This is a genomic window from Spirosoma migulaei, assembly GCF_054776855.1.
In genome coordinates this window covers 57672-115342 of record NZ_BAAHBG010000028.1, presented here as the reverse complement: position 1 = coordinate 115342, position 57671 = coordinate 57672, and the positions used below count along the sequence as shown (strand labels likewise).

Below are 57671 nucleotides of genomic sequence, written 5' to 3'. Positions count from 1 at the left end.
TATGTGGTCTATCACTCACTTTCCGGCGGCCATGCGGTCATTAAATCCCACTACTCGGGCAAAGGCAATTGAGATTGCAAATCAACTGCTGGAACAAGGGCAGTTAGATAAGCAACATGTCATCCTGATGAGTGTTGAGGAGGCCCGTCGGTGGGCTCGTTGTGAGAGTTCCAACCGGGAGTGGGCAGTCAGAAACATACAGCAATACGCCTAACCCAACTATTCGATATCTAACTTAAACCTGCCATTAGCTATGATCTGGAAGAAAAACATTTACGATTCGTTAACAAGCTGTGCAACTTTGTGTAATGAGTTTGCTACAGAATGTTCCAATGCAGAAGACATAGAGAGCCGGTATCGGAGTATTTTTCTAAACCTGGATTGTGCCGATATGTGCCGTAACCTGGCCATGCTATATGTTCGTGGTTCTGAAAATGCACGGCTACTGGCAAAAGCTTGTATTGAAGTATGTGAAAAATGTGCTCAGGAGGTAAGTCAGTTTAATACAGAGCGTAGCCAACAGGTGTTTGCTATGTGTCAGCAAACGATTTGTAGCTGTGTGAATATTATTGATATGGGCTATCAGACAGATATTGAAGCGCAAAACCCAGCCGTTACGCCAGCTTCTCTGTTCTATGGTATTGATCTGCGCGAAACACTTTATAATTAATAGCTAATAGTCACTAGTCGTCAGTCGATAGTCAACAGTCAAAGTAAGTAGGTTCAAAAACTATACTATTGACTAATGACTTTCGACTGGCGACTTTTCTTTTCAACGTTATGGAAACTACAGAACACATTAACAAACCCCTGGAAAAGGTGCGCGATATGATCGAAGACATTCGTATCGCCATGATGACAACCGTTGATGAACAGGGTAATTTAGTAAGCAGACCCATGGCTGCTTTACAGGTAGATGAAGATGGGACCATCTGGTTTTTTACCAAGCGATCTTCGCCTAAGGTCGATCAGATTGATAACAACGATCAACGGGTAAATCTGTCGTTTGCATCCGTTAGCGATGCTGATTATGTATCTGTATCAGGTAAAGCGCAAGAGTTTAACGATCAGGCTAAAGTAGATGAACTCTGGAATCCACAGGCAAAAGCCTGGTTTCCTGAGGGGAAAGACGACCCGGAATTAACGCTGCTGAAAGTGCACATCGACATGGCTGAATACTGGAGTGCCAGCGATAGCCGAATGATTCGGTTCATTCAGCAGGCCACTGCAGCCATAACTGGCAACCCGCCCAAGATGGGAGAGAACGAAAAGATTTACAATTGAGGGAGAAAGGAGGAGGGGGAAGAAAGGGAGAAAAGAGGGTATTACTTAATCAAGTACTTCACTCTTTTCCCTTTCTTCCCCCTCCTCCTTTCTCCCTTTTCTCCTTCTTCTATGATTGTTTCCCAAACAGATACGGGCTGGCAAATTATTAACCAGCAGGCACATGGTTTACTGGCCGTACAACTGGCCCTGCATTGGCGAGTAGATAAACGACCCAGCCGCTGGATTGAAACAGTAACGGCGCTAACAGAGCACGATGATGGCCAGAATCCTTGGGAAGGCCGTAACCATCTGACAGCGGCAGGTACACCACTTCATTTTGAGCTACTACCGTATTCGGTAGAGCAATGTCAGCAAATGATTCAGATCGGTCTGCAAAAAAGCCGCTGGAATGCGCTGCTCATGTCTATGCACACGTCTTTTCTGTACGAATCGAAACGCGGTACCGATAAGGCATTGGATGTATTTCTTGATCAGCAGATGACGAACCAGACCAAGTGGCGGAAGGAATCGAAAGCCACAAAAGCAGAAACCGATTATGCCTATGCGTTTCTTCAATGGTGTGATGCGCTATCCCTTGTGCTCTGCCTGAATCAGGTACCTCATGAAGAGCGACGTTTAGAAGTCAGCAAAGGACCAGATGACCTATCGTATTACATTCATCAACGCGCTGATGGAACATTGAGCCTGGACCCCTGGCCATTTGAGGGGCCTCAGGTTACCGTTCATGTTGAAACGTTTTGCCTGGATCAGGTAGTTTTTAAAAATGACAAACAGCTCTATAATGCGCTACAGGACTCTCCTGTTAGTGTAAAAGAGTGGACGTTTAAAGAACATGATTAGTTATGGATTCTGTGGTGTCAGCTACTTATAGCTGACACCACAGTAATGCGAAAGTGTCAAAAGTAAAAATGCCATAGCGATCTGCTATGGCATTTTTACTAATAAAGGTCTATATTATTTTAGCCGTAACAAGATCGAAGAACGTGCCGGCACATTAATGGATTTGCCACCTTTAGTTGGCTCAATCGTTGGGTTGACTTGTCCCGTAAACGTATCAACAATCACTTCCCAGGACGAACTTTTACGGCCAATTTTCGGAAGCATAAATGGAATATCTTCCCAATAAGCGTTCAAGATCCAGATTAATTGCTCATCCCCAATGTCCTGACCATCTTCGGTTTGTTCCGATACGCGGAGCCCATCAATAAAAAGAGCCAAACAGTGCGTATTGGGATTGTGTAGATCGTCACCGGTCATTTCGTCGCCATCCGGACGTAGATAGGCTACTTGCTCACTACCAAAGAAACGGCGCCGACTCAACAGAGGAACAGCCTGACGCAGGGCGGTAAGTTGACTGGTGAACTCAAACAGTGCTTGTTGGTTCTCGTTCCAGTGCCAATCCATCCAGCTAATTTCACTATCCTGATTGTAGCCATTGTTGTTACCGTGCTGGGTTCGTCCACACTCATCGCCCATTACAATCATGGGTGTACCCTGGCTGAGTAGCATCGTGGTCAGAAAATTACGCTTCTGGCGTTCACGGAGATCGTTAATCGCTGGATCATCGGTAGGGCCTTCAACACCGCAGTTCCAGCTCATGTTATCGTTGGAACCATCGCGGTTATCTTCGCCATTGGCCTCGTTGTGCTTGTCGTTATAGCTAACCAGATCGTTGAGTGTAAACCCATCGTGTGCTGTAATCAGATTGATGCTGTTGGCTGGCGAACGACCATCATCGGCGTATAGGTCAGGGCTACCTAATAAGCGAGTGGCTGTTTCCGCAGCCTTACCATCGTCTCCTTTCCAGAATGCCCGGAGCGTATCCCGATACTTGCCATTCCACTCCGACCAGCGAACCGGGAATCCGCCAACATGGTACGACTGAATGTCCCAGGGTTCGGCAATGAGTTTGACCTGGGCCAGTATAGGGTCCTGGGCTACTGTATCCAGGAACGAAGAAACACTACCGAATTCTTCGTCGGTACGAATCAGCGCTGAGGCTAAATCGAACCGGAATCCATCAATGTGCATGTCCGTTACCCAATAGCGGAGGCTATCCATTACTAACTGCAATACGCGAGGATGGCTCAGGTTAAACGTATTACCCGTACCGGTGTAGTCCATGTAGTATTCTGGCGTGTCGCCAACCTGGTGATAGTAAATCCGGTTGTCAATGCCTTTGAACGAGAGCAGTGGTCCTAATTGGTTGCCTTCGGCAGTGTGGTTGTAAACAACATCCAGAATCACCTCAATACCCGCTTTGTGCAGGTTCTTTACCATCTGTTTGAACTCAGCAACCTGCTGGCCGGCCATACCAGATGATGAGTACGTGTTCTGGGGAGCGAAGAAGCCAATGCTGTTATAGCCCCAATAGCTTTCGTCGGTGAACTGATGTACAGGCAAAAGCTCCACCGCTGTGATACCCAGTTTTTTTAGATAATCTGTTACTTCTGGTGTGCCTAAGCCTGCATACGTACCCCGAATCGATTCCTCGATGGTAGGATGCAGGTGAGTGAATCCTTTTACGTGCATTTCGTAAATAACGGAACGGTGCAGCGGAGTGGCCGGAGCGGCATCATCTTCCCAATCAAACGCTGTATCTACCACCACACTTTTGGGCATTGTGGGACCGCTATCCTCCTGACTCATCACCAGGTACTCGTCCGTACCTTCTTCGCTCGATGTTGGTTTGGTATAATCATAAGCCAGCCAGGCATCATTATGGTTCACGGGTGCATTTATGGCACGGGCGTAAGGATCAAGCAGGAGCTTATTGGGATTGAAAAAATGACCTGCCTGTGGTTCGTAAGGACCATCAACCCGGAACCCATAGAGTTGACCCGGTTGTAGTCCATCAAGATAAATATGCCAGACAAGATCGGTGCGTTCGGCAAGTGGAATTCGAGCCGTTTCATGACTGGGGTCAGCAGCGTCGTAAAGACATAGATAGACGGCGGTAGCATTTTCGCTAAATAGGGTGAAATTAACACCTTCGCCATCATACGTAGCACCCAGTGGATAGGGCTTACCGGGTTTGGATTGAATTGATTCTGAAAATGAATTTGTGTTAGATTGTTTACTCATAACGTGTCTGCGTAGGAATAAGTAGGTATAATTTGGGAGATAAACTCCCTGTATAGTACGAATGTTTTGGTAAGTAAAAGGCACAAAAAAGCCTACCCCCAAAGGGAGCAGGCTTTCCAATCCCACCATTCACTACACTACCAAGGCCAGACGGGCCATTGTTGAATTGGCCGAGTCGATACTCTGTTTCTGGCGAAGCAGCAATTCGCGAGTACTGGCAACTAAGTCTGTTTCCTGTAATACAGCGTTATAGGTATTCAGAGCTTCCTGATCACCCCGGTGGCACTCCTGTACTACGGCTTTATCGTCATTTGTAGAAAATGTCGATTTGATATTGATCCAGGCCCGATGTAAGTCAGCGGTTAAGCTGGTACCGTTGTCGGCTTCTCCGCCTAAGGCCCGTATTTCACGATCTAATTCCTGAGCAAACTCTGCGCGCTGGCGTGACTGAGCCAGAAGCAACGTTTTAAGTTCGTTATCGTCTACATTCTCGGAGGCTTCCTGATACCCTTTTTCTGCATCATGGCTAAGCGTAAGTAATTGGCTTAGCTGTTCGAGGATTTCTGTTCGGGTTTCTTTTACATTCATAGCGTTGATTGGTTTTGTTGAGTTAATTAGGTTGAAAAGTCATAACGTTTCGTGTTGAGCAAATCAGAAAGGTAACGTAAAAAGTAATGTATATGTTAATTTGTTGTTATTTTTTGGTTGTAGGGTCATGCCCCCAGTTTTTTAGCGAATAGGCCCAATTCGAATCGGCTACATGCTTTGGTTGCTGTGCACTATGGCGCTTTACATAACTGATAACCTTCTCCATATGAGCATAATCGTTATCCGTTAACTCGCTCGCTTTTGTACCCAGAATTTCAATGATGCGTTTACCCGATTTATGGCCGATCGATTCGCTTTCTCCCTCTTTTGTTTGCCCAACAGACTTGGACTCATCAGTCTGGAGCCAGCTTTCAATCTCAGAAGCCGACATGTTGACAACCTCATCAAACGTTTGTCGAATTTCTTTTTTGTCTGAATCTGTAAGGATTGCTGTTGCCATAGTGACGTTTATTTTTTGGTAACTTCGCTGGCCGACTTGATAATCCGTTTAGAGCCTTGTTCAATCACAAGAGCTGGCTCTGCAGCAGAGCCTTTGCGCTTAACAGAAGTACCCTGCACAGTACGCTCTATATTCTCCGCATGGACTTCAGAAATTTTCCCTTTGGCTTTGCCTTTCCCATAGTTCCAACTCACTGCATCGCCTTTTTTCGGATTATTCATAGGAAATAATGAGGTAATGGTATTACACTGGGTAATTAGATGATTCAGGCGATCGGGAATAGTATTCCTGATCGCCTGAATCTATTTTATTCGCTGAGCTTGCCGTTTTTGGCATCACGCTGCATTTGTTTATTCGCAAATACGGCAATATCGACACGACGGTTTTTCTGACGGCCTGCTGATGTAGCGTTGTCGGCAATTGGCTGCGCTTCACCGTATCCTTTTTCGTCAACCCGGGATGTTTTCACGCCTTGTCCTTCCAGGAAACCTGCAACCGCATCGGCACGTTTTTTAGATAAGGCCAGATTATGTTCTGCCGAACCAGTAGCATCGGCATGACCTTCAACCAGAATATCGGTATCTTCTTCCTTATTCAGCGTTTGAGCAAAATTGATCAATTGCTGTCTGGTAGCAGATTTTAACGCATAGGAATCCGTATCAAACAAAATATCGGAACCGAGGCTCACTTTAATGCCTTCACCAACTCGTTCGACCTGAGCATCCGGCATCTGGCGTTTAATTTCTTCAGCTCGTTTATCCATTCGATGACCAATCACGGCACCGGCTGCTCCACCAACTGTTGCTCCCAAAATAGCACCCAGAGCAGTGTTACCTTTCGTCTTGCCAAGTACGGCACCAACTACGGCTCCACCACTAGCGCCAACTATTGCTCCCTTTTGAGTTTTATTCAAATTCTTTTTCTGACTCTGGGCAATTGATAAATTCCCTGACAGAAAGCTAGCAGTCAGTAGAAGCGCAAGCGACTTCGTTCCAACTGATTTCCATTGATAGTTCATAGCGTTGTGAATATTTGGTATTGCTTATAGATACCCAAACGCTGTACCAGTTTAATCCAATGGGAATCGTTGTTGGATAACCTTTTTGGTAAATTGCTGATTTTTAGGTGATTGTGTAGTAGCTGGTTTGTCTAAAATTGATCGTATTCTGATTTAAGACAACTAATTTGATAGAGTAAGCGGGAAGTACTATGCCTATTGTTGTGGAACGCTCTCTACACAACTGGGAAACTACGCCTGCGTAAAATAGATTTGGCAGTAGTAGAACCTTTTCGGTGTTCACATTCCAGTTGTCTGAATAGATAGTTATTTTTGTAAGTGTCTGGTATACAGTATATTATTTGATGTACTTTTAGTTGCTATTCGCCAGAGTATTCAAACGAAAAGGACTTGCTAAACGTTAGATAAATAGCCTGTCTATCATTTTATCATACTGCATGTTGACAATCAAATCATTCGTTACATTGCTCCTTGTTGGGAGTATGTTGCTTATTGCACCGGTCGGCTGTAAGACCTCTGGGAATACCGATTCTGTTGTTCCCGTTTTGCCCCGTACATTAGTCAGTAGTACATTGATTGGGGAGTATTCAACCGACCAACTTCGTAGTCGCTTTACAGGTGCAAATGCCGCACTTCAGTTTTTTATCCGCTATGGTATTAAAGCATATCGGTTAGATTATACAACCACAAATACGGACGGTAAACCCATTAAAGCATCCGGAGCGCTTATTATTCCCACGGTGCCAACAGCTATACCATTGTTGAGTATGCAACATGGTACGATAACCAGTGAGAATGATGCGCCATCGAACTTCGGTACGAGTAGCGAAGCCTATTCGTTCGGGTCCGTGTTTGCTTCTCAGGGATACATCATTGCCGCGCCGGATTACATTGGCTATGGGGCTTCTAAAGACCTTCCGCATACCTATGAGCAACGAAATGGTCTGGCTACGGCATCGCTCGATATGCTACGGGCCACCCGCGATTTTCTGGCCGATCAGGCTATAAACTGGGACAAGCGACTGTTTATTGCGGGTTATTCGGAAGGAGGCTATGCAACGATGTCGCTGCAAAAGAAAATCGAGGAAGAAACCACGAATGAATTCAACCTGGTGGCGTCGAGTTGTGGGGCTGGTGCTTACGATAAACCTGCCTTTATGAAGCAGATTATCAATGATAAATCGGCTGGTGTTGATTACATCAATCGACTCTATGTCTGGGTATTACAAACCTATGATCGGATTTACGGGCTTAACCGTCCCATGTCGACCTACTTTAAAGAGCCCTATGCTACGCAGATCACGAATCAGGGTATAAATGCGTCAATTAATGTGAGCCTCCACCAGACATTTACGGATGCGTTTAAACAGGGCATCAATGATGGTACCGATAAAGCTTTTCTGGCTGCTGTACAGGACAATGATATTCACGACTGGAAACCCCGTACGCCAACCCGACTGTATCATGGAGATGCCGACGAGATCGTGTCCTTTTTGAACTCGCAGAATGCGTATGATGCCATGAAGAAGCGAGGGGCTACCAATGTAGAATTGATTCCAATAAAAGGAGCAACGCACGGAACCGGGATCGTTACGTTTATTTTAGGGACATACGACTTTTTTGGCTCGATACAGTAAGGATCGTGTAGGCTGCCTGATTAGGTTGTCGGGTTCGGGTGCCAACGGTTGTGCGGCCCCGGTCGTCGTCACAAATGAGTAGCAGATGGCTGGCATCCAGCGGAGTCAGGTCTTCGGCTTTATGACCGGCTGTGTGTACAGGTTGCCCCTGAGCGTCGCGTACCAGCGTGAATGGCCTATTGGTATATAATTCATCCGGTGTAGCCGTCCACAGATAAGCGTCCAGTTTTCCATTGGCTTCCTGAGAGGTGAGCATCCAGAATCGTTTCTGAAACGGGTCATATTCCAGGCTCGATAAAGCGAGTGGTTTCGGCAGGGTGGAATCCGCTTTGGCTATGTCGAAATCGTTGACAATTTTCCAGTTATCCGCTAAGCGAATTCGTTCCGTATCTCCGTTCTTTTCCAGTCGATAGGATACGCCAATAACTTTGGCCTGGTAGGTAAAACTCTCGTATGATTTACCCGCTTCCCGAATGCCGAACAGGAGCTGGCTGTCAGTAGCGGCCAGCCCCTCGATCTTGAAATAAGGCATTTCGCCGGGAAATTCCGTAGTGGCCAGTACCTGTGCAATTCGCTGGCGGTAGGCCATGGAATTTCGGCTGGTATCATCAGGAGCTAGTACATGCGGGTGTTGCTCATCGCCAGTTCGCCAGTAAAGAATGGTATTGTAGCTGTCCCAGTCGTGACTACCGGGCTTCAGGCGGTCGAAGGCCGTAGTTAGCAGGATGAATTTCCGGTCTGGCGTTTGGGCAAAATCTTCGTATTTCCGGGCAACCGAATACGCAGGCTGTGTCAGGTAGGTAGGCGATTGGGTCGAGTCAGCCAAGGTTGCTGGTGTTTTCATAAATACCGGGCTCTGACCGGCAGGCATATCCTTATCGTTAGCGAAAAGTAGATTTTTGCCATCGAACGCCACTGCCGAGGCTTCGCACCAGACCGTCTGCCCATTCAGCGAGGTGCCAGCAGCAAAACAGTTTAGAAAGCCTTCTTCAGTAATTGTCGCGGTCGGTATATTGGTGGTATTGGCTGGAAGTTTAGCCGTTTTGCAGCCAGAAATAAGGAATAGCGCAGTTAGTGCAATGGTACAGTATCTGAAAATCATAGTAGCTTATCGAAGTTAGGCGCAAGATAAATGATATCGATAATAAGTAAAGGATTTGTCCACAGAGGCACAGAGAGCACAGAGATATAAATGATTGAAATAAATTTTTCATATTTCTGCGTTCTCTGTGCCTCTGTGGATAAATTCGTTATATAATCCTGCACTTTTGCGCTCTTTAAACTTCGTAGGCTACTGCCGCAAAACGAAGCCTACACCATGTACATTGTCGATTCGGATGGTTGGGTCCTGGGCAATTCGTTTGCGGATTCGGGAAATAAATACATCGAGACTACGCCCCATAAAATAATCATCGTCGCCCCAAACGGCTCGCAGCAATTCATCGCGCCGAACAAGCGTGTTTGGGCGATCGAGCAGATAAGCGATCACATCGGCTTCACGATGCGTAAGCGTATGCGTTTGTCCATTAACCGTGAGGGTTAGATTCTGGCGATTGAGGATGGTATGTATAACTGGTTGATGGCCAGCCGAAGGCGTTGTTCGTCGGAGGAAAACGTTAATTTTCAAGATCAGTTCTTCAATACTGAAGGGTTTTGTTAAGTAATCGTCGGCTCCCAGTCGCAAACCCTGCAAACGGTCGTCTTTGTTCGCTAAGGCACTAAGAAATAAAATGGGCACCTGCGTATTGACGGCCCGAATTTGTCGCGCCAGGGTAAACCCATCACTTTGCGGAAGCATTACATCCAATAAACAAACATCAAATGATCCGGCCTGAAACGTGGCCCAGGCATCGACGCCATTGGTACAATGCGTAACCTGAAAAGGGACGTTTTCGAGTGTATCCCGAATCACAAAACCGAGGTTAACATCGTCCTCAACGAATAGAATGTGAGCAGACATTAAAAGTGAAATAGAGAATGAGTGAATGAGCGCAACCAGGAAATAGATTGGAGTGAATGAGATTCGACCTTTTGCTCGTTCACACATTCACTCTTTATTTCGAATTGACTGCCTTTTCCCAGCTCACTGGTAAGCTTCATCTGCCAGCCATGTGCCCGAATAACCTGCCGAACATAATACAACCCAAGTCCAAAACCTTTTACATTATGGGTATGGCCCGAAGAGACCCGAAAAAACTGCCGAAAAACGGCTTTTTGGTCTTTTTGAGCAATGCCGATACCGTTGTCGCTAACCGACCAGATTAACTGATTGTCTTCTGTTCGTGTATGCAGTAGTACACAAGGCGATTGGGTACAATACTTGATCGCGTTGTCAATCAGGTTGTTTAGCGCTGTTTCGAGTTGGTAACGGTCTGCCCGGATGTGGGCCTTATTGGCCGTGAGATCAAGCGTTATAACTGGGGCAAAGGTGTCGGCAGCCGCACGCATAAGCTCGTGCAAATTGACATCGGCCAACTCCAGAATGAAGCCAGTACGTTCAGAGCGGGCTAATTGCAGGATGCTATTGACCTGCTTTTGTAATCGCCTACTTTCCTCACCTAACACGCGGGCATATTGGTTCAGCCGGTCGGGTTGTTGCGTAATGGTGTCCGACTGAAGTACATCGGCAGCAATGCGAATGGTAGAGACGGGCGTTTGTAATTCGTGCGTAATGTTATTGATAAAGTCGCGCTGCACTTCGGTCAGTCGGCGCTGCTTTAGCACCACGACCAGCGTATATCCGAAGAAGCTGACTACCAGTAACACGGCTATGGTAGACCAGACCCAGCCATCTAACTGGCCCGCTACGAATGCCGTTTGGTTCGGGAATCGAATACCGAAATAGTACGTATAACGCGGAAATTTAGGCAGGTTTTTTCCTCCCTGAAGCTTGGTTTTTGTTAAGGCCGAACTGCTTGTGCTAACGTAGGCTCCATAAACCATGCGATCTGATTCGCAGTTGTAGATACCGTATTCGTAATCGGTGATAAGATTATGCTGCTGCAACGATCGCTGAATGAATAGTTCGAGGGTGGCGGGGTCAATGGGTGCGTCGGTATTGACAATGAAATAATCGGCGGAGAGTTGTGTAACGGCATACCGATTCAGTGTGAAGTTATTCAGCTTCGCTACGTCGTCGGCCACATCCTGCAAGGCAATAAACGCCGACTGCCGGAACTGCCGTTCGCGCAGAGCATAGGCATTGCGCACCCAAACGGCCTGCACGGCCAGGATACCAATAATGGATAGCACCGATAGAATAACCAGCAGGCGCAAACGGGACATTTTTTAATGAGCGAATTAGTAAATGAGCGAAAGAGTGACTGTAAAGTACGTGTTATTCGCTCAATCACTCATTCACTCAATCGCTCATTTTTCCATCATTAACAACTCATTAACAAACGTTAGGAAGTGCTTAACAAGGGTTTAGGGGGGGAGGGGGTAGGTTTGTATCGTTGCCTGAGTGGGCAATACGAAACATCTTCTAAAACCATTTTTTCTATGAAACGTCTTCTGTTTTTCGGCGCATTTGTATTGATGACAGTCTCCATGGCTATGACCATTCCGGCTGCTTTATTTAACTGGCGTAGTGCTACTCATGATTTCGGACGTATTCCCCAAAGCAAGCCCGTTACGGCAGAGTTTTCCTTTACCAATAAAGGGGAGTTGCCGCTTGTGATCAACCAGGCTAAAGGCTCCTGCGGGTGCACGGGGGTTGAGTATCCTAAAGCACCCGTTATGCCTGGCCAGTCGGGCGTTATCAAAGCCACCTTTAATGCGGCTGCCCTGGGTGCTTTCAACAAATCGGTAACAGTTGAGTCGAACGCGGAAGGCGGCACCCAGATGCTGTATTTCAAAGGAGAAGTAGTGAAAGAAGGTACGGTGGCTCAATAGAGAGGAGAACATCCCTAATCGCTCTCTTTTGCTCGAATCAACCTCTTTTATGAAAGAGTAATAATTGTCTAAGGCCACGCTTTTAGTATCATTGAGTTCAACTGATAGATGGGTATGACCCCGATGGAGTCGTACCCATCTATCAGTTGAACGTACAAAAGCGAGGTCATGTATGAACCGTATCCCTAACCAGACAAACCGATCAACTAGCTATCTACTTGGTTTCCTGTTGCTCATAGCGCAAACCTGCGTTGCCCAATGGAAACCCACTACCTGGCCAACCCTGAAGCATTACGACAAAGATCATCTGGTGAACATTGCACTCCCGTTGGGTGGTATCGGTACCGGAACGGTTTCGCTGGGCGGTCGGGGTGAGTTGCGCGATTGGGAAATCATGAACAAACCGGCCAAAGGGTTCAGCACGGTGACTGTTGGGAATAACGCCCCGTTTTTTGCGATCAATGTGCGCCCGACGCAGGGAAAATCCATGACGAAAGCGCTACTTGGCCCGCTGGACCCATCCGAATTTCAGCACTACGAAGGTCGGCCCGTAAATCAACATGGCTTTCCCCGCTTCACCGATGCTTCGTTCGATGCGGCTTACCCGTTTGGGCAGGTCAATTTATCGGACAAACGAATGCCTGTGACAGTGAAAGTAAAAGGCTTTAACCCATTCATTCCCGGTGATGCTGATAATAGCGGGATTCCCATTGCCGTGCTGGCTTATGAAGTAACCAATACGGGCCAGACGCCCCTGGTTGTATCGGTGTGTGGGTCGATGCGAAATTTTATTGGGAAGGACGGGAGTAAGTCCATCAAAGACTGGAAAGGCGACTACGTTCCTATCGGTGCCAAAAAGAACACAAATACCTACAAACGCGAAGGCGAGGTACAAGGCATTTTTATGCATTCGGATAGTGTGAGCCGACAGGATGCTGCCTGGGGAACAATCGCCCTAACAACGAATAGTACTACGGGAGTAAGCTACCGAACCAGTTCGCGCTCCAACGATTGGGAGAATGCCATGCTCGATTTCTGGGACGATTTCAGTGCCGATGGTGTCCTGACCGAAAAGAGTAAGCTTGTCGATGATGACCCGCTGGCGTCGCTGGCGGTACAGAAGTCAATTGCCCCCGGACAAACCCAGACATTCACGTTTTTCATTACCTGGAATTTCCCGAATCGGGCGGCCTGGGCGTCGTTTTCAACAAAACCAGATCAGCCAGCCGTGGGGAATTACTATTCAGCCCAGTATGCCGATGCCTGGGATGTTATTATCAAAACGCTGCCTCGCTTACCCGCTTTGGAAATGAAGACCCGTCAATTTGTCAATGCGTTTCTGCAAAGCGATTACCCGGAGGTGATCAAAGAGGCCGCTTTATTTAATCTGGCTACATTACGATCACAAACGGTTTTTCGAATTCCGAGTGGGCACCTGATGGGCTGGGAGGGTGTTTTTGATGAATTTGGTTCCTGCTTTGGCTCCTGTACCCATGTCTGGAATTATGAACAGGCAACCGCTTTTCTATTCGCCGACTTATCGCAGTCGATGCGCGACATCGAGTTCAATTATGCGACCAACGACATTGGCAAGATGAGCTTCCGGGTTATGCTTCCTCTGGAAAAAGCCCAGGAATGGCAGAATGCCGCAGCCGACGGGCAACTGGGAACGATTATGAAATTCTACCGGGACTGGCAGTTATCGGGCAACCAGGAGTTTCTGAAAAAGAACTGGCCACAGGTGAAAAAGGTGCTGAGCTATGCCTGGATCAAGGGCGGCTGGGATGGCAATCAGGACGGTGTGATGGAAGGGCGGCAGCATAATACGATGGATGTCGATTATTACGGCCCTAATCCACAAATGGGTTTCTGGTATCTGGGCGCGTTGAAAGCCGGTCGCGACATGGCTATGGCTATGAACGATACCGAACTGGCCAAAAAGTGCGATGACTTAGCCAAAAAAGGGAGTACCTGGATGGATCAAAATCTGTTCAATGGCGAATACTACGAGCATAAAATCACAGATCCCAAAACGTTTGATTTTCTCAACTGGGAACGCGACTCAACCGTTAGTGTGCCCGACTATCAATTAGGAAAAGGTTGCCTGGTCGATCAGTTAGTTGGGCAGATGATGGCGCATATGGTAGGGCTGGGTTATCTGGCCAATCGGGAGCACATCCAGACTACGTTGAAAAGCATTATGAAGTACAATTATCTGGACAACTTCGCCGATCATTTTAATAATATGCGGTCGTATGTGATGGGCGATGAAGCCGGTTTATTAATGGCGAGCTGGCCCAAAGGACGTTTGAAAGTACCATTCCCGTATTTTGCGGAGTCGATGACGGGCTTTGAATACTGTGCCGCCGTTGGCATGTTGTATGAAGGCCAAACCGACAATGCACTCAAGTGCCTTGCAGCTATTCGGAATCGGTTCGACGGTCGCAAGCGAAATCCATTTAACGAACCCGAGTGCGGCTATCATTATGCCCGATCCATGACCAGTTGGAACACGGTGTTAGCCTGGAGTCAGTTTCAGTATTCGGGCGTAACGGAATCCATGACGATCACCTCAAAACCAGGGATGTATTTCTGGTCGAACGGCTCGGCCTGGGGAACTTGCTCTGTAAAACGGACTGGTATGAACACAGGCGTTTCGCTGACCGTGCTAAATGGCAAGATTGGACTTCGTACGTTTTCTATTCAGGGAAGTGGGAGCTACTCGTTCCCGAAACGGCAGGAAGTACAGGAAGGGAAAACGGTGAATTTTACCGTAAATGAACAGGCCTCAAGCCGATGACAAACTCAATTTAACGACTGAGTAATTATGAAGTTGTTTAAACTTTCTAATTTCTATTGAAAGAGAATCGCTTTTTTGTCATCCCGACGCAGGAGGGATCTCAAGCTTGACTAATACGGAATCTTGAGATCCCTCCTGCGTCGGGATGACAAAAAAGCAGCCTAGATTTTCTATAAAGAGAAAAGTTTAAACAGCTTCTATGTAAAATTATTAACCACAGAGGCACAGAGAACATAGAATTTTTAGCTTATTTATAATTCTGTGTTCTCTGTGCCTCTGTGGTTAATAAACCTAATTTCTAAATCAACTGCATTTTGGCCACTTTAGGATCTACATGGGCCGTGTCATGTTCGAACCGCAACGGCGGACCGTTCAAGCTTTATTCGCCACTTCTGCATGGTGGCCGCGCCAATGATTGCTTCTTCGCTTAAATCAGGAACGACCAGGAATTCATCAGATAACAGGACATCTTCTAAATAAAAATCCAGCGTAACGCGATATTTTATCTCAATATAGTGGCCTTTTGCAGCTGTGGCCACACGCCTTATCCGTCCCAGACTTTCTAAATGGGCTAACTCTGGAACATGCTCCGGGTTTATACATGACAGGTTTGCGCCACTATCGAATAGCGTGTACAAATGTTTTTCTCCCTGAGAGCCTACGTACAGTAACGGTTGTTTACTAATGGACATGTAGGCGGGTTGTTTCTGTAAAGTTACATAAACTAATGGCAATGTATAATGGACAATGAGTAATGTACAATTTTACAGACGTGTTGGTCATTTCATTATTCATTGTCCATTATACATTACCATTAGTTTGTCCCGCTGCTTTGGGTTTGCGTCGACCCTACTGATAGACCATACTTCATTTCGCCCCGATCTTTCTCAACGGCTGAGCGACCTTCCTTCATCCAGATTGGCATGGGTGCGTCTTTCAAGTAATAATCGAAGAACTGATACAGCCGAACGCTTAGATCTTTGGCATTGTGCCGTTGCGTCAGGTTATGGCCTTCGCCATTATAGACCAGCATCCAGACTGGCTTGTTCAAGCGACGTAGCGCCGAGAACATCTCGATTCCCTGATACCAGGGGACGGCCCCATCGGCGTCATTATGCGTCATCATGAGGGGCGTTTCTATCCGGTTGGCAAAGAAAAGCGGAGAGTTCTCGATGTAATTCATCGGCTTATCCCAGAGTGTACCGCCAATGCGGCTCTGGGTTTTTTCGTACTGGAACGCCCGGCTGATACCCGTTTCCCAGCGAATACCACCGTAAGCCGACGTCATGTTGGCAACAGGAGCCCCTGCTTCGGCAGCTCGGAACAGGTTCGTGCGGGTAATGATGTACGCAGTTTGGTAACCACCCCAGCTTTGCCCCTGAATACCCAGTCGGTCGCGGTCAACAAAGCCCTTATCCAACAAACTCAGCACACCCGGCACGATACAATCATAGGCATTAGGCCCTGGTTGGCCAGTTGTGTAAACTATATCCGGAATGAAGACCAGATAGCCATTGGACACGCAGTAGGGAACGTTAATAGTCGACCGGCTTGGAGAAGGAGCCCGGTAATCGTTCAGGGTCTCGGCATTGCGTTCATAGAAATACGTCAGCATTGGGTATTTCTTTTTCGGATCGAACCCTTCTGGCTTGAAGAGCAGTCCTTCGAGTTTGATGCCGTTGGTGCCGATCCACTTCACGATTTCTACGCTGCCCCATCGGATGCTGTCCTGTTGTGGATTCGCATGGGTTAGTTGTTTCGGCGTAGCCAACGTTGTATCGGTCACAAAAATGTTGATCGGTTCCTGATAATTCCCTTTATAAAACGTCATGGTCGACGCATTTTTCGCTTTGTTCAACCCGAAATAACGGTGATTGCTGCGGCTCAGGGTTGTTGGGTCTGTTGCCGCAAGTGCATTCTTACTTTTCAGAATCCCGGTCGATTTATCGCTTTCCCAGATGCCGGTCAGGAACAATTCGGTTTTAGGGTCTATACCTTTTTCGATAGAGCCGCCCCGCCTACCGGGTGCATCATCCTCTTCATTGTCCAGTTCGGCACGACGGAGACGAACCTTATTTTTGCGACCCCAGCTCGCAGTCAAATTCAGCGGCTTCTCGCGGCCGGTAGGGTCAACCTGCCAGATATCGTAACGATCATACAGCCACACATAACGGTCGCCGGTTGTCCAGCCTGCTGCCCCATAGGCACCGGGTAGGTTTGGTGTATCGTGCTCTTCGTCGAAAAATTTGCTGGGCAAACCACGCGTCAAATCAATGCGTTTGCCATCCAGTATTGACCAGGCCCGCCAGAGTGAATCGCGCTCATCGAACCAATAAGCATACTTTCCTTCGGGTGATAGTTTCGGTTGCGACGCCATAATATCATTAGCGATTCGCTTTTTCTCGCCTGTTTGAACATCGATTAGGTATAAGTCTGTATGGCCGGGGTCCCAGGACGCCTGAACCTGATAAGGTAAATCGCTCAAGCCTAATACGTAACGTGTATTGACTTTAGGGTCGAAGGCTACTGTTGGCACTTCCCGATTCGCTAATGGAATAACTTTACCGGTTGCCAGATCATAAACCGTCAGGAAACCGCGTTCTTTTTCTTCCTTGAGCCGTCGTTGCTGCATGGGTTGCAAACGCGTGTCTGTCCAGGTCCAGATGTCCATGCGAACCTTTTCATCATCGGGTGTCAGCGTGTCTTTGGTAGGCTTGGGCGCAATGGGTGAGGTTGAGAAATACAGCCGCTTACCATCATCCGCAAATTTCGGCTCACGAAACTCATTCACCGACCAGCCTTTGGGCAAAACTTTGGCAGCCGTGTCGGCTATCACCGTAAATGGGGCTTCGATTACGGGCGTTTTCGGCTTCTTTCCTTTAGCTACGGTTGCCGGGGCCAGATTTTTATAATAGAGCGAAAACACTTTGACATCAGCGCCCGCACTATCGGCAGAGGCCATCCACGCAAGTTGCTCACCGGTTTTGTTTATTGCCAACCCTTTATAAATCTTCCGCTTTGAACTGGTGTCCACCAGCATCGTTTTCCCGTTGGCCGAATTGAACAAAAACACACCTGGTACCGCGTTTTCGCCCGTTTTCAGCGAGTCATTGGCAGATTCTTTACTGTAAAATACAGCCTGGCCATTATCAGATACAACCGCGTTTGAAACATACCGAACTGTTTTTCGCGAACCATCGGCCATGTTGAAGAGTGTCAGATCATCACCCTTTGGTTTTTTTGCCGGGCCTTTTCGCGTGGCTATAATGGTTGTAGAAACAGGAGGGGCTGGATTAAGCGTGTCTTTTAAGCTTTGGGCACTGCCTCTAGGCGTCGTTTTTTCTTTATCATCTTTCCGTTCCTGAACGACCGCCAGCCAGGAACCGGCTTCTTTGCCAAATGAAAACGATTTGACATTCGGCAATTTGGTTGGCTTTCCGGTCGACAGATTCAGAGCGAGGAGACTGTCCTTAGGCATCTCATCGGGCTTTCGCTTTTTGAGTTTCGCCTTACGAACATCAGCAACCGGGACTTTCAGGCGCATGACCAGGAATTTGCTATCAGGTGTAAATTGGGCCATGTACCCACGGGGGAATACATAGCGTGTCGTAGAGGTGTTCGAGCCACCAGCTACGACCTCCAGCCGTCCGTCGCCATCCTGCGGGTCAATCTGATAGGCAATCCAGCGGCCATCATTCGAAATTTTTTCGGAGCGGACACTCTGCCAGCGGTCGTAATCGGCACCGGTAAGCGCACGTTTTTGAATCTGGGCCAGCAGGGGAGTTGTCAGTAGAAAACAGAGTAGAAGTTGAGTGAAGCGATTCATAAAAAAGGGTAAATTAAGACTTACTAAATTACTCAAAATCCGCCATCGGTATCTTCATCTTTGCTAATTTGCCCATTACTTACAATTAATCATGAGATTCCTACTATTCGCCCTCAGTTTACTACCCGTTTGCGCCTTTTCGCAATCGAAAAACATACTCAAACATGAGTTAGACAGTATGTATGTACTGGATCAGCGCAATCGGGTGTGGTTGACTAAACTGGGTAATAATCAGCCGCTAACGGATAGTTTAACCACCCTATATAAGGTGAGTCGGACGAAGCTGGCCGGTGCACTCTGGAGTGAACAGATTCTAATTGATTCGAGCAATCTGAAGCGTGCCGAAATGATTCTGCGACAACATGGCTATCCGGGGAAAACAATGGTGGGCGTGCCGACTAACGAAGCGGTCTTTTATATCATTCAGCATTCACACAAAGTAGATACTTATCTGCCCGCCGTAAAGAAAGCGGCCGAAGCAGGCGAATTGCCCTTTCATCAATACGCGTTGATGCTAGACCGTTCATTGATGTACGCGCAGAAACCACAACTGTATGGCACACAAATCGCCTGTCGGAAAGTTCGTGCGTCGTCGGCCTCTCGTTGCTTTGTGTGGCCCATTGAGGATTATCGGAACGTTAACCAACGGCGTAAACAAGCTGGTTTGCCGCTAACGGTTGCCGAGAACGCCGTTCGACTAAATGCGGCCTACGATCCCAGCCTGACCATGGAAATAGCCCGGCAACTCTATGTGCTGGATTTGTAACGTTTTCGACAGCATTAACAAGATAAATTCTAGCGTTAAAAATCCTGTCGAAGAATCAGAAAATCTTGTAATTATCACGTTTATTTGGCTCGGGCCAGGCACCTAGCGGGTCGATGATTACTTTTCGGGCATTTGGAAGCGCCGGAAGTGATACGTACCGTTCGTCTGGATTGGGATGGGCCAACTGCCGATAAATCGGGTGATCATGTTGGTCAAGAACGACCAGCGGTATATAGTCGTTGATTGGAACTGGTTGTCTCTGGCCGATTTTATTTTCCCGCCACTTCGTTGAGATAATTTCAACCGTCAGGCCGTTGGGCAAATTAGCAACCCGACCTACTTTAAAATCGAACCAGAACTGATCGCTTAAATAAGTTTCCAGATAGCGTAATGCATCCGGTAACTGATGGGCTAACTCATTAGAAAAAGCAGTAGCCGTAGCTTGTGATGGGTGCTGAACTGCGTTTTGGTAAAACTGACTGATTGTAAAACTGAGCGGCTTATCTCCCCACACTTGTTCAATACTGCTTAAGGCAAGGGCCGCTCGTCCGCGCTCGACGGCATCATTTCCGCTCGATAGAAGTAGTGGCCGTTCAGATTTAGGATTGCGTTGCCGACTTCTGGCGTACCAGTTAGCTCGTTGCGTAAGACGCTGTGCGAGTCGCTCGGAACCATAGTGTCGGGCAACACCCTGCAAGGCCAGGTATTCGGCCAGACTCTGCCTGATAAAGCCGTCTCCTGCTTTTTTTACAGGATTTAGCTTATGCACCAGCCATTGCTTAAATACCTCACGGCTAATCAGGTAATCTATGTAATCAAGCTTGTCGGGTTGCGCGTTGTCGGCAGTCCAGCCTTCTCTTTCGGAGATCAGAATTTGGCCGGGTTCAGATGCTACGTTAGCTATGCCAGCAGGTATTTCTTTGATGCGCAAATCGGCATAAGGGTAGTTACCGAAGAGTTGTTCGCCCCTGTGTAACGCCACCGCAACGACGCGCTGCATATGCTGAATCTGATAGGGGTGATGGTGTATGATCTGAAGGCTAATTAACTGGCCGGATAGAGATCGAACAGTTGTGGTAGTGGTTTTATACCGGGTGGTTTGCGTAGCGGGCAAGGCAACAAGGCGTTGCTGGGTTTGCCACATTGATAAACCTATTAGGGCACCAAAAAGTACGAACGCCAACTGATAAGGCCAGGTAAACCGATCCCTCCACTGACCAATACGTTCGGGCAAGCTACTGACTACACCCCGGTTCCAGGTGAGAAAAAATGAAGCCAATAAAACGCCCGCTACGCCCCACCACATAAAATGAACAATAGGGCGAAGCGATGTAGTTGGCCCGAAACCGATTAAGTCGGAGTACGATTTAGACCCCGGCAGGAAACTGTAGAAATACACGGACTGGCTATCAGGGCTGAATTCATAGGCAAAGGCTAATACAGCAAAAATGAGCAGATTGATGAAATGGCTCATCAGCCGATTATTTGTGAGCGAGGCCACCAATGCGGCAAGGGCTATGAGTTGACAATACCGTAAGAAGCCATCGGTTAGTAAATCAGCGCTATAGCGGTCCCAGTCAATATCGTCGAAGCTGCTGCCAAGCTGCACACCAACTCCGGTAACAAAAAGTACTACAGTCAGTAAAGCAGCCACGCCAACTAGGGCCATTAATTTGGCGACTAATAGAACGAAATTGGATTGGGGCAGGGCATCATAAATAGACCAAAAGCCTACTGTACGTTCGAGAAAAACCAACTCACCAGTCATCACCAATAGAAACAGGCCAATAAATAGTCCTAACGGTAGGCGAAGGGCTGTCATGCGTGATGTAATTGGCAGTTCAGGGAAATCAGGGTTCAAACCTAAAACTGTTGCCAATAGGATGGCCAGTAGCATGAGTAAGCCTACGGTAAGCAGGAAGACAGGTTGTCGAATCAGATTTAGAAACTCAAGCTTTGCCAACCGCCAGGTTGTTTGCCACGATAACCAACCCCCAAAGCGAGGCTGCACAGAAGCTAGTTTTAACGGTGCCAGCAATCCGGCTGCCATGGCTTTGGTGGGCGTTTTTTCTGGTTTTTTACAGGCAAAATAGGCGAATGAAAAGTGCTGTTCTGCATACGCTAGTAGGCCAAACGATAAGCCAAGCCACAGTAGCCGGTTGATGAAAAATAGATCAGCGTAAGCGAAAAATCCATGCGGATCATCGCTAAACGGCAAATTCTCGACAGATTCTCTCGCCATTCCTACCCCAAATGGATCCAGCAGTTGCCACAGGTCCGAATCCAAAACAAGGTTCAGGCTTGATTCGGTGAGCAGAAAATAAAGAACAGTCAGAAAGAGCGCTACATAAGCCCCTCGTATACTTCGTAGAAAAATGGTCAGCGAAAACGTCAGACTAATAACAATAAAGATGTTTTGGGCAAGCAACCGGATAAATCCGTCCGTGAGCGCTAGCCATGCCGTTTCTGAACTGGTTGTATAAATGGATGTAAAAAGTGTAATGCCAAGTGGATAAAATAACGCGAGCAGTAGTGCCGCGCAGTATGTGCCAATGAAGCGCCCGGCAACGTGCATCCGACTGGTAATTGGTAAGGTGTAGAGATATGCGTTGGTACGATATTCCAGATCTTTCGTCAGTGATTGGCCAGCCAGTAAAACGGTGGCTACTGACAGAATTACCCCCAGCGAGGCTAACGTCAGGTACGCAGTAACAGCGGGATCACTATAGGCATAAAGCGTTGATAATTGGGAGGAGTACCAGACTCCTTGCCCCACTATAAGAACAGCAAATAAGTAAAATGCTGGCTGTCGCAACTGATAAGCGAATTCAAAACGGGCAATTGTCAGGATAGGGCTCATAGTGAACCCAATATACGAGTGGTTAGTGAGTTAGTAATGACTCTTACGAATAACTACTAACTCACTAACCATTAACTAACTCCGCACCAGCTCGGCTAGTCCAACCCCCGAATCGGCTGCGCCATAATACACCCAGATTTGGCCTGCTTTATCACTGTGGGCAGGCCACTGAACCCAGCCGTTTGAAAACACTACATTGGGAAAGAAGCCTTCCCGCTCCCACGTAAGTTCGGGCGATAGTAAGGGCAAGCTAGACCGGTCTAATACATGCGCAGGGTCATCTTTGTCTAGTAAAGCCAGCGCCAGCGAGTAGGAATGGGTTGGGTCGGCTCCGTGGTAGCAAACTAGCCAGCCTTCGTCGGTGAGTATAGGTTCAGGGCCGGCACCTATTTTTGCGCCTTCCCAACCAAACGGATTCGCGAGTGGATCCAGACTGGTATGACCACGGCCCCCAAACAAAAAGCGATGATTTCCCCAGTGAACACTATCGTCTGATTCGGCCAGCCAAATCGATGGCTTACCGATGTCCGATACCATAGGGCGGTGAAGCAGCATGTATTTTCCATTAATTTTCTGAGGAAACAAAGCCACATCTTTGTTTGGAGGTGGTAAAATCATACCAACGCGCTCAACAGTCACGAAATCGGTTGTAACAGCCAGGCCAACGCCAGGGCCGTGTTCGGATACAGCGGTATATGTAATCCAGTATTTACCGTCTAAAAATGTAATCCGGGCGTCTTCGATACCATAGGATTCGTCCATGCGGGCAGGGAATAAAAATGGCTTTTCATCAATTGTGAAATGAATGCCATCTTTGCTTCGGGCAAGGCGCAGGTGACTTAGCGAGGTTAGATAAACCTTCCCATTTAACGTAATTACACGAGGGTCATAGGGGGCGGTAGGCTCTGCAAAGCGCTTGATTACCAGTGATGGAATGCCATCCTGCTCCTCAATTAAGGGTATAATGATGGAACCTACTTCGGCTTTTGGAGCCTCTGCCACACGTAATAGAAGTAGAACTTCATCGTTGAACAGGCAGGCTGCGGGGTTGAATGCCCCCAGGACTTCAAAACCATCAATACTGGGGGGTACATCACTCGTTTGCAGAATGGGTTGGTCGGACAGGCGCCGGAGCTGATAATTCTTCATTAGATACGGATTTGGTCGTGTTGTAAAGTGGCTAGGCTAGTGACATAAGATGACTTGTACTTGTTCAAAATAAATTTTTGTAGATACTGGTTTCTGTGCTACTTGAATCAACGGGCTCCAAAGAATCTATTTTGGCCAAGCACTACAATGACTTGGTAACGAACTAATTCAGGTAGCTTATTGAATAAACTTTATACAGCCCTTGTAGTTTTGAATCATTTATTCAATAAGTTTGGGCGCTGTTTAAACCTTCCGGGAAAGAGCCGCGTTAAACGAAGTGAACTAACTTTTATCCTTTATTAACCATGATTTACCAGCCAACGTTTGATCAGGATGAAGACGTGCTGATGTTGAACCCTGATCCAGAATCAGCTGCATTTGACGACGATGATGATGACTTCGATGAAGACGGAGCCGACTTCGATGAACTGGGTTCAGGAGCCGGTAGCGGCTATGGAGCCGATGATCTGGACGACATTGAAGACGACTTTAATCCGGAAGATCTGGATGAAGATTTAGACGACGATAGTATCGACGACGATCTGGACGACGATAGTATGGAGTAAACAATGCCTGACCGGAAGCGGTTTTGTTGTAGATGGCAACGTAAGCCAGTCTAATTCTCAACAATATCACTCACGACCTATGGCACATACACAACCGGGTGAAGAACCCCTGATTACGACGAAAAACGCCGACAATGAGGGCACCGCGCCTGACGCTGACACCCAATCATCGGCTGCTAGCGAAGCGGGTGATCGAACCGCAGAAGATGGCTCCCGGGCCCCGAATGACCCAGCCGAAGGGGCCTAAGTAATGATGAATGTAGAATGAATAATGTATAATAGGTTGACATACAATCTATTATACATTATTCATTCTACATTCATCATTACCTTAAGTAAGGTTTGACATTTCATTTCGGTTTCCTGCCACTCCTGTTCAGGTTCCGAATCTTCGGTTATCCCTGCACCCGCATATAGGGTAGCCAGTTTGCCTTCGAGTTTCATACACCGAATGTGTACAAAAATACTACTTGTAGGTCCTTCATTATTCGCATTTATGTTCACCGGCCCCAGAAAACCGCTGTATAATTCGCGATCGTGGGGCTCGTGTTGCCGAATAAAAGTAAAGGCTGCATTCCGGGGCGTTCCGCAAACGGCTGATGTTGGATGTAATAACCGCAACATAACCGTACCCAGTTGTGGGTAGCGAACAGCCTGTGTATCTACGGTGTACGAAGTGCCAAGGTGCATCAGATTACCCGCAATAATGGTTTTGGGCCCTTCCTCAATGTACTCCCGTAATCGGATTTTCTTGAAACATTCAATAATATAGCGGCTCACGATTGCCTGCTCTTCAATTTCCTTCTGCGACCACATGGCTTTGGACGGTTGTTTAGCCGTACCATCCGGATGAAAGGCCGATTGCGTACCCGCCAGCGATGCCGTCTGAAAAATGCCATCGGCGCTCATGCTGACTAAGCGCTCTGGGGTGGCACTCATCCAGATTTGTCCCCGTTCCGGAATCGAAACCGCCGATACGAACGCAGTAGGGTACTTTTGACAAAGCTTATCAAACAGCTCAATGGCATTTGGTGCATCAGTAAACAAAACTTGCTTTGTTCGCGCTAAAACAACCTTTCGCAATTCACCCCGTTTAATGGATTCTACCGCTTCCTTTACATTTCGCTCGTAAACGACCTGTATAGTAGGGTCAAGGACAGGCGTAGGCGATCCAGACGTCGTTTTACGGCTCGTTTTATGTGTAGACCGAACCGATAATTCATGCCAGAACTGGTCAGTGGTTTCTACCGACGCGGTTGTATGCTCGTTTTGCTTTACTGAAGAAGGTCCACTCTCGGGAAAAATTGCCTGGATATCGGCCCGCAAAAAAAGGGTTTGCGGTACGCTACCCGTTGTATCCAAATGCTCAGCTAACAGCGCTTCTACGGGTGCATCCTTTGCGAGATTATCGAAAGGGCTCACGAGAAAACCAGCAGGCAATTCATCCAGATCAGCCGAAACGCGAGGCAGTATCTCGTCAAATGATACAATCAGGTGTTTATCCTGATGATTGGGTAATCGCCAAAGGGCGGCTGGAAGTCCCAGGGTAAGCGCTGTTTCCCAAATATCACTGGCATTGGGCTGGGCAGTCCGTTGCGTTTCAGTGAGTTGACTAGTTGATGAAGAATCGACTTTATACTCCGGTTGCATAATCATTAACCGACCGGGTTAGGGCTGGTTAGATAGATAACACTATTTGCCGGGAATTTGTGCGTAGTGGGGCCGAAACTCTTCATTCGTCATCAGAAAGGATCTATAGATATTGCGTATAATGAATGTTGTATCAAACGCTGACATAAAGTGAGGTGACTAAGATGACCGATTGCTTGAAACTCTGTTTTACCAGTTTCATAAAGTAGCCAATGGGCGGTAGGCTCGGAATAACAAACCGGCATGCGCCAGTACCATTCTTTTCTGCGAACTTAGCGGCCCAATACTTGCCACTCAGCTACCATGATTCGCATCTTTCAGCAGGACGAAACCGCCGTTCGAAAAATCCGTGATATTGACTCCTTTTCCGACACCGAGCGAACCCTCTGGGTGGATCTGCAAAACCCGACAGCCGCCGAAATTAAGAGTGTTGAAGAAAAATTCGATGTGGATTTTCTGAGTCAGCAGGAGCAGCTGGAAATTGAAAGCAGTTCGCGCTATATTGAAGAGGACGACTTTATGATCGCTAATTCCAATTTCCTGGTGCCTGATCAGGAACAGCGCTACGTAACCGTCCCCGTCAGTTTTATCCTTAAAGACGACACCCTGTTCACCTATCGCAATGCCGATATAAAGTCCTTTGCCGACACGGTCAAGCGCATCAAGTCGCGCCGGGCGTTGTTTAGCGATGGGGCACAGATATTGATCTCCATTTTCGAGTCGAGGATTGATTACGATGCTGATTTGATTGAATTGGTGTCGGGTGAAATCAAGGCAATCAATCGAATACTTGATCTGGATGCGAACCTCGACAAGGAAATGCTGCTCAATATCAACGATTACCAGGAATTAACCATGTCAATTCGGGAAAATGTGGTTGATAAACAGCGCGTTATATCGTCGATGATTCGCTCCGATGGGTGGTTTAACGAACTCGAACAGCAACGACTCCGAACACTGATCAAAGACATCAATTCCCTGATCGATCACACGAATTTTATTTTTGAACGACTGGAGTTTTTACAGAATACCTACCTCGGTTTAATTGATCTGGAACAAAACCGGGTTGTCAAAATATTTACGGTTGTTTCGCTGGTTTTTCTACCACCTACCTTACTAGCCAGTATCTGGGGCATGAACTTCGATGAGATGCCAGAGGTACATTGGAAATACGGATACGTTTTTGCATTAGCCATGATGGTTCTATCATCTGCGTTGACCGTTTGGATATTCCGGCGTAAAAACTGGCTATAGAGTCAAAATTTGCATAAAACTTACTATATATGAGTAGCTTCCAGTGAGTTACTTTTCTGTTTACCCGCGTCTTAGTTCCAAACTAACTTTCCATCCTAGTAACTTATGGAACAGGCGCAAACCAGAGTCGAACTTTTTTACACCCAGCTAGTAACGTTTGTTACGCTCTATGGTGGCCGTGTGCTACTGGCCATCATAACCCTTATTGTTGGTCTTTGGGTAATTGGCTGGATTACCAGACTATTATCATCCGCGATGACAAAACGGCACGTTGACCGCGACGTGCAACCGTTTCTAATCTCCCTCGTGAACGGAATTCTGCGGGTATTGCTGCTGTTGAGTATTGCCAGTACGCTTGGTGTTCAAACCACCTCCTTTGTCGCCATTATCGGTGCGGCTGGGTTGGCCGTTGGGCTGGCACTTCAGGGGAGCTTAGCTAACTTTGCTGGTGGTGTCTTGATTTTAATTTTCAAGCCATTTCGTGTTGGTGATTTGGTGACAGCTCAGGGATTCACGGGCAATGTGGAAGCCATCCGCATCTTCGATACCACGCTGGTAACGTTAGATAACAAAACGATTATTCTGCCCAACGGTCCTCTGTCAACCTCGGCAATTGTGAATATTAGCACGAAAGGGGTTATTCGGGTTGATCAGGTGTACGGTGTGGGTAGTCAGAACGATATTGATGCTACAAAAGCCTCTATTATGCGTGTGATCGAAGCCTGCCCGTATGCGCTTAAGGATCGTGAACATGATGTGTTGATTGCCAAACTGAATCCTAACTCCCGCGATTACGATGTGCGGGTCTGGACCAAGAGCGAGACCTATTGGGAGACCTATTATTACATGCTTGAGAATATTGCCCGGCAGTTTGGTAAAGATGGTATTGAAGCACCCAAACCGAAAATGTTTATTACCAACGAAGAGTAAGGCATTAGTAGCTTCTATTTCGAATCAACATCCCGAAAAGGTTTACCCTTTCGGGATGTTTTTTTATGCCAGAAATAAGCGTTTTTTTTAGTAGTTCGTTAAACGTTTACCTGTTCAGACTATCTAACTCTCGAAGAGTTTGAATAGCTCTTCCTGATAAACAACATCTCGCCATGGAAACCCAGAGAATACTAAAATATATTGCCCTGATTGCGCTGGTAATGAGTGGCTTTGTCTATTCTGGCAAAGTGGCTGCTCAGCCAGGCGTTAGTGTGCCTGTTGAGTCGTTCTATAATGAGTTGGCTCCCTATGGGCAGTGGATACAGCATCCTGGTTACGGTAATGTGTGGTTGCCCAATGCCGGGCCTGATTTTCAGCCGTATGCAAGTGCTGGTCATTGGGTTGTAACGGAATATGGTAACACTTGGGTATCGGATTATCCCTGGGGATGGGCTCCCTTTCACTATGGCCGCTGGATTTTCGATCAGGCTTTTGGTGGCTGGCTATGGATTCCGGGTTCAGACTGGGGTCCAGCCTGGGTATCGTGGCGGTCGGGTGGTGGATATTATGGCTGGGCTCCACTGGCTCCTGGCTGGGATATCAACGTGAATATTAACATTCCGGCTTTCTACTGGACCTTCGTGCCGCAGATTTACATTACCAGCCCGAACTTGTATAGTTATTATGTACCCCGCCCTCAGGTCGTAAATATCTATCAGAACACGATAATCTTTAATAATATCTATCGCTCAAACAACCGGGCTTATGTGTATGGCCCACCGCGTGGCGATATTGAGCGGATTACGCGTCGGAGTGTTCCTGTCTATCGAATCGATCATATGGATCGGCCGGGACGTTCGGTCATTGGGAATGGGTCGGTAGGCTTTTATCGCCCTGGTGGGGGCTATGATAACCGGCGGGATTATGGTCGTAATGACCGGTTCGATAATTCGCCCCGACCTAATTATGGCGGTAACATGCCATCGAACAGAGGGTATTATAATGGTCCTGGTAATGCGCCCAATCGGGATTATACCAATGGCAATAATACGCCGAACCGAGACTACAACGGCAATGGTGCTCCAAACCGAGGAGGTTATAACGGAAACAATAGCAATGGAACACCAAACCGGGATTATAACAACAACGCTACGCCTAATCGACCTAACGATGGTGGAGCTACTATGCCTAATCGTGGTAATTATAGTGGGAATGCGCCAGTGGATCGAGGGGGGAGTTACGGTGCAACGCCTGTTCCTGGTAATCCTCAACCTCAGTCGAATCGCTTTGAGTCGAATCGGGGAAGTTACGCGCCTGGAGGAGTTCAACAGGGAAATGCTTCTCCAGGGGGAATGCAACAGCCTAACCGGTCATTCGAACGCGTTGATCGGCAACCCCAGATGAGTTCGCAGCCGATGCCCGGTGGACGAAGCGGTGGAGAAATTCATCAGATGCCGCAGGGTGGTGGACGTAGTATGCAACCGCAACAGCCACAAATCCAGCCCCAACAACCTAGTGGTGGATCAACTGGAGGAGAACATCGTGGGCGTGGTCCACGTTAATAAATACAGCTTTAGCAAAAAGCGCGTGTCTGGCTGGATACGTGCTTTTTGCTTTTATAGCTCAAGACCAAATCAATTACTGGAAATTAGCAGCTATTTTTTCTAAATAGTCTTCAATAGGAACCGAATTTCTAAGAGCCATTAACCCTTTTCCCGTATTACCTACCAGGGTTCGGAATTGTTTGCTTTGGCCAGTGGCGAGGTTATAAATTACATCAACAATATCCTGTGGATCATCCAGTAGGCTAGGGTCCGACTTGCCTATCAGGCCTTTTACCTTATCTGTTATGGCATCATAATCCTTTATGGTTTCGTGCGTGTTCCAAATAATATTAGCCCCGAAATTATTTCCCGTAGAACCGCCCTGTTCCACCAGGCGCAACTCAATGTTCAACGGCTTCAATTCGTAATACAATCCTTCGGTCAGCCCTTCCAGTGCGAACTTCGACATGTTGTACAAGGAGCCAATGGGTACAGCTGTCGTTACACCCATGAACGAGCTGATGTTGATGAACAGACCACCGCCGTTCGCTCTAAAGTGAGGTAAAAAAGCACGAATCACGTTGATGGGACCGCGCACATTTACGGCAAACTGCCAATCGATGGTTGCTTCTTCGGCGAATTCCAGCGGGCCATAGGTTCCCATCCCGGCATTATTCACGACGACATCAATTTTACCGAATGCCGCAATGGCCTGCTCTGTCGCGGTTTTTACCTGCTCAACATCGGTCACATCCAGTTTGAAAATCTGGATAGTAGGGTGCTGCGTTAGTTCGGTTTCGGCTTCTGGGGTGCGCATGGTAGCAGCCACATTCCAGCCTTGTTTCGCAAAATAGATGGCTGTTAGTTTTCCCAGTCCTGTGCTGGTTCCTGTAATAAAAACGGTGCGCCGATTCCGGCTATTGAATTCCTTTGTTGGGTTCATTTCAGTTATTTTTTTATGACCCGACAAAGGTATTTGCAGATTGGTATAACTTTGTAATCAGTATACTCGTGTATACCAAAATGACAGAGATCAAAAATGGCTGAGACAGCAACGAATAGAAACCCGGCAGAGGAAATACAAGCCCTTCAGGATACGATTTATGTAATTGGGGGTAAGTGGAAATTGCCGATTATCAACTCCTTGTGTAATGGAAACAAGCGGTTTCGGGAAATACAGCGAAGCATTCCCCTAATCACGACCCGGATGCTTTCGAAGGAATTGAAAGAGATGGAAATGAACAAGATAATTGTACGTAAGGTGTATCCCGATTCGCCAGTGCTGGTAGAATATGAAACAACGCCCTATTGCAAAACTTTTGCGAACATTATACAGGCGATGATCGACTGGGGTAAGGAGCATCGAAAGATGATTAGGGAAGAGTAACTAGCGGGACAAGCGATTAAGCGGTACTTTTGCCAGCGATGCGTTATTTTATTGAATTATCGTACCGGGGTACGGCCTATCATGGCTGGCAAACACAGGCAAATGGATGCAGTGTACAAACCACGCTCGAAGCCGCATTGACCAAACGACTTGGTAAACCTATGTATGTGGTTGCCAGTGGCCGAACAGATGCGGGCGTTCATGCCAGCCAGCAGTTTGCTCATTTCGATGTAAATGAGCCACTTCCACTGACCGAAGCTCTTCTCTATTCCATTAATTGTATTCTACCTGAAGACATTGTTATTCACCGGATTTTTCCGGTTCAGGAAAACCACCACGCTCGCTTTTCGGCCATCTTTCGGTACTATCAGTATCGAATCTGCCGCCAGAAAAGTGCGTTTCAAAGTGGCCTGACATATCATTTTCGGCCAGTGCTCAACGAAGCCATAATGAATGATGCCTGTCAGTTGATGTTACAACATACTAATTTTCAAAGTTTCAGCAAAGCCCGCGCAAACGTAACGCACTTTAACTGTCGGCTCGATTTTGCCTATTGGGAACGTATTGACGAGAATACCCTAACGTTCCATATTCGGGCGAACCGGTTCCTGTGGGGTATGGTTCGTACCATTGTTGGGACTATGATTGAGATCGGACAGGAACGAATGAACCTTGATCAGTTTGAACAGATTATTCTGTCCAGAGACCGAAACAAAGCAGGTAGAGCCGCCCCAGCAAATGGGTTGTATTTAGTTGAGGTAGGGTATCCGCAAGAGGTGTGTAGTGCTCCTGATTCGAGAAACAAAATTAATGGAACGAATAGCAATCAGTCATTGAGTTAAGTGCTGATAATTGGATAATGATTGGCTTTAATTGTATCTTTTGTTAGATGATTTGAATATTTGGTAACTAATAATTTACTTCAATCCATCAAATACTGTTACCATACCGTTACTAGTATACTAGAATTCATACTTAATAGGCCAGGCCCCTGCTAGATTTTGCTAGTAGGGGCTTTTTTATAAGTCAGGGGTATACGGGCTTTATAATCTCTTCGCTCTATCACAATGCCGGATTCCAACTAAATTTTCGGGGGGAGGGATTGATTTAGCCGTTTAATAAATTCGATCTATGCATTGCGGTTTTTAGAGTCTGTTGGGGTGACTATTTTAGGGTTTAATCATCTAGTAAGTAACCCACTCTAATTCCTCTGAACCATGTCGCTCCATCTTATCCTCCTGGCTGTTGGCTCAGTTGTCATGGCCTCATTGCTACTGTACCTCTTCCGAACAATTCGTTTTAAAAAGAGCTGCCCGACCTGCGGAAATCCCTACCCCGACCGGATAGCCCGTCCTAAATTGATGAAATTTGTTCCGAGTAAAGCCTATCACTGTGCGGCCTGCGGGAAGAAATATTATCAGGTAGGGCTAATCGCTAAGCGAACTTCATTGTCGATTTGAAAAATAATTTCGCCCACTTATGCTGCTTTCGTATTGCTGATTTTCCTTGTACAGTTTATTCCATTTAGGAATAAGTACGCTTCATTATGCCTTCTTCAGTCGATTATTTTTACAGATTTTAGGCGGTATGTTTTGCCCGTCTTGCTCATTGGTTAAGTCATCATTTTTGCAGAAAGATTCTTTTTAGTATATTCATGGCATTTATTGAATAATAGATTGAACTTTTGTTGCAGTTGAGCAACCGTTAAGCTACATTGTACGTATGTAGGGATACGTAAACTCAGCCCCTAGCCTCTGCTTTGTCATGAGCCAAAAAAACCATGGAACAATCCGTACCCTGACCTGGATAGCCATCTGGCTGGTTACGTTTGTGTTGGTTTATGGAGTGATTCGGTGGATTTTTTAACATGATGAAGTTTTTGGAAGAGTATGGTTTGATTACCCTTTTGGGTATCCTGTTTGCCTTAATGGCCATCTACCTGTATAGAAAGGTTACGTTTAAAAAGCGATGTCCCAACTGTGACAGCGTTACTCTCAAACGAATGCATCGCCCCGAATGGGCTAAGTCCCTTCCAGTTAAAATCTATCAGTGCAAGGTTTGTAAACGCAAGTTTTATCAACTATTCTCTTGATTCTACTTGAGTTGATATATCGCGTTGTAAACCTGGTAGAAATCCTGGAAATGAAGCCTAACGGACCTCATATAAACTGAAATATTCGGTTAGCTGAAATATTGGACGTAACTATACGGGGAATAGAGCCCATTACGTTGGTTTCTCAGGTGCAGAATGCTAAATTTTGTTAAATTGGACCGCTTAGCGGTTTAATCCGTTATTTTTGTCCCATAACACGAACCCCTGAATGGCTCGTACGAAGAAAAAAGTAGGTGCGTATCCCAGCGGCATGATTTTGTTTAGCCTGACGCTGGCATTGTTTTTAATTGGTTTTTGTGGATTGCTGGCTATACAGTCAAAAAAGCTGGTTACCTATATCCGCGAAAACTATGAAATCCGGGCGTTTTTAGATAAAGACCTCAGTGAGAAAAAGGCGGAAGCCTTATTTCAAACGATTGCTGGGCGACCTTATGTTCTGAAGGCTAACGGTAAAGCGCAGGTTAGTCTGGTTACGAAAGATGAAGCCGCCAAAGAGTTTATCGCTGAAACAAAAGAGGATTTTTCGAAGTTTCTGGGGGAGAATCCGCTGCATGACAGCTATCGGATCAAACTGAATGAAGGGTATTTTGAGGAAGCCAAGTTGCAGGAGGTTAAACAGGATTTAGAGCAAATCGACGGTGTGTTCGAAGTTGTTTATCAGGAAAATCTGGTAGATAACATCAATAGGAATATCACTAAGATTTACGCCATCATGTCGGCCTTTGCAGTGATCTTACTGATCATTATTGTGGTACTGATGAATAATACGATCCGACTAGCGCTTCACTCGCAACGGATGTTGATTCGGAGTATGCAACTGGTTGGTGCTACCAATGCGTTCATTACTCGGCCGTTTCTGGGACGTGGTATGTGGCAGGGGTTGTTGGCAGGCGTTATTGCCGTTGGCTTGTTGCTGGCAAGTTTGCAACTTGCCATCCATAACCTGCCTGAGTTATCGACTTTCCAGGACCCAGAAAAGATAACCTTTTTGATGGCGGGCATTGTTGGGCTAGGTGTGCTGATCGGTTTTGTAAGTACGTTCCAGGCTGTTCACCGGTATCTGGGACTGACATTGGATGAGTTATATTGATAACACAAAAAGACTATGGCAAAAGATAAACAGGCTGGCCCGGCAACACTAATCCGCGACGAACCAGCTAAGAAAACAGTAGTTGCGACTAGCGTAGCTCCCAAAACGGCTTCGACCCGCACGGTGAGCAGCGAGGCTTCCCGGACGTCGGCAGCTGCCCTTCCGTTTGGTCGGCAAAACTATACACTGATGTTAGCGGGCATCGGTATCATTCTGGCCGGTTTTTTTATTATGAGCCTGGATAAAGAAGAGTTCGGCTTTGGCTTCCTGGGACTTACGCTTGGGCCTATTGTTGTTATGGGCGGTTTTGTTCTTGAATTTTTCGCTATCCTTGCTCGCCCAAAGGCGTAAGGAAAGTTAGAGAGCCATAAAGTTATTGAGTTGAAAAGTGATTCCCTTTAGTGGCGGTCTCTTTTCAACTCAATAACTTTATGGCTCTCTAACTTTATAACTACTTTTAATGGAGCTTATTCACGCAATTGCGTTGGCCATTATTGAGGGGCTTACCGAGTTTCTTCCGGTTTCCTCAACGGGTCACATGATTATCTACTCTTCTCTGGCTGGTATTGCCGGTAACGAATTCACTAAACTATATACTGTTGATATCCAGTTCGGCTGTATTCTATCTGTATTGGTACTGTATCATCGCCGGTTCCTAACGGATCCCCGTACGGAATCGTTTGTAGTGCCGGGCTATCTGAAATCCTTTCCTGTTCGCTGGCAACCTATGCTGGATTTTTACAGCAAAATTCTGATTGCGTTTCTGCCTGCCGCTGTCATTGGTTTTTTACTGAACGATTTCATTGATTCGCTGCTCGAAAATGTGGTGGTCGTAGCAATTACACTGTTGCTGGGTGGAATCGTTTTGGTATTTATTGACCGAATCGTGAACGTACAGCCTAAGGATGGGGATGTAAGCGTACCAGATGCACTGAAGATTGGCTTTTTTCAGTGCATCGCCATGATTCCTGGTGTTTCACGGTCGGCCGCAACCATTATTGGGGGTATGTTCCAGGGGCTGACCCGGACGCAGGCGGCCGAGTTTTCGTTCTTTTTGGCGGTACCCACAATGGCGGCTGCCTCTGGCTATAAGCTCCTCAAAACCTATAAACTTCTCCAACCCGATGATTACCAGATGTTGCTCATCGGCAACGCGATTGCCTTTATAGTGGGCCTGCTGGCCATTCGGGGCTTTGTTGGCTTTCTAACGCGCTACGGGTTTAAAGTATTTGGTTATTACCGTATTGCGCTGGGTCTTTTGTTATTGGGCCTGGTGGCAGCCGGTGTGAAGTTAGACGTTTTATAAAAATAGTTCACAGAGATACACAGAGAAGCACAACGATATCAAGAGGCTTTCCGCCGTGTATCTTTGTGCTTCTCTGTGTATCTCTGTGTTACAACAAACTCCCGATCCCGGTCAGATTATTCTGATTGATAAACCGCTTACCTGGACATCGTTCGATGTGGCCAACAAGCTAAAATATGCCTGTAAGTTCAAGAAAATTGGTCATGCGGGTACGCTTGATCCATTAGCTACCGGCTTACTCATTCTTTGCACTGGTAAAATGACCAAACAAATTGACCAGTATCAGGCGCAGGAAAAAGAATATACCGGAACACTTGTGCTTGGCAAGACCACACCATCCGTCGATCTTGAAACCACCTTCGACGCCGAATTTGATACGTCTGGTATTACACCCGAACAAATTCGGGTAGCCGCCCAACAGCTTACGGGCGATATTCTGCAAGTTCCCCCTATTTATTCGGCTATCCGGGTCAATGGGGAGCGGTTGTATGAAAAGGCCCGTCGGGGTGAAACTGCTGACCGGGTTGAAGGGGGAATTAAAGCCCGACAGGTAACCGTTTTGGTATTTGAGGTGGAGGTCAATCGTTTCCCCGAAGTAGATTTTCGTATCGTGTGTTCTAAAGGCACCTATATTCGCAGCCTGGTACGCGATATTGGCCTACTGCTCAATAATGGAGCGTATATGAGTAGCTTACGCCGGACACGTATCGGCGATTTCCGGGTAGAGGATGCGCACACCATCGAAAAATTTATTGAAACGTGCCGGGAAAATTAATTTTGTCAGGAATTTGTCAGGAATGGTCAATCCCTGGCTTCTATATACCATCGAATGATTATTTATAGAGGGCTCAATGATATACAACCGCTAGCAAACGCCATTGTAACAAGTGGGACTTTTGATGGTGTACACCGCGGGCACCAGACTATTTTAGCCCGGCTAACCGAGGTTGCCAAAACGAGTGGGGGAGAGTCGGTGTTGATTACGTATTGGCCACATCCACGCACCGTTGTCTCCAATGATAGCCAGAATCTAAAACTGCTGACAACCCTCGATGAAAAAATTGACTTACTTGATCAGGCGGGGGTTGATCACTTAGTGATTATTCCGTTTACCCGTTCGTTCTCGCAACTGACCTCGGAGGAGTACATCCGCCAGATTCTACTTGAAAAAATCGGCACTAAAAAACTGGTCATTGGTTACGACCACCGGTTTGGCCGCGACCGTGAAGGCGGATTTGAGTACATCCGGGCGCATCAGAGTGAATACGGGTTTGAAGTCGAAGAAATACCCCGTCAGGATATAGACGCTGTAGGTGTGAGCTCCTCTAAAATTCGGGCGGCTCTCAACGAGGGCCATGTTCATACCGCCCATCTATTTCTGGGCAGGGAATACAATCTGACGGGAACGATTGTAAAAGGGCGGCAATTGGGCCGCACGATTGGCTTCCCAACCGCCAATATGCAGGTAGACGACCCAGCTAAGCTTGTTCCGGCAAATGGTGTCTACGCTGTTGATGTAGAATACGGTGGACAGACGCTTGGCGGCATGCTCAATATTGGATTCCGCCCAACGGTTGCCGGTACGAATCAAACCATTGAAACGTATATCTTCGATTTTGACAAAGATATCTACGGTGAACATTTAACGTTAAGGTTTCGGGAGTTTCTTCGACCAGAACAGAAATTTGATGGATTACCAGCACTGGTTGCCCAATTAAAGCGGGATGAGGAAAACGCTCGGGCAGTGCTGAGAAATAAGCCGTCGTAAGTCAGTATTAGAGCTAATTTACTGAAAATAGTCAGACAGGTTTGCTGGGGATGAACGGTAGTTTATCCGCGCAAGCCTGCCTGATTTGTTTATTCATACTAAGTTAAAAATATATTGATAGCAGGTTATTTATACGACAAAATAATCCACTGAAAAGTCGTATTTTAGAGAAAACTTTAGAAAGCCCTAACAACCTGCATGAATGCATTGATGGCACTCGGTTTTAGTGAACCCGAGCCAATAAATCGCCTACAAATTTACCAAACTGAGTATACCAAAGAACAGGCGGAGCAAGCCAATCTTGCCTTCGATGAATCCGTAACCCAATACCTGCGCCAGTGGATCGAGCAGGGTACGGTAGCAGGTGCAGACCGGAGTGTAGAGGTTGAACACGACACCGAAGAATTTATTCAACAAGGAGCCTTACGCAGTTATTTTAAGCATCATGATGATGCCCTGGAGCGCTTGCTCCAGCAGGATGCTATTGCCCAGCACCTGTTGCGCTCCAGTAATCAGGTTTATTTTGAGCCAGACGCCTACGAGCCGTTACTGGCAAAATTTGAAAAACGCATTTATAATCTAGCTGCCCATCGCGAACATCTGGAAGTGCCATTTCGGTACAGCCCAACCAGTCGGCAGGGGGCTTATGGCGACTCGGTGAGTTTTGCTGATATGCCCGCTGGTGAAGCCCGGGAAGATATTGGCTACTATTTTGGCACCCGACGGTCGGATACAACGGCCTTGAATCTGATTGCCCGTCAGCTTCGACACGAAGCCTTATTCTCAACCCTGCTACCCATTCATGTAGTAACAGAAGGGTATATGGAAGATTCACTGCGGGCCATTAAAACAATGACCGAGCGACTTCAGGCGGAAAGCCATCAGCAACTTCATTGTTTTGTTGTACAACGCCGTCATGCTGCCGATGATCGCCATTTGGGAGCCGCATTATTACTGATGAACACGCAACAGCCTGATCTGCCCCAGCGTGTTCTCTTCTGTGATACCTTGAAGCCAAACGGAAAACCACCCTGGTGGGACAAGTTTAAGCGATACGTAGATACTGTATTTCCCCAACCAGTTGGTAGTCCCGCTGCTTCGGAGCGATTGGAAGATGGTGGACTCAATCTCCAGCGCCTGCACGATGGTGTACCCATACGGCATCAGGATATCGACTGCGCTTTTTATACAGCCTCCATGGCCCGTGCACTTATCCAGATTACCAAACTATCGCCCGAGCTCATTAGTGGCTCGATCGAAGAACTGGTAAGTCGGATGACGGAACGCATGCCGGAATACTTTGCCCAGATAAACGTACCCAAATCGCCGGAGCTCGTGCGCCAGGTAAACGTTATACGAAGATGGCAAACAGGGCAGGAAGCTTTGATCGAACTTCAGCGCGCCTATCAGTCTACATTATCTGCCCGACAATCGACTCAACTGGATGCCAATGATCCGAGTTGGGATCTGGGAGATCAATCGGATGCGAATCTGGATCTATCGTCTGCCGCCTAACTAGCTGAACTCGGCTGTAATGAAGACGCTTTATTGCCGATAGCTAACCCGGCAATAAAGCCTGTGGTCCAGGCATTCTGGAAATTGAAGCCGCCTGTGATGCCATCAACGTCCAGCACTTCTCCCGCAAAAAACAGTCCCGGCTGGGCTTTGCTTTCCAGGGTTTGCTGGTTCAGTCCATCGAGTGAAATGCCACCACAGGTCACAAACTCATCTTTGAACGTCGTTTTTCCTGATACCTGAAACTGACTGTTAATGATGCGTTCTGCTAATCGATTCAGGAGCTTGGCGGGCAGGTCGGCCCAGCGTTGCAGATCTGAAATGCCTGCTTCTACCGCAAATGCCTGCCATAATCGGGATGGTAAGCCGAAGGGATTCTGGGAAACAACTTGTTTTCGGCCATTTTGCTGGCGGAAATCCTGCAACTTGCTGCGAAGCGAATTATCGTTCAGATCGGGCGTCCAGTTGATACGGAGTGTGAAACGGTAATGAGCATCGGCCAGCTCGCGGGCTGCCCAGGCGGATAATCGCAATATAGCCGGACCACTGAATCCCCAGTGGGTGATCAGAACTGGGCCGCGTTGCTCTTGCTTGGTTTCCAGCACATACACCTTAGCGTCGGGCACCGACACGCCGGCCAGCGGCAACAAATAACTATCCGGCGTATTGAACGTAAATAACGAAGGAACTGGCGAAAGAAGCGGCTCTGTTTGTTCTGGAAGCCAGCTGTAGGACGTTAGTTGCGGGTAGCCACCCGTGGCAATAAGCACCCGGTCGGCGATGAGCGTTTCGTTCGTGAGCAACTCGACAGACCATCGTGAGGAGCCATTCCGCCGAAGAGTAGCAACTCCGCAACTGGTACGAACCTGAATACCTAACTGGCGGGCGGTGTTGAGCAAACAATCGACAATTGTTTCGGAGGTATTGGTGGCTGGAAACATACGCCCGTCGGCTTCGGTTTTCAGCTTAACCCCCCTACGCTCGAACCAGTCAACGGTAGAAGCAGCATCGAACTGGCTGAGCAGGGATCGTAAGGGTTTCTCGCCACGGGGATAGTATTTTATCAACTTCCGGTTATCAAAGCAGGCATGGGTAACATTGCAACGGCCCCCGCCCGAGATGCGGACTTTATTCAGTACAGTACGGTTTTTTTCGAGAATGGTAACGGTAGCGTTGGGAAAGGTTTCTGCAGCCGTAATTGCCCCGAAAAAGCCAGCGGCCCCGCCACCGATAACAATAATATTCAGAGATGACATGGGAGAAAAACAGCACTTTGAGGTTTACAGTTCAAGGTTTACGTATAGGTGGTATGTGAATTGACGAGGGCCATAAATCCAAAACCGTAAACCGTTTGTAGATTTACACTTATGTTCGTCAAACCTCGATTTTCGACCCAAAAATACGCTCGTAAGGGCTTCCGCCTACGGGGCAACACGCTGGTTATGCTATTCGTGTTTTTCCTGATCGGGCTTTTTCTTCACTACGGTGGCCGGACCCAGCCCGTTGTGGCGTTCTGGAATGACTTTCGGCAGATGATTGGTTTGGGTCGATCCCGATCAGACCGGGAGGATTCTAACCCCTACAAAGCGCCTGAGCCCAACTCAGATGAGACTACCGACAAGCGGGGAGGAGGGAAGTCATCGTCCTCCGATGAAAGTGAAGCCAGCGATGTAAATTCGAACAAGCCCTCGGAGGCATCTTCGGGTAACCAGCGGTTTGATTTTGAAAAACAGGTCGATTTCCTGTTGCCGATATCCAGGGCTAATGGTGAGTTGATTCGTCATGAAGGTTATACGCTTAGCTATCGGGATCAATATAAAGATGCGGAATGGGTGGCTTACCCGCTACTTGCCTACGAAACTACGGGCGACGCCGACCGAAAATACGAACAGTTCAAACCCGACCCATCCGTTGAAAACGGGACTGCGCTCCCTGCCGACTATACCCGTTCTGGCTATGATCGAGGGCATCTGGCCCCGGCTGCCGACTTTAAGTTTTCGCAGCGAATGATGCGGGAGACGTTCTTTATGAGCAATATCACACCGCAGGAGCCTCAGTTTAATCGGGGTATTTGGAGTGATCTCGAAAACCAGGTGCGGTTGTGGGCCCGGCGCGATAATGGACTTTATGTCGTGACAGGGCCGGTGTTAAAGCCCGGTTTGCCCACTATTGGGAAAAGTAATGAAGTAAGCGTACCTGCTAAGTTTTATAAAGTTATTCTGTATTGCAATAAGCCCGAAATTCGGATGATTGGCTTTTTGCTCAATAATGAAGGGTCCACCAACTCGATAAAAGACTTTGTTGTGCCTGTGGATCTTATAGAACAACTAACGGGACTCGACTTCTTTCCGAAAATCCCTGATGATCTGGAACGGAAACTTGAAAGCAAAGGCCGTGAAGAAGTTGTTGATGAATGGTTTGATAATTGACCCTTAATTAGGCTACAGGTTTCGTGTTCATGGGTTAGCAACTTTAGCTGGAACACGAAACCTGAACGTTGAATGAGTCTATTGTCCGTTTGGACTAATTAACATTGGCGTTTTTCCGTCTGTGACTATAATTTTCGCATTAGGGGAAGCCGCCTACTGCCTGAAGGCTTCGATGGTTTTATACTCGATGAGCTGCTTGTTAAGTCCTTCTGAAATAATCTTTTGTGAGTCGGCAATTCCTTTTGCTTCAATTACTTTTCGATCGGCTTCTTTACGCTCTTTCATCAGGACAAACTCCATTTGCTGGGCCTGTTGCTCCGCTTCGAGCTTTTGTTCAATGGATTGTGCAAGTCCTTTGGGTAGCTGAATGCTTTTCATCAGAACACTCTCCACCACAATACCCCGTTTCTCCAGCACGGTGTGCATTTCGGCCGCAATTTCTTTTTCGATCTCTTCCCGCTGACCGGTGTACATATCTTTGGCAAAATATCGGGCGCAAACGTCCGTAGCTGCTGATCGGAATACACTGACAATGACTACATTTTCGTAGCGGTCACCAATGGTAGAAAGTACTTCGGGAGCTTTTTCGGGTAGAACGCGGTAGAGGACAGCCATTTCGGCTGTTATGTTCAGCCCTTCTTTTGACGGAATGTTTTCGAGGGCAAGCGGCAGATTGATGGTGCGGGTTGGCACCTTAATGATGGTTGTTGTAAAGGGATTGTAGGTATGTACGCCCGATCCGCGGACAACTGGATCTAATTTCCCCAGCTTGCGTTTAACGCCAACTTCACCCTGACGAATGGTTGTACAACTGGTTAGTAACAGGGCAGTCAGAATGTATGCTATAAGCTTTTTCATGGTAGATAACGAAAAATGAATTGATTCGCTAACTACCCGACTGATCATTAAAGCCTGAGTAAAAATAAGTTAAGTTGTTGTTAAAGTTGATATGACTCAGTCCTCCTACGTTTTCTGCTTCTTCTTCTTAGCCGCTGGGAACAGAATATTATTCAGGATCAGGCGATAGCCAGCTGAATTAGGATGCAGATTCAGATCTGTAGGTTCTTCGCCGATTTCGTGCCGATAGTCTTCAGGATCGTGGCCACCATAGAATGTAAAGAAGCCACGGCCATAAGGCGAGTGAACATAACGAGCCTCGCCCGCCGAGCGATTTTCGGCCATGATGACCACTTCGGGCTTAATCAGGTTTTTCTTGAACGCGGTTGTCTGACCCATAAATCCCTTAATCACGTTCAGGTGGTTTTGGGTTAGCATGGTTGGAATAGGATCATACTTGGCCGAGAACTGAAAGAGCGTAAAGTAGTCATTGTGTTCGCTCAGGCCGCGCTCTTCGGGTTGGTTGTCGATGTTGGAGAACTCGATCAGGTAAGGATTCGTATAGACCTGGAAGTTACGAAACGCAAACGTCTGGCTGTAATCCAATTTGCTATTGGCGTTGGGGTCGGCAGGATCACCATCGTAAAACGAATCGACAATATCGGTGTTGTGAGAGGCCAGTGCGATGTCGTAGGTATCCGTAGCGTTACACATGGCAAACAGGTAGCCTCCACCCAGCACGAAATCACGAATTTTCTGGGCTACCGCCAATTTTAACTGGGGCACTTTCGTGAAGCCAAACTTATGCGCAATTGTTTCGGCTTCGCGTTTCTGAGCAATGTACCAGGGCTGATCTTTGAAGTGGAAAAACTTGCCATATTGTCCCGTAAAATCCTCATGGTGCAAGTGTATCCAGTCATATTCGGGTAACTTGCCGTTCATCACTTCTTCATCGAAAACAACATCATAAGGAATTTCGGCGTAAGACATTACCATGGTTACGGCATCGTCCCAGGGTTGCTTTGTTTTGGGCGAATAAACAGCAACCTTGGGTGGTTTCTGCAATTTCACGGCATCCATATTGGCATCAGCAGCAGCAACCTCGCTTAAGATCTGTGCTGATTGGGCATCTGAAATTACCTCGTAACTAACCCCACGAATGACCATTTCGTTGATAAACGACTGACTTTGGGGGAGCATAAACGAACCACCCCGATAGTTGAGTAACCAGTCAATTTCGGTATCATGAACTTTCAGTACCCAATAGGCAATCCCATAGGCTTTGAGATGATTTTTCTGGGCATCATCCATAGGAATCAGGATTTTAGAGGCCCATGTCCGGCCCACCAGGGTCAGAATTAGGATAAGCGGTAACAGCAGCCGTTTCATTGGTTTCCCTATTAAGAATGCTCGTGGTAGTTTTGTAATAACGAAAGATAAGCAAATATTGTGCAAAAAATAGGAGGAAGGGGAGGAAAGGGAATAAAGGGAGAATGTATGGTCAACTTCCTTTCCTCCTGCCTCCCTTTCCTCCCTTCTCCTTTTTCATGAATCTACTCGAAAACATACGCGAAGGGTTGCGGTCGATTGCTGGTAACCGACTTCGGACTATTCTGACTTCACTCATTATTGCCATTGGTATTACCTCGTTGGTGGGTATTCTGACGGCTATTGAGGGTATTCAGAGTTCAGTGAATAGTAGTTTTGAAGGACTAGGAGCCAATACATTTAGCATTGTAGCCCGACAGGATGCATTCCGACGGGGGGGGCGGGTACAGCGGCAGGATGCACCGATCGATTATTTTGATGCGGTTCAGTTCAAACGCCGATTTCCGTATGGGGCTACCATTTCTGTTTCGTCTGTGGTGGCCGGGGCCGCTCAGGCTAAATTCGGATCGAAGAAAACAAACCCGAACATTCAGCTTACCGGGGGCGACGATGCCTACCTGAATGTGAAAGGATTCACGATGGAAACTGGTCGTAACCTAACGCCGAATGATCTGACTGCCGCTCGCAACGTGGCCATAATTGGCAGTGAAGTGGCGAATACCTTATTCGAGAGGAAGTTGAACCCGATTAATCAGGTCATACGGGTGGCTGGAAACCAGTATAAAATTGTGGGTGTGTTGGCCAAGAAAGGAGGGTTCTCGGGTGGGGGCGATGATCGGATCATCCTGATTCCGCTCGATAATGCCCGGGCCCTGGCAGGGAGCCAGCAACTGACATTCGATATTACCGCATCAGTACCCACCGTATCAGATCAGGATGAAGCTGTTGACGAAGCACGGGGCACAATGCGGTTAGTTCGGCGTGATCAACTTGGCCAACCTGATTCCTTCGAGATTGAGCGAGCCGATGATCTGGCGAAGGAAACGGAGAACATAACCGGTTATTTGCGGATTGGCGGGTTTGGTATTGGTTTCATTACCTTACTCGGTGCTTCTATTGCGTTGCTGAACATCATGCTGGTATCCGTTACCGAACGGACCCGCGAAATAGGCATTCGGAAATCGCTCGGGGCTACCCCCCAACGTATTCGGGAGCAGTTCCTGATTGAAGCCATTGTTATTTGCATTCTTGGTGGAGTAGGCGGTGTTCTATTGGGCCTGGGGGTAGGTAACCTGATTTCGGGTGTGATCAGCCAGGGAAAAGGCGGCTTTGTTGTGCCCTGGGCCTGGATGGGACTGGGTCTTGTGGTCTGTATAACGGTTGGGCTGTTTGCTGGAATTTACCCGGCCGTGCGAGCCTCCAAATTAGACCCGATTGATGCATTACGGTATGAGTAGAAAGTCAGGAAAGGAGAAATAATGAAGATTTCTTTTCTTTCTCCTTTCTCCTTTCCTTCTTTCTCCTTACTTTTGCAGCCACGTTTGACAAACGCATCTCTGGAAACAGAGACGATTCTGTCGCCGGGATGGCGGAATCGGTAGACGCGATGGTCTCAAACACCATTGTCTGCAAGGACATGCCGGTTCGAGTCCGGCTCCCGGTACAAAAGGCTCTAACAAGGGCAAACAAGAGAAAGTAAAAGCCACTGATTATCAGTGGCTTTTGTGTTTTTAGGGCTTTCTGCTTTCTGCTTTCTCCTGTTTCCTGGGGGGCTGTTTCGCCGGACACTTTATTTATGAAGCTTGGCCAAAACAGCCTGGTAAAATTGATTGGCAAACGCAATGAGAGAACCGTAGCCTAACAACGAATGTAACCTACGGATTTAATAATACCCGTGCTCCCAAGTCTCGGCCTGAATTCGTTAACAATTCATGGCGAGTATTCCGCAAATCAAAAATACGGCGTCAATCCCCGGCTATCTTCCAGTAAACGGCTCTTAGTCGATTAAGAGCTTAAGAAAATGGTAATTGCTATGATGGGTTCACCATTACTAACCAGCCTCAACATATCGGCCCGCGAAGGCAGCCCCGTTAAATCCGGTGGTATACTTTCTTTCGGATGTCGGGGTGATTTATTGTACACGAAGTTATTTAAGGTTCGTGTCTGGATTTTTAGAAATACATCAAGTTGCTGACAATGAATGTGAAACCCGGCCGGAGTTTATTAAATGGCGATTTAGTAACTCAACCAATTATATGTTTTTACGTTAGATGACTAATAGCCATGTTTTACAATTGGCAATACATATATGGGTTCTTAAAAGTTAGTCTCTTTGGGACTAACTTTTTTTATTAAAAATGATAACCATTTATTAACTATTGAGTCTTAATAGTAAATACCCATATATGTAAAGAAGCGCCTGATAAACCTATAGACGTTTTGATAATTTTGCACCATGGCAAAAAAATATCCCATTTCGTTTATTGGTAAGTCAGGCGCATTTTGCAAAAGCCAGAAACAAAGGGATTGAAGCTGGTTATTTGGATTTGGGCCGGAATTAATGCGCTTTTTTGCGAGTTCCTGCGTACTATAGTTGTAGTATCATAGAATAGAGGTTCGTTGATTTTCCACTGCTGCCAGCCAGCACGCTATACACTTTTTTCTATCCTTAGAGTTCACCTTGCCAGCGAATGGGCGAAGAGGTCCTCGATCCACTCGCATTGATCCCTAATAGTCAGGGAAGTTAGAGGTCCCAGATTAGCACACCTTTAGCAACCCCCACTCATTTATTGACGGACTATGGGCTAGTACAGCCATAGGTATAAGTACGTTTCGGAGCCCTTTTTAGAGGGCTTAATTGACTACCTATGCGTTGCTCATTCTTCTTCGGCTGGATAACTGCCGTTCTACTGCTGGGGTCGACCCATCTGGCATATGGACAGTCGACAGCCGTACTAACTGGTACTGTAACGGATGCCACGACGGGGAAACCTATGCCGTTTGCCAATGTCTATGTGAATGGCAGCACGCGGGGGGCTGTCACCGACGAAAAAGGGGCGTTTACCCTGGCTGGAATTTCACTGGGTACGGTTGAGGTGGTTGCCTCGTTTATTGGCTATCAGGCTGACAAACGCACTTACAGATTTGATAATGCGTCTCCACAAAAAGCCAGTTTTCGGCTGAAAGCAAGTGAACAAACGCTGGATGCCGTAACCGTACGGGGTAATCCGAAGCAATGGGAACGGCAGTTACGTCAGTTTAAAAAGCAACTCTTCGGAGAGCCCTTTGGCGGACAGTGTGTGCTTGTCAACAGCGAAGTTCTCCATTTTAACGAGGATAAAGATCATTTATATGCAACGGCTAGTGAGCCATTAATAATTGATAACCAGGCGCTGGGCTATCGACTGGTTTATGATTTGCAACAGTTCAGAGCAACTACATCAGGCGAGGTTTATTATGCGGGTACGGCCCGTTTTGACGAACTAAAACCCGAGAACGAACGGCAAGCCGACCGATTCCGGCGTAACCGGTTGGCTGCTTACAAAGGATCTATTCGCCATTTAATGGCTAGCCTGACTGATAATACGTTCGAACAGGCAGGTTTTCTGGTCTATCAGGAAGATATCACCAAACCAATTCCCATTGAACAGCGGTCAATTACGCTTTCCGCTGCGGTTAGCGACTATAAGCGTTTGATTCCAGTTAAGGTCTCTGCCTTGATTCAATCCGGTAAGCTATCGACCGAACGACGATTGGTTTCGCCCATGAAACTGATCGTATTCTATACGAATGCGAACTCGGGTTTTTCGCCTTATCCCGATGCTCGCTACGCCTATACGGAAATGAGACTGCCTAGTGGCCAGCTGCAAATGACCGTCGATGGGGTTATTACGATGCCTGAAGGTATGGACGTAAAAGGCTCGATGGGTAATGACCGGCTATCGACCATGTTGCCCGCCGACTGGAAAGTTAAAGGCAATGAGAAAGAGACGCTTACGAACGGCCCATTAGCCCTACAGGGGAAACTCGTGCCACCTGATGCTCGTATGGGACGTATCGCTACGGATTTCAGTGAACGATTCAAATTGTTGGCTCCCAGCTTGTTTGTGCACATCGATAAACCGGTTTACGCCACGGGCGATCGGCTCTGGATGAGTACGTACCTGCTTGATGCTGTCAATCATCAGCGGGCCGATGGCGAAACGGCTATTCATGTCGATCTACTTTCTTCGGCAGGCAAGCTTGTTCAGCACCAGTGGGTACGCATCGTTGACGGACGTGGCGAAGGCAATTTTCGCCTGTCGGATACGCTCAAAACGGGGACCTATCGCCTGCGCGCCTATACCGATGAAGATGACGCCCAGCGACGCCCTGCTTTCGAACGGTCTGTGGCTATCTATAATCTGTTTCGGAACGAGGTAGCCATACGTAATGATTCGGTTCCGCAGCCCGTAGATGTTCAGATTTTGCCGGAAGGGGGGCGCTGGATTTCGGGATTGCCCGCGCGGCTGGGCGTAAAAATTGCCCAGCCCAATGGACATGGCTTGCCCATCGCGGGACGTATTGTCGACGACCTGGGCGCTGAAGTCGTTCGTTTCAAGACCAATCAGCAGGGAATGACCAGCGTGTTGATGGAGCCCAAGGCACAGCGGACGTATTACGCCGACCTAACGTACAACAACCAGTTGCAACACGTTCCGTTGCCCAAACCCGAACCGGAAGGGTTGTTGCTGTCGGCCGATGCGATCAGCGATACAACCCGCCTGGCGTTAACCATACTAAGTTCTAACCGGGCCGGTATCGACTCTGTGTATATCCTGATTCAGCAGCACGGTCGTGTGGTTGATCAGCGAAAAATTCTCCTGCAAAATGGGGTGGCGAAGATAAATCTGCCCATGATAACCTGGTTGCCGGGCCTTGCGCAAATCACCCTGTACGATGCCATCGCCAAACCCCAAGCCGAGCGATTAATTTATGTGCCCGAATTCATTGCGCCGGTACGCGTGCGGATGGGTCTAAACAAAACCCGGTATCAGCCCCGCGAGCAGGCCACTCTGAGCGTCAATCTGACTGATAACGGATTACCCGCACTGGCCGCTTTATCGGCGTCGATTACCGATGTAGGTCAAGTGCCTGATGATACCGCCGATGCCACGTTGCAGGCACACTTGTTGCTAACGGGCGAGCTTCGGGGACGTGTCGAAAATCCTAACCAATACGTCATGAATCACACGGCCCAAACCCGCCAAGCGCTGGACGATCTATTGTTAACGCAGGGCTGGCGACGGGTCAGTGGCACACCCGAAACAGATTCACTCGGTGGCGTATCGCTCAAAGGGCGCATTTTGACTACGAAGAATCAACCCATACCCGGCGCACAGCTAATTGTGGCGTCGACGGCACCTGGACAATCGTTCGTAAAATCGGCAGGCGCTGACGAACAGGGGCGCTTTCGACTGGCAGGCATGGCCATTACCGATACGATACAGTTACTGACGCGAATCGCTGATCATCGGTTAAAAAATATTCCGGCCAAAGAAGCCTTTCTGGTTCAGGAAGTGCCCGGCAACCGATGGGAATCTGGTACTCTAACAGTTGCGCCAAACTGGTCGATGTTGCGGGCTCAACTGGAAGCGGCTCGACTTCGGCAGGAAGCAAACGCCGATTCTTACCGCGATAAAACGGCGAAAGTTCTGAAAGAAGTGACAGTTCGAGCGCAGAAATTCGATAAAAGACCCGAGGATATTCAACAGCGCAGTTTACACAATGAAGCTGATGCCGTTATTGTGGTCGATGAGAAATCGCCATCCTACCAAAATCTATACGAAATGCTTCAGGGACGATTGACGGGTGTGACGGTTACACGAGAAGGAGCCGCAGTACCGCGTAGCTATAAGGTGTTTATGCGAGGTGTGGGTAGCTTTAAAAGTGGCATGCAGCCTTTGTATTTAATGGATGGTATGCCCATTGAGGACCCTGATGGAACTGCTTTATTTTTCTTCAGCCCAAGTGATATTGAACGTATCGAAGTGCTGAAAAGTGCAATTACGACGGGTACATACGGGGCTCGGGGCGGAAACGGAGTCATTGCTTTTTACACAAAAAGGGCACGGTCTATGCAGGGCAGTGCGAAGCCCACGGAAGGTATGACGCCGATCCAATTCATTGGCTACCCGTCGGTACAGCGCGAGTTCTACGTCCCACGCTATACTACAGAAGTAACGACCGACTCCATTTCCGGCTCCGTCGATTACCGGGATGTTCTCTACTGGAAACCACTCATGCAAACCGACAGCCAGGGGCGCAGCCAGCTACGTTTTCCGCTATCGGACGTAGTACGCACGCTGCGCGTGGTGATCCAGGGCGTTACCGCCGATGGTCGTCCGGTACTGGGCGTTCAGGTAATCCGGGTTCAATAACCTAATGATTTGTTTTCCCCAGCTTCATTACTTACATCTCATCTATAAACAAATACCTACATTCTTCAGGCTACATGATTCGTGACAGCCAATTGTAGTGCTTCTCCAATTCCAGGGCAGTCTTCATTTGTGCAATATTATTTTGCTATATATAATATAACTATAGTATATAGCTCGTATTTTTGCCCAAAATCAACAACAAGGATGAAGTGCCCTGTCGTCTTGATGCTACACTGGTCGTAACCGATTAGTGGGTAGGCAACCAGGTATTGATTGGTCAGCCCATCTGTTTATAAATTAGAGTAGTATGGTAACTAAAAGAAAACAGTTAATTCGTGTTGTGTTTGATGTACTGGATGAGACGAATCACAACATTCAGCAAAATGGAGATCTATCCGTTGCGGCTGCGGATCCAGATGAAGCGATTGACTGGGTCTTCGCTGAAATGCAGCGTCAGTTCAACCGGCCAGACATCCGGCTTTCGCGGGTACGTATTTGCGCTTGACATGACGACTAAATCGGCCCACTCATCAGTAACTATAGGTATACAGGTTGTTTAGGATATAATTAGCTCACCATGGTAAGTTTAACCCGTGAACCAACGTATACGCTTAGACGATCTTGATATCGCACCTTACAAAGACCTGATTCAGTCACTGGCCATTCAGTGGGTTCGGGCCGAACTACCTGCCCAGGGATTAACCTATGCCGATTACCTGACGGACATCAGGATACTTCTGCTGACAACCCAGGATCCGGATCGGACAACGGTTATTGTTCAGGCAGTGCTTGCCCAGGCGTCTGCGCTACATAAAACGTCGGGTTGGGTAGAGCAGGAACTCAAGTTCGAGGGGATGATCGAGGGGGCTGACCGGGTAGATTTTCTACGGCTCGATCTGCAACAGGCGGGGACCCTTGATGATGCGATGCTGGATGCCTTCAACGAACGAATGAACCGTTTTGTCAGCAGGGACGAGTAGAGTTGCTTAGCCACGAGGTTACTACCTATGAGATTTATCACTGGCTGATTGCTACCGATGAGGACTACGTCGTTACTCATTCTATTGATGATCACCCTGGGTGTTGCGCTGGCCCAACCTAAAAACGAAGTAACCCCCAGGATTTAGCTGGAATAGAACAGCTTAAACCAGGTAAGGATAAACCGGCCTGGATGCTGCCCTACTTTCGTCAGCGTTATTCCACAAGGATTGAAATTGATGCAAAGGGAAATACCATTGAGGTGCCTTTGCCAGACCCCATGCTGATTAATAAGCTGCACATAGCCTTATCGACAGATGGACGACATTGGACTCCATTAAACGACAATAAACCCGTATGGGATCAACATGGCCGGGATCCGTATGTTCGTAAAGGGCCTGATAGGCTTTGGCGAATATTGTCAACGGGAGGGGGGGAAGGTAACGACGGTGAACAAGTAGGACCAAGTTGTCTTTATATCACATCCAGGGATTTGATTTATTGGCAGGTTGAAGGGTCTTTGCCGTTGATGAAGGACGTACGAAATGAATCAGGAGCCTTAGCGGGTAATATTTGGGCTCCGTACGTTTTGTTCTGGTCTTCATCGTTTAAAGATGCAGGATGGAAAGAAAGTCGACTTTGGTCCTGTAGAACGCGGGACTGGCAGACATTTACCCCGCAACCGTATTTTTCAGCCCCCCTTATTCGGTGATCGACGGCACTTTGTTAGAACATAAAGGGACCTATTATCTCTTTCATAAAAAGGAGGAGTTTAGCGTGAATACCGGCGAACGAAGGGCTTCCGGGTTGCCACGGCAAAACGTCTTGAAGGACCTTATAACGTGATTGAGGGCCCGTTGAATAAGGGCCAAATTGTTCCGGTAATCACCGAAGGGCCAACGGTTAGTAAAGACCCCATCAGGTCAGGCAGGTTGTTGCTCTATGATTATTGTATGACGAGTCTCTTTGATACTTCGTATTCACCCGATTTACGTCACTGGACAGTTGAAAAGGAGTAAATTTCCCCTGACGCTCGTCATGGGTGTATTTCACGCTTAACCCCCGAAGAGGCTAAGACGTTACTTCATACGTATTCAACGAAGAATTGAGTAAGGACGAATGCCCTAAGCGGAAGAATACGGTTAGAATGGGCCTACTTAGCTGAATAGGTGTAGGCTGTATCTTTAAGATTTTCTAACGTTTGCCAGCACTGATACAGGCCGCGTGGTATGTGGAAACAACCTTTCCATTTCCCACCTTTTAAAGGTAGAAGCACCTCGCCCTGGCGGTTTAGATACCCGTACCATTCGCCATAAACCGGATCCGGGAAATGCGCCCAGGTATAGGCATGTACGCGCTCAAACCAGCTCCAGCAGCCTTGATTACTCGTTTTCTGATAGCCCTTTAGTAACGTAACGAGTGTTTCAACATGTACCCACCAAAGCTTTTGATCCCATTCCAATTGCTGAGGTGGATGCCCCTGACTATCCATAAAATAAAAGAGGCCGCCATGTTGGGTATCCCAGGCGTAGTCCAGTGTATTGAGCGTAATACGAACGGCCTTATCGAGCAGTGCCTGGTCATTTCGTCGGGTGGCCAGATCCATGATGAACCACATGGCTTCAATAGCGTGACCGGGGTTGAGCAAACGGCCTTCGAAACTGTCTGAAAACTGGCCATCGGGCGTAACGTTTTCTCGAATTAAACCTAAGTCCGGATCGTAGAAAACAGCCATCACTTCATGAATGCATTCGTCAATGGTCTGGTCGACTAACTGACGATCGAGCAGGTGTTCGATTTCCAGCGAGAGGTTGCACAGAATCATAGGCAGCGCAAAATTCTTGAGCGACCGCGTGCCCACAACCGCTTTATTCCACGCCCCCTTTGGGTTGTCACGCCGACGCAGAATCTGCTCAAAGGTCGATTTGGCAATCTGGGCGTATTCGTCATTCCCCGTTGCTACGGATAACTGCCCGAACGCCATCGTCGCGAAACAGTCCGAAAAAATATTGTAGGGCTGCACCAGTGGCCGACCGTCGCGCGTCAACGAAAAATACCAGCTTCCATCATCGGCACGTCCGTATTTTTTCAGGAAATCGGCTCCGTGCTGAGCCATTGCCAGCCAATCAGAACGTTGTCCTATGCAATTGTACAGCATAGAAAATGTCCATACCTGACGGGCCTGAAGCCAGATGAATTTATCGGTGTCGTAGACGTTGCCCTGCTGATCGAGACAGGTAAAAAAGCCACCGTTCTGCTGATCGACAGAATGGGTCTGCCAGAACGGAATGACATCATTCAGTAAGGCGTCGCGGTAAAGTTGCGTATAGGTTTGTGTTGCAATCATGTCACAGATCAGTTAATGAATCAGCCACTCGTAGCGGAAGCGGGCGTAGGTGATTTTGGTATACTTGTCTTTTTCGTAGAGCACACCAATCATGGCATCCTGCTGAATGACCAGGTCGGAGTAGGCCGACGAACCCGCGTAAATGGATTTCCCGGCTGACCAGCTTTTACCATCATCCCGACTCACGCGAACCGTTAGATTCGTGCGGCTGGTCTGACTATTTGCATTGGAGAACAGGAGTACGCTTTGGCCGCTACGAGGCTGGTAATCAAGCATACTTCCCTGACAAACCGGGTCGGGCAAATCGGTAGCGACCACCACTGGTTCCCAGCGTTCTCCCCCTTTCGTGGATGCAGCCAGAAGTCGGTTTTTAACATCCCCCGACTGATTGCGGGCGTTCAGCAACAGATTCCCGTTGGTGGTTTCTGCCGCTGTACTTTCGTTGCCGCCGGGATAGGGGATGGTTGGCGAGAGTTTCCAGGTTTTTCCGTGATCGTCTGAGTAAAAGCCATGTGCCCGGTAATCGCGAAATTGGGGTTGAGGCTGGCCTTCGGAGTGATTAGCTGCAACAAAAATTCGTCCTTTGAAGTGCCCTTTTTGCAGTTGCAGTGCATGACCGGGCGTATTGGCATACGAGCGCCAGTCTTCGGGAAACGTATACGTCGGATTCACGTCTGGTTTATTGGGCCGGGATACCTGCGCTGTAATGTTAACTGGCTCCGACCAGCTTTGTCCGCCATCTGTACTGGTTTTGTACCACACGTCACGAACCGCCAGTCCTTTTCGAACATCGGCTTCGGAAGCTGTTCCCGTATTATAGAGTAAAAACAACCTGCCTTTGGAAAAACGAGGATCAGTCAGATCGAACACCGGGGCAGCATTTCCGGCCTGCATGGTACCAAAATCGACAACGGTTTTGAGCGGACTCCATGATTGCCCATTGTCGTTACTCGTCCGCAGTACAATATCGACATCGCCAAAGTCTCCACAATCCGTTCGGCGCCCTTCGGCAAACGCCAGCAGGGTTCCGTTTGGTGCTTTTACAATGGCTGGAATTCGGTAGCAGAGGTAGCCCCCTTCGCCATTTTGGAAAACTGTTGTTTCCTGAACAGCCTGATTGGCTGTATCCGCAGCCAGACCACCCTGTTGCGGTAGATTGGGTTGACAGGTTGTAAGGCCAACTGCCAATAGAAATGAATAGAACATACCAAGGGTCAGAATAACCGTTGAAAATGATTTTCGAAGTGATTGCGCATGGCGTTTCGAAGGGCTTCCGGGGTGCCATGCTGGATGACGTCGACAATGCCCCGGTGCGAAACAAATTTCTTTTGCTGTACCTGTTTTTTCAGAATACCACTTTCGTGCACGTATTTGAAAATGGGTAACAGCATCCGCTGAAACCGGCGCAGGGTTTCATTGCCGGTAATGTCGTACAACTTGCCGTGGAAGCGGATTTCCTGCTCTGAGTCGAAGATCATGTCTTCCGTATTAATAGGTTCGTTAGCGACAATGGCGTAGAGTTCGTCAATATCGTTCTGAGTTACCCGCTCGAAAATCAGATCGCCCATCCCAATCTCCAGAACCATTCGCAACTCAAAAATATCGCGGAGGGTCGCGTTGTCCAGAATGCCGGGATACAGCGTTTTTTCGATCAGTGATAGCAGGTCAGGATTGGTGATCACCGTGCCCCGCTTTTTCTTGGTGTCGAGCATACCCCGCATCCGTAATCGTAATAAAGCTTCGCGCAGGACCGTCCGGCTAACACCCAGTTGAGCCGCTAGTTCGATCTCCTTTGGAATGACATCCCCCGCTTTAAACTGCTTGTCGTTGAAAAATTCGAGCAGATCAGTCTCCACCTTATCAACCAGCGTCAGGTTTTCATTCAACTTAAAATCATTCTGGCTATGTACGTACTCCATGTATTATGTATAATATAAAAAATGGGATGCTCCGATTATGTAGGACAATATTCGGGACTTTATCGCTGAAAAAAAAATATTTCCTCTTTTTTTGACTTTTATGTACAACATAATACCTTTGTAAAGTCATACTTATTCCTTGGTCTACTGAAAACTATGTCAATACGTTCTATTTATCCTAACAAATACAGGCGATATGTACTACATATTGCCTGCTGGTTGGTCGCCTTTAGTTCCTGGGCGCAAACAACCTCACTCTCCGGAACTGTCCGGGATGCCCGTACTAACGAAACGTTGCCGGGCGTAAACATCACCATAAAAGGCACGACCCGAGGTACGGTCACCAATCAGGATGGCCAGTTCTCGCTTCAGGTTCGCAAAGGCGACGTACTGGTGGCCTCGCTCATCAGCATGAGTACCCAGGAAGTGGTCATCGACAATCAGACAGTACTCGACATCAAACTGGCCGAAAGTGCCAAGAGTCTGGACGAAGTTGTGGTTGTCGGTTATGGTCAGCAAAGCCGAAAAACGCTGACCGGGGCTGTTTCCACCATCGATCAGACAGTGTTTAAATCCGTGCCACGAACAAACGTGGGAACCGCCTTGCAGGGAACGGCTCCTGGCTTGCGGGTGCAGCAAACCACGGGGCAACCCGGCTCAACGCCAACGATCGTTTTTCGGGGCGGAACCGATTTCAATGGGTCCGGTTCGCCGTTGGTGGTGATGGATGGGGTTATTGTTCCCTCTCTGTTCGGTATTAATATGGAAGATGTGGAGAGCATCGATCTGCTGAAAGATGCCGCATCGGCCGCTATTTATGGGGCACGGGCCTCGAACGGGGTAATCCTGGTAACGACTAAAAAAGGCAAGAAAGGCCGGACGTCCGTGACCTATAGCTACAAGCGGGCCAACAATTATATCCGGCGTAACCCGCTCGAATACATGAGTGCGGAGGACTACATTATCTGGAACCGACGGGGACTGGCAAGCCGGTATGCTGCGGCACAGGCCGATAACAATACCGCCGAAATGAACAATGCCCGAAACCAACTGACGGGTGCCTGGGGCTGGGGTGTCAATTCGGGCTGGACAGCACCCGATGGAAAATACTCGACCCAGTTGGTCTCAAACAGCAACCGGAACCTACTCACTAATCCGCAGTATCATTTGTTGCTCGATAAAAATCCGTTCAACGCCAATCAGACGGACAGCCTGTTGTATCGATCCATCTCGCAACGCCAACTGGAGGACCTGATTCTTCAACAAGGGACGCTCAATCAGCATTACCTGAACGTATCGGGTGGTAACGATCAGGGTAATTTTTCGCTGGGTGTGGGCAGCATCAGTGATGTGGGTACACTAATCGGTTCGTCGTTGAGCCGGATGAACATGAATTTTAACGGTGGATTGAATGTCGGTAAAAACCTGGTCGTGAACCTGAACATGTCGGGCTACAGTGCGAAAACGTCACCATCGTACCTCTCTGCCGATGGGGGAGGAGGTGTTGGCGGGGGGATCGTTCAGCGGTTTACGGGTATTGCACCCACTGTCCGCCTAACGAATGACCTAACCGGCGCTGAGCTTCCGGGCGTTGATGGTAGCACCTTAGGCAACCCGACTTATTTCCGGGATAAATTTTACAACCAGACCCTGGAACAGCGCTATTCGGGTGGACTGAATCTGGAATATACTATTCTGCCGGGTTTAAAGGCACTGGCGTCGGCATCCGGGTTTTACCGCTATACCACGAACGACAGTTTTACCAAAGCCTACATCAACGGAACCGGCGGTGCCTTGGTGAACACGCGCAATGCCTCCTTTACCAATCAGCGGGCCAGTCAGTATACCTATAATGCCTTCCTTCAGTATACCAAAGAGGTTGGTAAGCATAGCGTATCTGCCCTGGCTGGTGGGGAGTTTTTTGAATCACGCGTGTATGATTATGGCGCTACGGCTAACCTGGCCGCTACGGATTTTATTCCCTGGTTATCGGCCTCAACAGCCGCAGTGGGCGTTCCAACCTCTTCATTTTCAAGCTGGCAGCGGCTGGCCTCGGTGATTGGCAGGTTCAATTACACCTTTGCCAATACGTACCTGCTGAACATCAACATGCGGTATGATGGCACCTCGAAACTCATTACCAATCAGTATGGGTTCTTCCCCGGTGTTTCGCTGGGCTGGAACATGCACTACGCGGATTTCTTCGCCAATTCATTCCTCCGGCGATACGTATCCACACTGAAGCCCCGGATCAGCTTCGGCGAAAATGGCAGTATCAACCCGCTGAATAGCGCGGGCCAGCCCCTCATCGGCGACTATGCCACGATCCCACAATACGGTAGCGTTGGCACCTACAATGGCCAGCCCGGTTTTGCGGCAGGTGGTATTACGAACACCAACCTCAAATGGGAACGGGCAAACACGCTCAATTTCGGTCTGGATGTTGGTCTGCTGAACAACCGCGTCACCGTCATTGCCGATTACTTTATCCGCAATGTGTACGATAAAATTACGTCGCTGACCATTCCCGCCTGGACCGGCTACAATTCATACGTCACTAACCTGGGACAGCTCCAGAATCGGGGTATCGAGCTGGAAATCAGAGCAAACGTATTGAAACCTTCGAGCGCCAACGGGTTATCCTGGACCGTCAGTGCCAACGTATTCCATGTGAAGAACTTTGCGAAAAAACTGCCAAATAACGGCCTGGACCTGAATCGGCAGGGGGCTGTTCAGATCTTTGATCCCGGTCAGAACAAGCTGGTTTGGGTAGGCGGTTTGCAGGAAGGTAAACGCGTTGGGCTGGATGAAATTTATGCGCCTATTTACGATGGTATCTACACATCGCAATCTCAGATCGATGAGCGCGCTAACCTCTGGAACTCCTATTTACCCTACACCAATAAGCGTATCAAACTGCT

At 47.8% G+C, this 57671-nt stretch carries 49 protein-coding genes and 1 tRNA gene (1 of these 50 only partly in view); 30 read left to right on the top strand and 20 right to left on the bottom strand.

Annotated elements, in window-relative coordinates; all coding sequences use genetic code 11:
- Position 1: 1 nt before the first annotated feature.
- From ACYVGO_RS28615 to ACYVGO_RS28600, 4 genes are all read left to right on the top strand, one after another.
- Positions 2–214, top strand: coding sequence for a DUF2188 domain-containing protein (locus ACYVGO_RS28615; RefSeq protein WP_142774208.1), 213 nt, complete (start codon positions 2–4; stop codon positions 212–214).
- A 39-nt stretch (positions 215–253) separates the two neighbouring features.
- Positions 254–670, top strand: a complete 417-nt coding sequence (locus tag ACYVGO_RS28610; RefSeq protein ID WP_142774207.1) for a four-helix bundle copper-binding protein — start codon at positions 254–256, stop codon at positions 668–670.
- A gap of 110 nt (positions 671–780) precedes the next feature.
- Positions 781–1284 carry a pyridoxamine 5'-phosphate oxidase family protein gene (locus ACYVGO_RS28605; RefSeq protein ID WP_460972205.1) on the top strand — a complete coding sequence of 168 codons (504 nt, stop codon included), beginning with the start codon at positions 781–783 and terminating at the stop codon, positions 1282–1284.
- Positions 1285–1395: 111 nt separating this feature from the next.
- The gene (locus ACYVGO_RS28600; protein WP_460972204.1) at positions 1396–2127 is read left to right on the top strand and encodes a DUF3891 family protein; all 732 of its coding nucleotides are present in this window, start codon (positions 1396–1398) and stop codon (positions 2125–2127) included.
- A 114-nt stretch (positions 2128–2241) separates the two neighbouring features.
- Here ACYVGO_RS28600 and glgX read toward each other — a convergent pair whose 3' ends face one another.
- From glgX to ACYVGO_RS28575, 5 genes are all read right to left on the bottom strand, one after another.
- Positions 2242–4371: a glycogen debranching protein GlgX gene (glgX, locus tag ACYVGO_RS28595; protein WP_460972203.1), complete on the bottom strand. Its 2130-nt coding sequence runs from the start codon at positions 4369–4371 to the stop codon at positions 2242–2244.
- Positions 4372–4503: 132 nt separating this feature from the next.
- Positions 4504–4959 carry a ferritin-like domain-containing protein gene (locus ACYVGO_RS28590; RefSeq protein ID WP_142774203.1) on the bottom strand — a complete coding sequence of 152 codons (456 nt, stop codon included), beginning with the start codon at positions 4957–4959 and terminating at the stop codon, positions 4504–4506.
- A 106-nt stretch (positions 4960–5065) separates the two neighbouring features.
- A complete protein-coding gene (locus tag ACYVGO_RS28585; RefSeq protein ID WP_142774202.1) occupies positions 5066–5419 on the bottom strand; it encodes a DUF3140 domain-containing protein in 354 nt (117 codons plus the stop codon).
- 8 nt (positions 5420–5427) lie between these two features.
- Positions 5428–5640 carry a hypervirulence associated TUDOR domain-containing protein gene (locus tag ACYVGO_RS28580; protein ID WP_460972202.1) on the bottom strand — a complete coding sequence of 71 codons (213 nt, stop codon included), beginning with the start codon at positions 5638–5640 and terminating at the stop codon, positions 5428–5430.
- An 86-nt stretch (positions 5641–5726) separates the two neighbouring features.
- Positions 5727–6437: an OmpA family protein gene (locus ACYVGO_RS28575; RefSeq protein WP_142774200.1), complete on the bottom strand. Its 711-nt coding sequence runs from the start codon at positions 6435–6437 to the stop codon at positions 5727–5729.
- A 437-nt stretch (positions 6438–6874) separates the two neighbouring features.
- Between ACYVGO_RS28575 and ACYVGO_RS28570 the strand changes: the two genes are divergently transcribed.
- Entirely contained in the window at positions 6875–8074 is a 1200-nt protein-coding gene (locus tag ACYVGO_RS28570) for an alpha/beta hydrolase family protein (RefSeq protein ID WP_460972201.1), read from the top strand.
- Here ACYVGO_RS28570 and ACYVGO_RS28565 read toward each other — a convergent pair.
- The 3 genes from ACYVGO_RS28565 to ACYVGO_RS28555 form a co-directional block, all read right to left on the bottom strand.
- Positions 8034–9176: a hypothetical protein gene (locus ACYVGO_RS28565; RefSeq protein ID WP_460972199.1), complete on the bottom strand. Its 1143-nt coding sequence runs from the start codon at positions 9174–9176 to the stop codon at positions 8034–8036. The two genes, ACYVGO_RS28570 and ACYVGO_RS28565, sit on opposite strands and share 41 nt — an antisense overlap.
- A 189-nt stretch (positions 9177–9365) precedes the next feature.
- Positions 9366–10034 (bottom strand): response regulator transcription factor, encoded by a 669-nt coding sequence (locus tag ACYVGO_RS28560; protein WP_460972198.1) that lies wholly within the window; start codon positions 10032–10034, stop codon positions 9366–9368.
- The gene (locus ACYVGO_RS28555; protein ID WP_460972197.1) at positions 10034–11359 is read right to left on the bottom strand and encodes a sensor histidine kinase; all 1326 of its coding nucleotides are present in this window, start codon (positions 11357–11359) and stop codon (positions 10034–10036) included. The genes ACYVGO_RS28560 and ACYVGO_RS28555 overlap by 1 nt, the downstream gene beginning before the upstream one ends.
- A gap of 216 nt (positions 11360–11575) precedes the next feature.
- Between ACYVGO_RS28555 and ACYVGO_RS28550 the strand changes: the two genes are divergently transcribed.
- Together ACYVGO_RS28550 and ACYVGO_RS28545 are read left to right on the top strand one after the other, a co-directional pair.
- A complete protein-coding gene (locus ACYVGO_RS28550) occupies positions 11576–11968 on the top strand; it encodes a DUF1573 domain-containing protein (RefSeq protein WP_460972196.1) in 393 nt (130 codons plus the stop codon).
- Positions 11969–12140: 172 nt separating this feature from the next.
- Complete coding sequence (locus ACYVGO_RS28545; protein ID WP_460972195.1) at positions 12141–14768, top strand: GH116 family glycosyl-hydrolase; 2628 nt, start codon at positions 12141–12143, stop codon at positions 14766–14768.
- Between the two features lie 344 nt (positions 14769–15112).
- Here the strand turns inward: ACYVGO_RS28545 and ACYVGO_RS28540 are convergent, their stop codons facing one another.
- The gene (locus tag ACYVGO_RS28540) at positions 15113–15460 is read right to left on the bottom strand and encodes a pepsin/retropepsin-like aspartic protease family protein (RefSeq protein ID WP_460972194.1); all 348 of its coding nucleotides are present in this window, start codon (positions 15458–15460) and stop codon (positions 15113–15115) included.
- A 122-nt stretch (positions 15461–15582) separates the two neighbouring features.
- Positions 15583–18594 carry a S9 family peptidase gene (locus ACYVGO_RS28535; RefSeq protein ID WP_460972193.1) on the bottom strand — a complete coding sequence of 1004 codons (3012 nt, stop codon included), beginning with the start codon at positions 18592–18594 and terminating at the stop codon, positions 15583–15585.
- A 91-nt stretch (positions 18595–18685) separates the two neighbouring features.
- Here ACYVGO_RS28535 and ACYVGO_RS28530 point away from each other — a divergent pair, with 91 nt between their 5' ends.
- The gene (locus ACYVGO_RS28530) at positions 18686–19360 is read left to right on the top strand and encodes a DUF6624 domain-containing protein (RefSeq protein WP_460972192.1); all 675 of its coding nucleotides are present in this window, start codon (positions 18686–18688) and stop codon (positions 19358–19360) included.
- Positions 19361–19415: 55 nt separating this feature from the next.
- On the opposite strand, the gene ACYVGO_RS28525 is transcribed toward ACYVGO_RS28530, so the two are convergent.
- Positions 19416–22220: an ABC transporter permease gene (locus tag ACYVGO_RS28525; RefSeq protein ID WP_460972191.1), complete on the bottom strand. Its 2805-nt coding sequence runs from the start codon at positions 22218–22220 to the stop codon at positions 19416–19418.
- A 75-nt stretch (positions 22221–22295) separates the two neighbouring features.
- The gene (locus ACYVGO_RS28520) at positions 22296–23369 is read right to left on the bottom strand and encodes a glycoside hydrolase family 130 protein (protein WP_460972190.1); all 1074 of its coding nucleotides are present in this window, start codon (positions 23367–23369) and stop codon (positions 22296–22298) included.
- Positions 23370–23674: 305 nt separating this feature from the next.
- On the opposite strand from ACYVGO_RS28520, the gene ACYVGO_RS28515 reads away from it, so the two are divergent.
- Positions 23675–23935, top strand: coding sequence for an adhesin (locus tag ACYVGO_RS28515; protein ID WP_142774188.1), 261 nt, complete (start codon positions 23675–23677; stop codon positions 23933–23935).
- Between the two features lie 79 nt (positions 23936–24014).
- Positions 24015–24182, top strand: coding sequence for a hypothetical protein (locus tag ACYVGO_RS28510; RefSeq protein WP_168207848.1), 168 nt, complete (start codon positions 24015–24017; stop codon positions 24180–24182).
- A 62-nt stretch (positions 24183–24244) separates the two neighbouring features.
- On the opposite strand, the gene ACYVGO_RS28505 is transcribed toward ACYVGO_RS28510, so the two are convergent.
- Positions 24245–25585, bottom strand: a complete 1341-nt coding sequence (locus ACYVGO_RS28505; RefSeq protein ID WP_460972223.1) for an isochorismate synthase — start codon at positions 25583–25585, stop codon at positions 24245–24247.
- Between the two features lie 303 nt (positions 25586–25888).
- On the opposite strand from ACYVGO_RS28505, the gene corA reads away from it, so the two are divergent.
- The 3 genes from corA to ACYVGO_RS28490 all read left to right on the top strand — a co-directional run bounded on the left by corA (position 25889) and on the right by ACYVGO_RS28490 (position 29331).
- Positions 25889–26839, top strand: coding sequence for a magnesium/cobalt transporter CorA (gene corA / locus ACYVGO_RS28500; RefSeq protein WP_142774187.1), 951 nt, complete (start codon positions 25889–25891; stop codon positions 26837–26839).
- A gap of 105 nt (positions 26840–26944) precedes the next feature.
- On the top strand, positions 26945–27769 hold the full coding sequence (locus tag ACYVGO_RS28495) for a mechanosensitive ion channel family protein (RefSeq protein WP_460972188.1): 825 nt from the start codon (positions 26945–26947) through the stop codon (positions 27767–27769).
- A gap of 173 nt (positions 27770–27942) precedes the next feature.
- Positions 27943–29331 (top strand): DUF6600 domain-containing protein, encoded by a 1389-nt coding sequence (locus tag ACYVGO_RS28490; RefSeq protein WP_460972187.1) that lies wholly within the window; start codon positions 27943–27945, stop codon positions 29329–29331.
- A 76-nt stretch (positions 29332–29407) separates the two neighbouring features.
- Here ACYVGO_RS28490 and ACYVGO_RS28485 read toward each other — a convergent pair whose 3' ends face one another.
- Positions 29408–30256, bottom strand: a complete 849-nt coding sequence (locus ACYVGO_RS28485; protein WP_460972186.1) for an SDR family oxidoreductase — start codon at positions 30254–30256, stop codon at positions 29408–29410.
- Between the two features lie 96 nt (positions 30257–30352).
- Between ACYVGO_RS28485 and ACYVGO_RS28480 the strand changes: the two genes are divergently transcribed.
- The 9 genes from ACYVGO_RS28480 to ACYVGO_RS28440 all read left to right on the top strand — a co-directional run bounded on the left by ACYVGO_RS28480 (position 30353) and on the right by ACYVGO_RS28440 (position 38492).
- Positions 30353–30700 (top strand): winged helix-turn-helix transcriptional regulator, encoded by a 348-nt coding sequence (locus ACYVGO_RS28480; protein WP_460972185.1) that lies wholly within the window; start codon positions 30353–30355, stop codon positions 30698–30700.
- Positions 30701–30738: 38 nt separating this feature from the next.
- Positions 30739–31542: a tRNA pseudouridine(38-40) synthase TruA gene (gene truA, locus ACYVGO_RS28475; RefSeq protein WP_460972184.1), complete on the top strand. Its 804-nt coding sequence runs from the start codon at positions 30739–30741 to the stop codon at positions 31540–31542.
- Between the two features lie 375 nt (positions 31543–31917).
- Positions 31918–32160: a hypothetical protein gene (locus ACYVGO_RS28470; protein WP_460972183.1), complete on the top strand. Its 243-nt coding sequence runs from the start codon at positions 31918–31920 to the stop codon at positions 32158–32160.
- An 861-nt stretch (positions 32161–33021) separates the two neighbouring features.
- Positions 33022–33903, top strand: a complete 882-nt coding sequence (locus ACYVGO_RS28465; protein WP_460972182.1) for a cell division protein FtsX — start codon at positions 33022–33024, stop codon at positions 33901–33903.
- Between the two features lie 15 nt (positions 33904–33918).
- Complete coding sequence (locus tag ACYVGO_RS28460; protein ID WP_142774180.1) at positions 33919–34254, top strand: DUF3098 domain-containing protein; 336 nt, start codon at positions 33919–33921, stop codon at positions 34252–34254.
- Between the two features lie 109 nt (positions 34255–34363).
- Positions 34364–35209, top strand: a complete 846-nt coding sequence (locus ACYVGO_RS28455; protein ID WP_142774179.1) for an undecaprenyl-diphosphate phosphatase — start codon at positions 34364–34366, stop codon at positions 35207–35209.
- Between the two features lie 85 nt (positions 35210–35294).
- On the top strand, positions 35295–35984 hold the full coding sequence (gene truB / locus ACYVGO_RS28450) for a tRNA pseudouridine(55) synthase TruB (protein WP_460972181.1): 690 nt from the start codon (positions 35295–35297) through the stop codon (positions 35982–35984).
- Positions 35985–36038: 54 nt separating this feature from the next.
- Positions 36039–36977 (top strand): bifunctional riboflavin kinase/FAD synthetase, encoded by a 939-nt coding sequence (locus ACYVGO_RS28445; RefSeq protein WP_142774178.1) that lies wholly within the window; start codon positions 36039–36041, stop codon positions 36975–36977.
- 198 nt (positions 36978–37175) lie between these two features.
- A complete protein-coding gene (locus ACYVGO_RS28440; protein WP_460972180.1) occupies positions 37176–38492 on the top strand; it encodes a hypothetical protein in 1317 nt (438 codons plus the stop codon).
- Here ACYVGO_RS28440 and ACYVGO_RS28435 read toward each other — a convergent pair.
- Complete coding sequence (locus ACYVGO_RS28435) at positions 38489–39748, bottom strand: BaiN/RdsA family NAD(P)/FAD-dependent oxidoreductase (protein WP_460972179.1); 1260 nt, start codon at positions 39746–39748, stop codon at positions 38489–38491. The two genes, ACYVGO_RS28440 and ACYVGO_RS28435, sit on opposite strands and share 4 nt — an antisense overlap.
- Positions 39749–39859: 111 nt before the next feature.
- Here ACYVGO_RS28435 and ACYVGO_RS28430 point away from each other — a divergent pair, with 111 nt between their 5' ends.
- Positions 39860–40921 (top strand): DNA/RNA non-specific endonuclease, encoded by a 1062-nt coding sequence (locus ACYVGO_RS28430; RefSeq protein ID WP_460972178.1) that lies wholly within the window; start codon positions 39860–39862, stop codon positions 40919–40921.
- 153 nt (positions 40922–41074) lie between these two features.
- On the opposite strand, the gene ACYVGO_RS28425 is transcribed toward ACYVGO_RS28430, so the two are convergent.
- Both ACYVGO_RS28425 and ACYVGO_RS28420 read right to left on the bottom strand, forming a co-directional pair.
- The gene (locus tag ACYVGO_RS28425; RefSeq protein ID WP_460972177.1) at positions 41075–41779 is read right to left on the bottom strand and encodes a prohibitin family protein; all 705 of its coding nucleotides are present in this window, start codon (positions 41777–41779) and stop codon (positions 41075–41077) included.
- Positions 41780–41884: 105 nt separating this feature from the next.
- On the bottom strand, positions 41885–43147 hold the full coding sequence (locus tag ACYVGO_RS28420) for an asparagine synthetase B (protein WP_460972176.1): 1263 nt from the start codon (positions 43145–43147) through the stop codon (positions 41885–41887).
- Between the two features lie 158 nt (positions 43148–43305).
- Here ACYVGO_RS28420 and ACYVGO_RS28415 point away from each other — a divergent pair, with 158 nt between their 5' ends.
- The 6 genes from ACYVGO_RS28415 to ACYVGO_RS28390 all read left to right on the top strand — a co-directional run bounded on the left by ACYVGO_RS28415 (position 43306) and on the right by ACYVGO_RS28390 (position 51196).
- Entirely contained in the window at positions 43306–44544 is a 1239-nt protein-coding gene (locus tag ACYVGO_RS28415) for an ABC transporter permease (protein ID WP_142774173.1), read from the top strand.
- A gap of 122 nt (positions 44545–44666) precedes the next feature.
- Positions 44667–44750, top strand: a tRNA-Leu gene (locus ACYVGO_RS28410).
- Positions 44751–45954: 1204 nt separating this feature from the next.
- The gene (locus ACYVGO_RS28405) at positions 45955–49506 is read left to right on the top strand and encodes a carboxypeptidase-like regulatory domain-containing protein (RefSeq protein WP_460972175.1); all 3552 of its coding nucleotides are present in this window, start codon (positions 45955–45957) and stop codon (positions 49504–49506) included.
- A 307-nt stretch (positions 49507–49813) separates the two neighbouring features.
- Complete coding sequence (locus ACYVGO_RS28400; RefSeq protein ID WP_142774165.1) at positions 49814–50011, top strand: hypothetical protein; 198 nt, start codon at positions 49814–49816, stop codon at positions 50009–50011.
- 88 nt (positions 50012–50099) lie between these two features.
- Complete coding sequence (locus ACYVGO_RS28395; protein WP_460972173.1) at positions 50100–50486, top strand: hypothetical protein; 387 nt, start codon at positions 50100–50102, stop codon at positions 50484–50486.
- Between the two features lie 191 nt (positions 50487–50677).
- Positions 50678–51196, top strand: a complete 519-nt coding sequence (locus ACYVGO_RS28390; protein ID WP_460972172.1) for a glycoside hydrolase family protein — start codon at positions 50678–50680, stop codon at positions 51194–51196.
- 441 nt (positions 51197–51637) lie between these two features.
- Here ACYVGO_RS28390 and ACYVGO_RS28385 read toward each other — a convergent pair whose 3' ends face one another.
- Genes ACYVGO_RS28385 through ACYVGO_RS28375 form a run of 3 tightly spaced genes read right to left on the bottom strand, consistent with a single transcriptional unit; the run spans position 51638 to position 54750 of the window.
- Complete coding sequence (locus tag ACYVGO_RS28385) at positions 51638–52831, bottom strand: n-acyl-d-glucosamine 2-epimerase (RefSeq protein ID WP_460972171.1); 1194 nt, start codon at positions 52829–52831, stop codon at positions 51638–51640.
- A 12-nt stretch (positions 52832–52843) separates the two neighbouring features.
- On the bottom strand, positions 52844–54037 hold the full coding sequence (locus tag ACYVGO_RS28380; protein WP_460972170.1) for a sialidase family protein: 1194 nt from the start codon (positions 54035–54037) through the stop codon (positions 52844–52846).
- An 8-nt stretch (positions 54038–54045) separates the two neighbouring features.
- Positions 54046–54750 (bottom strand): FadR/GntR family transcriptional regulator, encoded by a 705-nt coding sequence (locus ACYVGO_RS28375; protein ID WP_460972168.1) that lies wholly within the window; start codon positions 54748–54750, stop codon positions 54046–54048.
- 156 nt (positions 54751–54906) lie between these two features.
- On the opposite strand from ACYVGO_RS28375, the gene ACYVGO_RS28370 reads away from it, so the two are divergent.
- A protein-coding gene (locus ACYVGO_RS28370) for a SusC/RagA family TonB-linked outer membrane protein (protein WP_460972167.1) crosses the window boundary here: on the top strand, positions 54907–57671 show its 5' portion. It continues 589 nt past the right edge of the window; 2765 of the gene's 3354 nt are visible here — the first part of the coding sequence; it begins with the start codon at positions 54907–54909; its stop codon lies beyond the right edge, outside the window.

Excerpts from the sequence above, each read along its gene's own strand:
- ACYVGO_RS28465 (WP_460972182.1), top strand. The coding sequence starts at position 33,022 with ATGGCTCGTACGAAGAAAAAAGTAGGTGCGTATCCCAGCGGCATGATT.
- ACYVGO_RS28545 (WP_460972195.1), top strand. The coding sequence starts at position 12,141 with ATGAACCGTATCCCTAACCAGACAAACCGATCAACTAGCTATCTACTT.
- ACYVGO_RS28550 (WP_460972196.1), top strand. The coding sequence starts at position 11,576 with ATGAAACGTCTTCTGTTTTTCGGCGCATTTGTATTGATGACAGTCTCC.
- ACYVGO_RS28580 (WP_460972202.1), bottom strand. The coding sequence starts at position 5,640 with ATGAATAATCCGAAAAAAGGCGATGCAGTGAGTTGGAACTATGGGAAA.
- ACYVGO_RS28530 (WP_460972192.1), top strand. The coding sequence starts at position 18,686 with ATGAGATTCCTACTATTCGCCCTCAGTTTACTACCCGTTTGCGCCTTT.
- ACYVGO_RS28485 (WP_460972186.1), bottom strand. The coding sequence starts at position 30,256 with ATGAACCCAACAAAGGAATTCAATAGCCGGAATCGGCGCACCGTTTTT.
- ACYVGO_RS28455 (WP_142774179.1), top strand. The coding sequence starts at position 34,364 with ATGGAGCTTATTCACGCAATTGCGTTGGCCATTATTGAGGGGCTTACC.
- ACYVGO_RS28460 (WP_142774180.1), top strand. The coding sequence starts at position 33,919 with ATGGCAAAAGATAAACAGGCTGGCCCGGCAACACTAATCCGCGACGAA.
- ACYVGO_RS28495 (WP_460972188.1), top strand. The coding sequence starts at position 26,945 with ATGGAACAGGCGCAAACCAGAGTCGAACTTTTTTACACCCAGCTAGTA.
- ACYVGO_RS28420 (WP_460972176.1), bottom strand. The coding sequence starts at position 43,147 with ATGAAACGGCTGCTGTTACCGCTTATCCTAATTCTGACCCTGGTGGGC.
- corA (WP_142774187.1), top strand. The coding sequence starts at position 25,889 with ATGATTCGCATCTTTCAGCAGGACGAAACCGCCGTTCGAAAAATCCGT.
- ACYVGO_RS28510 (WP_168207848.1), top strand. The coding sequence starts at position 24,015 with ATGGCACATACACAACCGGGTGAAGAACCCCTGATTACGACGAAAAAC.
- ACYVGO_RS28565 (WP_460972199.1), bottom strand. The coding sequence starts at position 9,176 with ATGATTTTCAGATACTGTACCATTGCACTAACTGCGCTATTCCTTATT.
- ACYVGO_RS28385 (WP_460972171.1), bottom strand. The coding sequence starts at position 52,831 with ATGATTGCAACACAAACCTATACGCAACTTTACCGCGACGCCTTACTG.
- ACYVGO_RS28505 (WP_460972223.1), bottom strand. The coding sequence starts at position 25,585 with ATGCAACCGGAGTATAAAGTCGATTCTTCATCAACTAGTCAACTCACT.
- ACYVGO_RS28400 (WP_142774165.1), top strand. The coding sequence starts at position 49,814 with ATGGTAACTAAAAGAAAACAGTTAATTCGTGTTGTGTTTGATGTACTG.
- ACYVGO_RS28470 (WP_460972183.1), top strand. The coding sequence starts at position 31,918 with ATGTCGCTCCATCTTATCCTCCTGGCTGTTGGCTCAGTTGTCATGGCC.
- ACYVGO_RS28575 (WP_142774200.1), bottom strand. The coding sequence starts at position 6,437 with ATGAACTATCAATGGAAATCAGTTGGAACGAAGTCGCTTGCGCTTCTA.
- ACYVGO_RS28570 (WP_460972201.1), top strand. The coding sequence starts at position 6,875 with ATGTTGACAATCAAATCATTCGTTACATTGCTCCTTGTTGGGAGTATG.
- glgX (WP_460972203.1), bottom strand. The coding sequence starts at position 4,371 with ATGAGTAAACAATCTAACACAAATTCATTTTCAGAATCAATTCAATCC.
- ACYVGO_RS28535 (WP_460972193.1), bottom strand. The coding sequence starts at position 18,594 with ATGAATCGCTTCACTCAACTTCTACTCTGTTTTCTACTGACAACTCCC.
- ACYVGO_RS28590 (WP_142774203.1), bottom strand. The coding sequence starts at position 4,959 with ATGAATGTAAAAGAAACCCGAACAGAAATCCTCGAACAGCTAAGCCAA.
- ACYVGO_RS28440 (WP_460972180.1), top strand. The coding sequence starts at position 37,176 with ATGAATGCATTGATGGCACTCGGTTTTAGTGAACCCGAGCCAATAAAT.
- ACYVGO_RS28375 (WP_460972168.1), bottom strand. The coding sequence starts at position 54,750 with ATGGAGTACGTACATAGCCAGAATGATTTTAAGTTGAATGAAAACCTG.
- ACYVGO_RS28425 (WP_460972177.1), bottom strand. The coding sequence starts at position 41,779 with ATGAAAAAGCTTATAGCATACATTCTGACTGCCCTGTTACTAACCAGT.
- ACYVGO_RS28585 (WP_142774202.1), bottom strand. The coding sequence starts at position 5,419 with ATGGCAACAGCAATCCTTACAGATTCAGACAAAAAAGAAATTCGACAA.
- ACYVGO_RS28480 (WP_460972185.1), top strand. The coding sequence starts at position 30,353 with ATGGCTGAGACAGCAACGAATAGAAACCCGGCAGAGGAAATACAAGCC.
- ACYVGO_RS28540 (WP_460972194.1), bottom strand. The coding sequence starts at position 15,460 with ATGTCCATTAGTAAACAACCGTTACTGTACGTAGGCTCTCAGGGAGAA.
- ACYVGO_RS28445 (WP_142774178.1), top strand. The coding sequence starts at position 36,039 with ATGATTATTTATAGAGGGCTCAATGATATACAACCGCTAGCAAACGCC.
- ACYVGO_RS28380 (WP_460972170.1), bottom strand. The coding sequence starts at position 54,037 with ATGTTCTATTCATTTCTATTGGCAGTTGGCCTTACAACCTGTCAACCC.
- ACYVGO_RS28610 (WP_142774207.1), top strand. The coding sequence starts at position 254 with ATGATCTGGAAGAAAAACATTTACGATTCGTTAACAAGCTGTGCAACT.
- ACYVGO_RS28605 (WP_460972205.1), top strand. The coding sequence starts at position 781 with ATGGAAACTACAGAACACATTAACAAACCCCTGGAAAAGGTGCGCGAT.
- ACYVGO_RS28415 (WP_142774173.1), top strand. The coding sequence starts at position 43,306 with ATGAATCTACTCGAAAACATACGCGAAGGGTTGCGGTCGATTGCTGGT.
- ACYVGO_RS28520 (WP_460972190.1), bottom strand. The coding sequence starts at position 23,369 with ATGAAGAATTATCAGCTCCGGCGCCTGTCCGACCAACCCATTCTGCAA.
- ACYVGO_RS28390 (WP_460972172.1), top strand. The coding sequence starts at position 50,678 with ATGCTGCCCTACTTTCGTCAGCGTTATTCCACAAGGATTGAAATTGAT.
- ACYVGO_RS28560 (WP_460972198.1), bottom strand. The coding sequence starts at position 10,034 with ATGTCTGCTCACATTCTATTCGTTGAGGACGATGTTAACCTCGGTTTT.
- truA (WP_460972184.1), top strand. The coding sequence starts at position 30,739 with ATGCGTTATTTTATTGAATTATCGTACCGGGGTACGGCCTATCATGGC.
- ACYVGO_RS28555 (WP_460972197.1), bottom strand. The coding sequence starts at position 11,359 with ATGTCCCGTTTGCGCCTGCTGGTTATTCTATCGGTGCTATCCATTATT.
- ACYVGO_RS28615 (WP_142774208.1), top strand. The coding sequence starts at position 2 with ATGTGGTCTATCACTCACTTTCCGGCGGCCATGCGGTCATTAAATCCC.
- ACYVGO_RS28600 (WP_460972204.1), top strand. The coding sequence starts at position 1,396 with ATGATTGTTTCCCAAACAGATACGGGCTGGCAAATTATTAACCAGCAG.
- ACYVGO_RS28515 (WP_142774188.1), top strand. The coding sequence starts at position 23,675 with ATGATTTACCAGCCAACGTTTGATCAGGATGAAGACGTGCTGATGTTG.
- ACYVGO_RS28430 (WP_460972178.1), top strand. The coding sequence starts at position 39,860 with ATGTTCGTCAAACCTCGATTTTCGACCCAAAAATACGCTCGTAAGGGC.
- ACYVGO_RS28490 (WP_460972187.1), top strand. The coding sequence starts at position 27,943 with ATGGAAACCCAGAGAATACTAAAATATATTGCCCTGATTGCGCTGGTA.
- ACYVGO_RS28405 (WP_460972175.1), top strand. The coding sequence starts at position 45,955 with ATGCGTTGCTCATTCTTCTTCGGCTGGATAACTGCCGTTCTACTGCTG.
- ACYVGO_RS28435 (WP_460972179.1), bottom strand. The coding sequence starts at position 39,748 with ATGTCATCTCTGAATATTATTGTTATCGGTGGCGGGGCCGCTGGCTTT.
- ACYVGO_RS28525 (WP_460972191.1), bottom strand. The coding sequence starts at position 22,220 with ATGAGCCCTATCCTGACAATTGCCCGTTTTGAATTCGCTTATCAGTTG.